Origin of the sequence: Streptomyces sp. NPDC047981, assembly GCF_040653315.1 — a bacterium.
Classification (GTDB): Bacteria; Actinomycetota; Actinomycetes; order Streptomycetales; family Streptomycetaceae; genus Streptomyces.
The window spans coordinates 1-57,671 of the sequence record NZ_JBEZNQ010000042.1 but is presented as its reverse complement, the minus strand read 5'-3'; the positions used below and the strand labels follow the sequence as shown (position 1 = coordinate 57,671).

Annotated in this window: 45 protein-coding genes and 1 pseudogene (1 of these 46 running past the window's edge); 15 read left to right on the top strand and 31 right to left on the bottom strand. The window is 71.0% G+C overall.

Annotated elements, in window-relative coordinates:
- A protein-coding gene (locus AB0E14_RS24205) for an NTP pyrophosphohydrolase (RefSeq protein WP_362421730.1) crosses the window boundary here: on the top strand, nt 1-73 show its 3' portion. The gene continues 293 nt to the left of window position 1, outside the view; only the last 73 of its 366 coding nucleotides appear in the window; its start codon lies beyond the left edge, outside the window; the stop codon is at nt 71-73.
- A 17-nt stretch (nt 74-90) separates the two neighbouring features.
- Here AB0E14_RS24205 and AB0E14_RS24200 read toward each other — a convergent pair whose 3' ends face one another.
- From AB0E14_RS24200 to ngcE, 9 genes are all read right to left on the bottom strand, one after another.
- Nucleotides 91-1,608: an amino acid permease gene (locus tag AB0E14_RS24200; RefSeq protein WP_362421728.1), complete on the bottom strand. Its 1,518-nt coding sequence runs from the start codon at nt 1,606-1,608 to the stop codon at nt 91-93.
- A gap of 152 nt (nt 1,609-1,760) precedes the next feature.
- On the bottom strand, nt 1,761-3,680 hold the full coding sequence (dxs, locus tag AB0E14_RS24195; RefSeq protein WP_362421725.1) for a 1-deoxy-D-xylulose-5-phosphate synthase: 1,920 nt from the start codon (nt 3,678-3,680) through the stop codon (nt 1,761-1,763).
- A 209-nt stretch (nt 3,681-3,889) separates the two neighbouring features.
- A complete protein-coding gene (locus AB0E14_RS24190; RefSeq protein WP_362421723.1) occupies nt 3,890-5,224 on the bottom strand; it encodes a sugar ABC transporter permease in 1,335 nt (444 codons plus the stop codon).
- Nucleotides 5,221-6,033, bottom strand: a complete 813-nt coding sequence (locus tag AB0E14_RS24185) for an ATP-binding cassette domain-containing protein (protein ID WP_362421720.1) — start codon at nt 6,031-6,033, stop codon at nt 5,221-5,223. The genes AB0E14_RS24190 and AB0E14_RS24185 overlap by 4 nt, the downstream gene beginning before the upstream one ends.
- Before the next feature lie 190 nt (nt 6,034-6,223).
- A complete protein-coding gene (locus AB0E14_RS24180; RefSeq protein WP_362421717.1) occupies nt 6,224-7,324 on the bottom strand; it encodes a substrate-binding domain-containing protein in 1,101 nt (366 codons plus the stop codon).
- A gap of 122 nt (nt 7,325-7,446) precedes the next feature.
- Complete coding sequence (locus AB0E14_RS24175) at nt 7,447-8,658, bottom strand: ROK family transcriptional regulator (protein ID WP_362421714.1); 1,212 nt, start codon at nt 8,656-8,658, stop codon at nt 7,447-7,449.
- A gap of 316 nt (nt 8,659-8,974) precedes the next feature.
- Nucleotides 8,975-9,907, bottom strand: a complete 933-nt coding sequence (locus AB0E14_RS24170) for a carbohydrate ABC transporter permease (protein WP_362421711.1) — start codon at nt 9,905-9,907, stop codon at nt 8,975-8,977.
- Between the two features lie 91 nt (nt 9,908-9,998).
- Nucleotides 9,999-10,928 carry a sugar ABC transporter permease gene (locus AB0E14_RS24165; protein ID WP_362421708.1) on the bottom strand — a complete coding sequence of 310 codons (930 nt, stop codon included), beginning with the start codon at nt 10,926-10,928 and terminating at the stop codon, nt 9,999-10,001.
- Nucleotides 10,929-11,043: 115 nt separating this feature from the next.
- Complete coding sequence (ngcE, locus tag AB0E14_RS24160) at nt 11,044-12,537, bottom strand: N-acetylglucosamine/diacetylchitobiose ABC transporter substrate-binding protein (RefSeq protein ID WP_362421705.1); 1,494 nt, start codon at nt 12,535-12,537, stop codon at nt 11,044-11,046.
- A 388-nt stretch (nt 12,538-12,925) separates the two neighbouring features.
- On the opposite strand from ngcE, the pseudogene AB0E14_RS24155 reads away from it, so the two are divergent.
- Both AB0E14_RS24155 and AB0E14_RS24150 read left to right on the top strand, forming a co-directional pair.
- Nucleotides 12,926-16,748 (top strand): annotated as a pseudogene (locus AB0E14_RS24155) (GH92 family glycosyl hydrolase).
- A gap of 153 nt (nt 16,749-16,901) precedes the next feature.
- Nucleotides 16,902-17,819, top strand: a complete 918-nt coding sequence (locus AB0E14_RS24150; RefSeq protein ID WP_362421703.1) for a VCBS repeat-containing protein — start codon at nt 16,902-16,904, stop codon at nt 17,817-17,819.
- Nucleotides 17,820-17,934: 115 nt separating this feature from the next.
- Here AB0E14_RS24150 and AB0E14_RS24145 read toward each other — a convergent pair whose 3' ends face one another.
- From AB0E14_RS24145 to AB0E14_RS24135, 3 genes are all read right to left on the bottom strand, one after another.
- Complete coding sequence (locus AB0E14_RS24145) at nt 17,935-18,369, bottom strand: hypothetical protein (RefSeq protein ID WP_362421699.1); 435 nt, start codon at nt 18,367-18,369, stop codon at nt 17,935-17,937.
- 87 nt (nt 18,370-18,456) lie between these two features.
- Nucleotides 18,457-21,171, bottom strand: a complete 2,715-nt coding sequence (gene acnA / locus AB0E14_RS24140) for an aconitate hydratase AcnA (RefSeq protein WP_362421696.1) — start codon at nt 21,169-21,171, stop codon at nt 18,457-18,459.
- A 150-nt stretch (nt 21,172-21,321) separates the two neighbouring features.
- The gene (locus AB0E14_RS24135; RefSeq protein ID WP_362421693.1) at nt 21,322-22,362 is read right to left on the bottom strand and encodes a helix-turn-helix domain-containing protein; all 1,041 of its coding nucleotides are present in this window, start codon (nt 22,360-22,362) and stop codon (nt 21,322-21,324) included.
- Between the two features lie 101 nt (nt 22,363-22,463).
- On the opposite strand from AB0E14_RS24135, the gene AB0E14_RS24130 reads away from it, so the two are divergent.
- Complete coding sequence (locus AB0E14_RS24130) at nt 22,464-23,498, top strand: saccharopine dehydrogenase NADP-binding domain-containing protein (RefSeq protein WP_362421690.1); 1,035 nt, start codon at nt 22,464-22,466, stop codon at nt 23,496-23,498.
- A 26-nt stretch (nt 23,499-23,524) separates the two neighbouring features.
- Here AB0E14_RS24130 and AB0E14_RS24125 read toward each other — a convergent pair whose 3' ends face one another.
- Complete coding sequence (locus AB0E14_RS24125; protein ID WP_362421688.1) at nt 23,525-24,433, bottom strand: NAD(P)H-binding protein; 909 nt, start codon at nt 24,431-24,433, stop codon at nt 23,525-23,527.
- 81 nt (nt 24,434-24,514) lie between these two features.
- On the opposite strand from AB0E14_RS24125, the gene AB0E14_RS24120 reads away from it, so the two are divergent.
- The 3 genes from AB0E14_RS24120 (at nt 24,515) to AB0E14_RS24110 (ending at nt 27,490) form a co-directional block, all read left to right on the top strand.
- Nucleotides 24,515-25,471 carry an AraC family transcriptional regulator gene (locus tag AB0E14_RS24120; RefSeq protein ID WP_362421685.1) on the top strand — a complete coding sequence of 319 codons (957 nt, stop codon included), beginning with the start codon at nt 24,515-24,517 and terminating at the stop codon, nt 25,469-25,471.
- A gap of 81 nt (nt 25,472-25,552) precedes the next feature.
- Entirely contained in the window at nt 25,553-25,909 is a 357-nt protein-coding gene (locus tag AB0E14_RS24115) for a VOC family protein (protein WP_362421763.1), read from the top strand.
- A gap of 51 nt (nt 25,910-25,960) precedes the next feature.
- A complete protein-coding gene (locus AB0E14_RS24110) occupies nt 25,961-27,490 on the top strand; it encodes a UDP-N-acetylglucosamine 1-carboxyvinyltransferase (RefSeq protein WP_362421682.1) in 1,530 nt (509 codons plus the stop codon).
- A gap of 74 nt (nt 27,491-27,564) precedes the next feature.
- Here AB0E14_RS24110 and AB0E14_RS24105 read toward each other — a convergent pair whose 3' ends face one another.
- From AB0E14_RS24105 to AB0E14_RS24080, 6 genes are all read right to left on the bottom strand, one after another.
- Complete coding sequence (locus AB0E14_RS24105; RefSeq protein ID WP_362421680.1) at nt 27,565-28,077, bottom strand: hypothetical protein; 513 nt, start codon at nt 28,075-28,077, stop codon at nt 27,565-27,567.
- Entirely contained in the window at nt 28,061-28,555 is a 495-nt protein-coding gene (locus AB0E14_RS24100) for an RNA polymerase sigma factor (RefSeq protein WP_362421678.1), read from the bottom strand. Before AB0E14_RS24100 ends, AB0E14_RS24105 begins: the two co-directional genes overlap by 17 nt.
- A gap of 108 nt (nt 28,556-28,663) precedes the next feature.
- Nucleotides 28,664-29,302: a class F sortase gene (locus AB0E14_RS24095; RefSeq protein ID WP_362421676.1), complete on the bottom strand. Its 639-nt coding sequence runs from the start codon at nt 29,300-29,302 to the stop codon at nt 28,664-28,666.
- The gene (locus AB0E14_RS24090; RefSeq protein WP_362421674.1) at nt 29,299-29,652 is read right to left on the bottom strand and encodes a sortase-dependent protein; all 354 of its coding nucleotides are present in this window, start codon (nt 29,650-29,652) and stop codon (nt 29,299-29,301) included. The genes AB0E14_RS24095 and AB0E14_RS24090 overlap by 4 nt, the downstream gene beginning before the upstream one ends.
- A 181-nt stretch (nt 29,653-29,833) precedes the next feature.
- The gene (locus AB0E14_RS24085; RefSeq protein WP_362421672.1) at nt 29,834-30,040 is read right to left on the bottom strand and encodes a cold shock domain-containing protein; all 207 of its coding nucleotides are present in this window, start codon (nt 30,038-30,040) and stop codon (nt 29,834-29,836) included.
- A 112-nt stretch (nt 30,041-30,152) separates the two neighbouring features.
- Entirely contained in the window at nt 30,153-30,590 is a 438-nt protein-coding gene (locus AB0E14_RS24080; protein ID WP_362421670.1) for a nitroreductase family deazaflavin-dependent oxidoreductase, read from the bottom strand.
- A 213-nt stretch (nt 30,591-30,803) separates the two neighbouring features.
- On the opposite strand from AB0E14_RS24080, the gene AB0E14_RS24075 reads away from it, so the two are divergent.
- The 5 genes from AB0E14_RS24075 to AB0E14_RS24055 all read left to right on the top strand — a co-directional run bounded on the left by AB0E14_RS24075 (nt 30,804) and on the right by AB0E14_RS24055 (nt 37,904).
- A complete protein-coding gene (locus AB0E14_RS24075) occupies nt 30,804-32,312 on the top strand; it encodes an aldehyde dehydrogenase family protein (protein WP_362421668.1) in 1,509 nt (502 codons plus the stop codon).
- Entirely contained in the window at nt 32,309-33,835 is a 1,527-nt protein-coding gene (locus tag AB0E14_RS24070) for a GMC oxidoreductase (protein ID WP_362421666.1), read from the top strand. Before AB0E14_RS24075 ends, AB0E14_RS24070 begins: the two co-directional genes overlap by 4 nt.
- On the top strand, nt 33,832-34,899 hold the full coding sequence (locus AB0E14_RS24065) for a glycine betaine/L-proline ABC transporter ATP-binding protein (protein WP_362421663.1): 1,068 nt from the start codon (nt 33,832-33,834) through the stop codon (nt 34,897-34,899). Before AB0E14_RS24070 ends, AB0E14_RS24065 begins: the two co-directional genes overlap by 4 nt.
- A 67-nt stretch (nt 34,900-34,966) precedes the next feature.
- A complete protein-coding gene (locus AB0E14_RS24060; protein WP_362421660.1) occupies nt 34,967-36,940 on the top strand; it encodes an ABC transporter permease subunit in 1,974 nt (657 codons plus the stop codon).
- Between the two features lies 1 nt (nt 36,941).
- Nucleotides 36,942-37,904 (top strand): ABC transporter substrate-binding protein, encoded by a 963-nt coding sequence (locus tag AB0E14_RS24055; RefSeq protein WP_362421657.1) that lies wholly within the window; start codon nt 36,942-36,944, stop codon nt 37,902-37,904.
- 15 nt (nt 37,905-37,919) lie between these two features.
- On the opposite strand, the gene AB0E14_RS24050 is transcribed toward AB0E14_RS24055, so the two are convergent.
- From AB0E14_RS24050 to AB0E14_RS24030, 5 genes are all read right to left on the bottom strand, one after another.
- Nucleotides 37,920-38,867, bottom strand: coding sequence for a tetratricopeptide repeat protein (locus AB0E14_RS24050; RefSeq protein ID WP_362421654.1), 948 nt, complete (start codon nt 38,865-38,867; stop codon nt 37,920-37,922).
- Between the two features lie 170 nt (nt 38,868-39,037).
- Nucleotides 39,038-39,538 (bottom strand): thiol peroxidase, encoded by a 501-nt coding sequence (gene tpx / locus AB0E14_RS24045; RefSeq protein ID WP_362421652.1) that lies wholly within the window; start codon nt 39,536-39,538, stop codon nt 39,038-39,040.
- Between the two features lie 85 nt (nt 39,539-39,623).
- Entirely contained in the window at nt 39,624-41,159 is a 1,536-nt protein-coding gene (locus AB0E14_RS24040) for an MFS transporter (RefSeq protein ID WP_362421649.1), read from the bottom strand.
- Between the two features lie 118 nt (nt 41,160-41,277).
- Nucleotides 41,278-41,676 carry a RidA family protein gene (locus AB0E14_RS24035; protein WP_362421646.1) on the bottom strand — a complete coding sequence of 133 codons (399 nt, stop codon included), beginning with the start codon at nt 41,674-41,676 and terminating at the stop codon, nt 41,278-41,280.
- Nucleotides 41,673-42,983, bottom strand: a complete 1,311-nt coding sequence (locus AB0E14_RS24030) for an acyl-CoA dehydrogenase family protein (RefSeq protein ID WP_362421643.1) — start codon at nt 42,981-42,983, stop codon at nt 41,673-41,675. The genes AB0E14_RS24035 and AB0E14_RS24030 overlap by 4 nt, the downstream gene beginning before the upstream one ends.
- Nucleotides 42,984-43,092: 109 nt before the next feature.
- On the opposite strand from AB0E14_RS24030, the gene AB0E14_RS24025 reads away from it, so the two are divergent.
- The gene (locus AB0E14_RS24025; protein ID WP_362421640.1) at nt 43,093-44,745 is read left to right on the top strand and encodes an AMP-binding protein; all 1,653 of its coding nucleotides are present in this window, start codon (nt 43,093-43,095) and stop codon (nt 44,743-44,745) included.
- Between the two features lie 21 nt (nt 44,746-44,766).
- Nucleotides 44,767-45,588 (top strand): PaaX family transcriptional regulator C-terminal domain-containing protein, encoded by an 822-nt coding sequence (locus AB0E14_RS24020; protein ID WP_362421637.1) that lies wholly within the window; start codon nt 44,767-44,769, stop codon nt 45,586-45,588.
- Here AB0E14_RS24020 and AB0E14_RS24015 read toward each other — a convergent pair.
- Both AB0E14_RS24015 and AB0E14_RS24010 read right to left on the bottom strand, forming a co-directional pair.
- A complete protein-coding gene (locus AB0E14_RS24015; RefSeq protein ID WP_362421634.1) occupies nt 45,575-47,887 on the bottom strand; it encodes a bifunctional salicylyl-CoA 5-hydroxylase/oxidoreductase in 2,313 nt (770 codons plus the stop codon). The two genes, AB0E14_RS24020 and AB0E14_RS24015, sit on opposite strands and share 14 nt — an antisense overlap.
- 2 nt (nt 47,888-47,889) lie before the next feature.
- Nucleotides 47,890-48,717: an enoyl-CoA hydratase family protein gene (locus tag AB0E14_RS24010; RefSeq protein ID WP_362421631.1), complete on the bottom strand. Its 828-nt coding sequence runs from the start codon at nt 48,715-48,717 to the stop codon at nt 47,890-47,892.
- Nucleotides 48,718-48,951: 234 nt separating this feature from the next.
- On the opposite strand from AB0E14_RS24010, the gene AB0E14_RS24005 reads away from it, so the two are divergent.
- Complete coding sequence (locus tag AB0E14_RS24005) at nt 48,952-49,404, top strand: ATP-binding protein (RefSeq protein ID WP_362421628.1); 453 nt, start codon at nt 48,952-48,954, stop codon at nt 49,402-49,404.
- Here AB0E14_RS24005 and AB0E14_RS24000 read toward each other — a convergent pair.
- From AB0E14_RS24000 to AB0E14_RS23980, 5 genes are all read right to left on the bottom strand, one after another.
- The gene (locus AB0E14_RS24000) at nt 49,358-50,818 is read right to left on the bottom strand and encodes an amino acid permease (RefSeq protein ID WP_362421625.1); all 1,461 of its coding nucleotides are present in this window, start codon (nt 50,816-50,818) and stop codon (nt 49,358-49,360) included. The two genes, AB0E14_RS24005 and AB0E14_RS24000, sit on opposite strands and share 47 nt — an antisense overlap.
- Nucleotides 50,819-50,980: 162 nt before the next feature.
- The gene (gene argF / locus AB0E14_RS23995; RefSeq protein WP_362421622.1) at nt 50,981-51,991 is read right to left on the bottom strand and encodes an ornithine carbamoyltransferase; all 1,011 of its coding nucleotides are present in this window, start codon (nt 51,989-51,991) and stop codon (nt 50,981-50,983) included.
- 114 nt (nt 51,992-52,105) lie between these two features.
- Nucleotides 52,106-53,338 (bottom strand): arginine deiminase, encoded by a 1,233-nt coding sequence (locus AB0E14_RS23990; protein ID WP_362421619.1) that lies wholly within the window; start codon nt 53,336-53,338, stop codon nt 52,106-52,108.
- Nucleotides 53,339-53,383: 45 nt separating this feature from the next.
- The gene (locus AB0E14_RS23985) at nt 53,384-55,927 is read right to left on the bottom strand and encodes a polynucleotide kinase-phosphatase (RefSeq protein WP_362421617.1); all 2,544 of its coding nucleotides are present in this window, start codon (nt 55,925-55,927) and stop codon (nt 53,384-53,386) included.
- A complete protein-coding gene (locus AB0E14_RS23980) occupies nt 55,924-57,402 on the bottom strand; it encodes a 3' terminal RNA ribose 2'-O-methyltransferase Hen1 (protein WP_362421614.1) in 1,479 nt (492 codons plus the stop codon). The genes AB0E14_RS23985 and AB0E14_RS23980 overlap by 4 nt, the downstream gene beginning before the upstream one ends.
- Nucleotides 57,403-57,671: the final 269 nt, after the last annotated feature.

Below are 57,671 nucleotides of genomic sequence, written 5' to 3'. Positions count from 1 at the left end.
CGACCGGGAACTGCGGCGGCGGGTGGGTGAGCACGGGGCCCGGTGCGTGGGCCCGCGCGCGGTGCTCCCCTAGGGGTCGGGGGGCGGGGGTCAGTACAGCGCGTCCTGGCCCTGCTTCCCCAGCCGGCTGTGGCTGCGGCCGTAGAGGAAGTAGACGACGACGCCGATCGCCATCCAGACGGCGAAGCGGAACCAGGTCTCGCCCGGCAGGTTCAGCATCAGCCACACCGACGCGGCGACCGAGATGATCGGGAGCACCGGCACCCACGGGGTACGGAAGGCGCGGTGCAGGTCGGGTCGGGTGCGGCGGAGCACGATCACACCGATGGCGACGACGACGAACGCGAACAGCGTGCCGATGTTCACCAGCGTCGCGAGTTCGTTGATGCTGGTGAAGCCGGCCACGATGGCGATGATCACACCGAGCAGGATGGTCGGCCGGTAGGGCGTCTTGAAGCGCGGGTGGGTGATCGAGAAGAAGCGCGGCAGCAGCCCGTCACGGCTCATCGCGAAGAACACCCGGGTCTGGCCCAGCAGCAGGATCAGACAGACCGTGGTGAGGCCGACCGCGGCGCCGAAGCTGATCACACCGGCGTAGAAGGGGTGCCCCACGGCCTTGAAGGCGTCGGCGAGCGGGGCGCTCACCGAGAGTTCGCTGTAGTGCTGCATGCCGGTCACGACGAGCGCGACGGCGACGTAGAGCACCGTGCAGATGAAGAGCGAGCCCAGGATGCCCCGGGGCATGTCGCGCTGCGGGAGCTTGGTCTCCTCGGCGGCGGTGGCGACCACGTCGAAGCCGATGAAGGCGAAGAACACGACGGAGGCCGCGGTGAAGATGCCCATGACGCCGAAGTTGGTCGGCTCGTAGCCGAAGATCGTCTGGACCAGCGGGGCGTCCCAGGCGGAGCCGCCGCCCTCCGGGGTGACCGCCGGGGGGATGAACGGGTCGTAGTTGTCGCCGACGATGAAGAACAGACCGGCCACGATCACGATCATGACGACGGTGACCTTGATGGCCACGACGAGCGCGGTGATCCGTGCGGACAGCTTCATGCCGAGGACCAGGATCACGGTCAGGACCAGGACCAGCAGGAAGGCGAGGATGTCGAAGGTCCCGCCGGGGGCGTCCGGTCCTTCCAGAGCCGCCGGTAGATGCCAGTCGACGTTGTCCATCAGCGAGCGGACGTAGCCCGACCAGCCGACGGCGACGACGGCGGTGCCGAGCGCGAACTCCAGGACGAGGTCCCAGCCGATGATCCAGGCCGGCAGTTCGCCGATGGAGGCGTACGCGAACGTGTACGCCGATCCGGCGACCGGGACCGTGGAGGCGAACTCGGCGTAGCAGAGCGCCGCGAGCGCGCAGACGATGCCGGCGGCGATGAAGGCGAGGGCGGTGGCCGGGCCGGCGTTCTCCTTGGCCACCTTGCCGGTGAGGACGAAGATGCCGGTGCCGATGATCACACCCACGCCGAAGACCATGAGGTCCCAGGCGGAGAGCGACTTCTTGAGCGCGTGCTCCGGCTCCTCCGTGTCGCGGATCGACTGCTCGACCGTCTTCGTCCGGAACATTCCGGAACTCGCCTGTGGCGGTTGCTGGTCCGTACTCACCGTCGTACCTCCGTGCCATCGGTCCCAGGACCCCATGATCGAGACACGAAAGGGGTGGCGCCTGTCGAGGATGCGGGTTTCACACGAATGGGCCGGTCGGTCACCCCGTGGGGTGCTCCGACCGGCCCAATGGTGACGCGGTGTGACCGGGGTCAGTCGCGCGCGGGCTCCACGGCCTTGCCGCTGTCCTCGGTGAGCCCGTCCAGTCGCGACACCAGGCCGGTGACCTGACGGGCGATGTCGGGGGCGGTCAGACCGATCTCGGCCATCACCTCGGCGCGCGAGGCGTGGTCGAGGAAGCGCGGCGGGATGCCGAAGTCGCGCAGCGGAACGTCCACACCGGCGTCGCGCAGGGCCTGCGCGACGGCCGAGCCGACACCGCCGACGCGGCTGTTGTCCTCGACGGTGACGACGACGCGGTGCTGCTCGGCGAGCGGCGCGAGCGCCTCGTCGACCGGCTTGACCCAGCGGGGGTCGACGACGGTCGTGGAGATGCCCTGCTTGTCGAGCAGGTCGGCGATGTCCAGGCACATCGGCGCGAGCGCGCCCACGGAGACCAGGAGGACGTCGGGCGTGTCCGTGCCGGGCTCACGGAGCACGTCCATGCCGCCGATGCGGCGCAGGGCCGGTACGGCGGGGCCGACGGCGCCCTTGGAGAAGCGGACGACGGTCGGCGCGTCGGTGACCTCGACGGCCTCGCGCAGCTGGGCGCGGACCTGGTCGGCGTCGCGCGGCGCGGCGAGCCGCAGGCCGGGGACGACCTGGAGGATCGACATGTCCCACATGCCGTTGTGGGAGGCGCCGTCGGTGCCCGTGATGCCGGCCCGGTCCAGGACGAACGTGACGCCGCACTTGTGCAGGGCCACATCCATGAGGACCTGGTCGAAGGCGCGGTTCAGGAAGGTCGCGTAGACCGCGAAGACGGGGTGCAGGCCGCCGGTGGCGAGGCCGGCCGCGGAGACCGCGCCGTGCTGCTCGGCGATGCCGACGTCGTACACCCGCTCGGGGAAGGCCTTGGCGAACTTGTCGAGGCCGACGGGCTGGAGCATGGCCGCGGTGATCGCGACGATGTCCTCGCGCTCCTTGCCGAGCTCGACCATCTCCTGGGCGAAGACGCCGGTCCAGTCGGCGCCGGAGGAGGCGATCGGCAGACCGGTGTCGGGGTGGATCTTGCCGACGGCGTGGAAGCGGTCGGCCTCGTCCTGGAGGGCCGGCTGGTAGCCGCGGCCCTTCTCGGTGAGGCAGTGGACGATCACCGGGCCGCCGAAGCGCTTGGCGCGCGTCAGGGCGGACTCCAGGGCCTCGATGTCGTGGCCGTCGATGGGGCCGACGTACTTCAGGCCGAGGTCCTCGAACATGCCCTGCGGGGCGATGAAGTCCTTCAGGCCCTTCTTGGCGCCGTGCAGGGTCTCGTAGAGCGGCTTCCCGACGACGGGGGTGCGCTCCAGGATGTCCTTGCCGCGGGCCAGGAAGCGCTCGTAGCCGTCGGTGGTGCGGAGCGTGGCCAGGTGGTTGGCGAGGCCGCCGATGGTCGGCGCGTAGGAGCGCTCGTTGTCGTTGACGACGATGACCAGCGGGCGGTCCTTGGCGGCGGCGATGTTGTTCAGCGCCTCCCAGGCCATGCCGCCCGTGAGGGCTCCGTCGCCGATCACGGCGACGACATGGTCGTCCTTCTTCAGGACCTCGTTGGCCTTGGCCAGGCCGTCGGCCCAGCCGAGGACCGTGGAGGCGTGCGAGTTCTCGATGATGTCGTGCTCGGACTCGGCCTGGGCGGGGTAGCCGGAGAGGCCGCCCTTCATCTTGAGCTTCGAGAAGTCCTGGCGGCCGGTGAGGAGCTTGTGCACGTAGCTCTGGTGGCCGGTGTCCCACAGGACCTTGTCCTTGGGCGAGTCGAAGACTCGGTGCAGGGCGATGGTCAGTTCGACCACGCCGAGGTTGGGCCCCAGGTGACCGCCGGTCTTGGAGACGGCGTCCACGAGAAACGTCCTGATCTCTTCGGCCAGCTGGTCCAGCTGTTCCGGGGAGAGCCGGTCCAGATCGCGCGGTCCCCTGATACGGGTCAGCAATGCCACCCGTGCCTCCTTGCCATTGAGCTGGTCGAGCTTGCCGATTTGTCGAGTCTAATGTTCCGTCCCCGACCTTGTGTCGCGGGCGGCGGGGTGCGCGTCACACGTGTGGCCGACACACCGCTGAGCCTACGGGCGGTACACAGGGCCAGACGCAGCAGTGCCCGGCACCGGTTCTCCGGCGCCGGACACTGTGTGCTTGCCGACAGTGGCCGCTACGCGCGACCCGCGGTCTTCTGCGTGCGGCGCGAGACCGAGTCGATCACGACGGCGGCGAGGAGCACCGCGCCGGTGATCATGTACTGGATCTCGTTGGCCATGCCGATCATGTTGAGGCCCTGCTGGATCGACTGGATCACGATCATGCCCAGGAGTGCCGACCAGACCTTGCCGCGGCCGCCGAAGAGGCTGGTGCCGCCGATGACGGCCGCCGCGATGACGAGCATCAGGGTGTTGCCGCTGCCGAGGCTCTTGGTGGCGCCGCCCGAGAGGCTGGCCACGAAGAGACCGCCGAAGGCGGCGAGCATGCCCGAGAGGCCGAAGACGATGATCCGGATCCGGTCCACGTTGATGCCCGCGCGACGCGCGGCCTCGGCGCTGCCGCCGACCGCGAAGACCTTGCGGCCGAACAGCGTGCGGCGGGCGACGAAGTCGGCGATCACCAGGACGGCCAGGAAGAGGACCAGGGCCAGCGGCAGACCGCGGGCGCCCTCGGGCTCGTTCAGGACGTAGGCGACGACGAAGCAGAGGACCGCGACGACGGCGGTGCGCAGCACGATCTCGCTGACCGGCCGGGACGGCAGGGCGGCGGACTTGCGGCGCTTGGCGTCGAGCAGCAGGGAGCCGGCGTAGGCGAGGACCGCCACGAGGGCCAGGCCGTACGCGGCAGCCTTGTCCTCGAAGTAGTACGCCGTCAGGTTCTCCACGATCGAGCCGGAGGGGGCGTTGATCGAGCCCTCCTTGCCCATCAGCCAGATCTGCAGGCCGCTCCAGCCGAGGAAGCCGGCGAGGGTGACCACGAAGGCCGGGACGCCGATCTTGGCGAAGAAGAAGCCGTGCAGCAGGCCGATGAGCAGGCCGGACGCGACGGCGATGACGACGGCGAGCAGGTCGTTCACACCGTTGGTGACCTGGAGCACCGCCCACACGGCGGCGCCGACGCCCGCGACCGAGCCCATCGACAGGTCGATCTCGCCCAGGATGAGGACGAAGACGATGCCGACGGCCATGATGCCGAGGCCGGAGGAGTAGACCGCGATGTTGGCGACGGAGCTCGCGGAGAGGAAGTTGCTGTTCTGGACCTGGAAGACGATCGCGATGACGATCAGGCCGAGGACGACGGGAAGCGAGCCGAGCTCGCCGCCGCGGATCTTGCGGCTGAACTCGGTCCAGTAGCCCTTGAGGCCCTCCTCGCGGACCAGCAGGCGCGGGTCGACGGCGGGGATCGGGGCGGCGGAGGCCTCCGCGGGGGCGGCCTGGGCCGGTACGGCGGCCTCGGGGGCCGTGTCGGCCGTCTCGGGCGTCTCGGGGGTCTTGGCGAGGTCGCTCACTTCGCGTCCTCCTTCGTGGCGGTGGCCGTGGCCGAGGCCGTCCGGGCCTGCCGACGGGTCACGGCGTTGTCCGTGGCACCGGTGATGGCGGCGATGATCGTCTCGTGGCTGGTCTCGGCGACCTTGAAGTCGCCGTTGTTGCGGCCGAGGCGCAGGACCGCGACGCGGTCCGCGACCGCGCGGACGTCGGCCATGTTGTGGCTGATGAGGATGACGCCGTGGCCGCGCTCGCGCAGCCGCTCCACGAGGTCGAGCACCTGTGCGGTCTGCTCGACGCCGAGGGCGGCGGTGGGCTCGTCCAGGATGACGATCTTCGGGTCGCCGATCAGGGCGCGCGCGATGGCCACGACCTGACGCTGGCCGCCGGAGAGGGCGGCGACGGGGATGCGGACCGACGGGATGCGGATGGACAGGGTGTCCAGGAGCTCCTTGGCGCGCTTCTCCATGGCGATCTCGTCGAGGACGGAGCCGGAGCTCAGCTCGCTGCCGAGGAAGAGGTTGGCGACGACGTCGAGGTTGTCGCAGAGCGCCAGGTCCTGGTAGACGGTGGCGACCCCGAGGTTCTGGGCGTCGTGGGGCTTGGTGATCTGGACGGGCTTGCCGTCCCACTCGATGACGCCCTCGTCGATCGGGTGCACACCCGAGATCGTCTTGACGAGAGTCGACTTGCCGGCGCCGTTGTCGCCGACCAGCGCGACGACCTCACCGGCGTGGATCTCCAGTTCTACGTCGGTGAGCACCTGGACGGCGCCGAACCGCTTGGAGACCCCGCGCAACGCCAGCACGGGCGTAGCGGACACGTGAATCATCTCCTTCGCCGCCTGACCGGCGGGGATGGTGGTGCGAAGAGCACTGGGAGGGGCTGTGAGAGAGTCCGGCGCCCCGCCCCCGCTTGCGGGGCGTGGAACGGGGCGGGGGCGCCGGACCGGACCGGGGGCCGGTCGGAGGAGGCCGCGGGGCGGCCCGGGAGGCTCCGAAGGGCCGTACCGGCAGCGGGGGTTACTTGATGCCCGCCGCCTCGCAGGCCGCCTTGTACTCGGCGGTGCAGATGTCGGCCGCCTTGTAGACGCCGTCCTTGATGATCGTGCCGGCGATGTCGCCCTTGGTGACGATCTGGGCGTCGTACAGCTTCGCCGGGATGTCCTTGAACTCACCGGTCAGGCTGGTGACCTTGGTGGGGACGAGGTCGTCGATCTTCTCGCCCTTGAGGAGGCGGACGGCGATCTCGGCGGTGGTCTCGGCCTCCGGCTTGATCTGCTTGTAGATCGTGAAGGACTGCTCGTCCTTCAGGATCCGCTGCAGACCGGCGAGCTCGGCGTCCTGGCCGCCGACCGGGACCTTGATGCCCTGCTTGGAGAGGGCGGTGATGATGCCGCCGGCCATGCCGTCGTTGGCCGAGTAGACGCCCTGGAAGCCGTCCTTGCCCAGCGAGTCGATGGCGGCACCCATCTTCTTGTTGGCCTCGTCCGGGGACCAGTCCGGGATGTCCTGCTCGTAGACGACCTTCTTGACGGCCGTGTCGAGGACGCTGTGGGCGCCCTTCTTGAACAGCGGCGCGTTCGGGTCGGTCGGCGAGCCGTTGATCATGACAACGTTGGCGTCCTTGGCCTTGTCGCCGAGCGCCTTCACGAGGCCCTCGCCCTGGAGGCGGCCGATCTTCTCGTTGTCGTAGGAGACGTAGGCGGAGATCGGGCCCTCGGCCAGCCGGTCGTACGCGACGACCTTGACGCCCTTCTTCTCGGCCTGCTGGACCCAGGACTTGGTGGCCTTGTAGTCGACGGAGTCCAGGATGATGACCTTCACGCCCTGGGTCACCAGCGCGTCGAACTGCTTCTTCTGCGTCTCGGTGTCCTGCGCGGCGTTGTTGTACTTGACCTCGCAGTCCGAGCAGAGAGCCTTGATCTTCGCCTCGATGATCGGGCGGTCGAAGGTCTCGTAGCGCGTGGTCTTGTTCTCCGGGAGCAGCAGACCGATGGTCTTGCTGTCGCCGCCGCTCCCGTTACCCGAGTCGCTGTCGCCCGCCTTGCCACAGGCGGCGACGGAGAGGGCCATGGAAACCGCGGCCGTGCCTATGACGATGCGACGCGTCACTGCGTTCATGTGGGGTTGCCTCCCTGACGAGGCCGCGACTTTGCGGCCGAGGTGGCTGGAAGTCAACTCGGCCGCAGAGACATCGTCAAGAAGTAAATCCTTAACGAGATGGCAACGGTGCCATTCGTTATCTAAGTGAAGGCAGGCGCGGAGGCCTGCGCGGCACCGGGGAGGGCACTCTCAAGCAGGGTCGAATCGCCCATTTCGCTCAGTACGAGAGCCAGCGCGCCGAGGACCTCCGCACGGCCGCCGAGCGCCCCGGGAGCCAGCGACAACTGGCGCGCGGCGCTGGGGATGGAGTACCGCGAGACGGAGTCGCGGATGGGCGCCAGGACCAGCTCACCGGCCTCGGCAAGGTCGCCGCCGAGGACCACCCGGCTGGGGTTGAGCAGGTTGCAGAGGTTCGCGACCCCGCTGCCGATGTGGCGGCCCACGTCGGCGATGACGCGCCGGCAGCCCGGGTCGCCCTCGCGGGCCAGCTGGACGACCCGTTCCATGGTCAGATCGGGGCCGTGGCCGGGCTGCAGCAGCGGCAGGACGTAGCGGGCGGCCGCGAAGGTCTCCAGGCAGCCGCGGTTGCCGCAGCGGCAGACCGGGCCCGACTCGTCGAGCGTGATGTGCCCGATCTCGCCCGCCGTGCCGCCGGGGCCCCGGTAGACCCGCCCGTCGATGACGAGGCCGGCTCCCACGCCGCTGGCGACCTTGATGTACGCCAGGTCCTTCACACCCCGCCCGCTGCCCCACACCAGCTCGCCGAGCGCGCCCAGATTGGCGTCGTTGTCGACGTACACGGGTACGCCGAGACGGCCCGAGAGCTCGTCGGCCGGGTTGATGCCGCTCCAGCCCGGCAGGATGGAGGTGGAGCCGAGCGTGCCGGAGGAGACGTCGATCGGGCCCGGGACGCCCAGCCCGACGCCGACGACCTTGTCACGGCCGATGCCGGTGGCCCCGATGAGCCGCATGACCAGCTGTTCCGCCCGGTCGAAGCCCTCCGCGGAGGAGGCGTCCACGTCCAGCGGCTCGGACTCCTCGGCGAGCACCTGGTGGGCGAGGTTGCCCACGGCGACCCGCAGATGGGTGTGGCCGAAATCGACCCCGATGACGATGCCCGCGTCGCCGGAGAGCGAGACGCTGCGCGCCCGCCTGCCGCCCGCCGATGTGGGCGTGACCTCGACGGTTCCGCCGTCCTTCAGTTCTCGCACGATGTTGGAGACCGTGGCGGCGGACAGGCCCGTCGCCCGGGCGATCTCCGCCTGGGTGAGCGAGCCCGCCATGCGTACCGCACGGACCACCCGCTCGAGATTGGCCCTGTGCAGAGATGTCTGCGACCCCGGAGTCTCCATCGACTCATCCACTCCCGCCTGCGATGGACGGTGTGATCACCGCCCCGGCCGGGGCCGCGCCTGTGAGACCCCAGCTTGTTCTCCAACTTGTGAACTCTAAGCTGAGCCTTTGGGGTTGTCTCCCGTCAAGACCTTGAGCAAGTGGAGGCTCGGATGAGCCCCGCCGCGGCCTTCCTTCCATGATGCCGCACGGCACCTGGCCGCAGCGGCGAACACGCAGGTCAGAGCAGGTCAGGGCGGGTACGAGGAGGTACGCGCGGGTACGGCGAAGGGCGGCCCCCGCAGGGGAGCCGCCCTTCGCGCGTATATGGATCGGTTACTTCACGGCGCCGGCCGTCAGACCGGCGACCACCTGGCGCTGGAAGATGATGTACGCGGCGAGGACCGGGAGCATCGCCATCACCAGGCCGGCGAAGAGTCCGGACCAGTCGCCCTTGTAGCCCTGGCTCACCGCGAGCTGCACCAGGCCCTGGGAGAGCACCTTCTTGTCCTGCTCGGTGTTGAGCACGGTGGGCAGGAGGTACTGGTTCCACTGTCCCAGGAAGTTGAAGATGCCCACGCTGATGAGACCGGGCTTGGCCATCGGCAGCATCACCTGGAAGAAGGTCCGGGTGTGCGAGGCGCCGTCCATGAAGGCCGCTTCCGCCACCGAGGTCGGCAGGGTGCGGAAGAAGGCCGTGAGGAAGAAGACCGTGAACGGCAGCGAGTACGCGATGTAGACCAGGATCAGGCCGTGCAGCGTGTTCAGCAGGGCCATGTTCTGCAGCACGTAGAAGAGCGGCACCAGCGCCAGGATGATCGGGAAGCTCATCCCGCCGATGAACAGGAAGTAGATGAAGCGGTTGCCCGGGAACTCGAAGCGGGCCAGGACGTAGGCCGCCATCGAGCCGAAGAGCAGCGTGCCGATGAGCGAGCCGCCGACCACCAGGATGGTGTTCAGGAAGTAGTCGCTCATGTGCGCCTCGGTCCAGGCGCGCGACCAGTTCTCGAAGTGCAGCTTGTCGGGCAGCGCCCAGGGCGAGGTGAAGATCGCCCGGTCGGTCTTGAAGGAGGTCATGACCGCCCACAGCAGCGGCATGACCACCATGATCGCCCAGATGATCAGGATGCCGTGCGAGAAGACGTTGAGGGTGCTGCCCTCACTCTTCGGCTCCCGCCGGGGGACGGCGGGCGCGCTCGTCTTCGTGACGCCGGACTCGGGCGGCTCGGGCAGCGCCGCGCCCGCGGGAGGGGTGTCGATGGCTTTCACCGGAGGTCACCTCGTGCTGTCGTGCCGGCCACCGCGACCGAGCTGCTTTCCTGCTGGGGATCCGGGGCGTGGCCGCCGGGAAGACACAGCATCAGTACTCCAGCCGCTCGCGCCGGCCGAACCGCATGACGACCGCCGCGAAGAGCAGCGTGACGACGAGCAGCGCGACACCGATCGTGGTCGCGTAGGCGGCCTGACCGTCGCGGAAGGCCTTCTGGTACACGTACAGCGGCATCACGATGGTGGAGTAGTCCGGCCCGCCGCCGTTGGGGCCCACCGTCATGATCTGCACGACGGCGAAGGACTCGGCGCCGAGCGCCAGGATGCCCATGTAGATCCAGCCGGACTGCACGGTGTCCCAGAGCAGCGGCAGGGTGATCTTGAAGAAGGTGGTGAAGCGGTTCGCGCCGTCGAGCAGCGCCGCCTCGTAGAAGTCCTTGGGGATCGAGGCCATACCCGCCGAGAAGAGGACCACGAAGAAACCGACCGTGGACCAGACGAGGACGACCATCACACAGATGAGGGCCAGGTTCGGGTCGCCCAGCCAGTCGGGCTGGATGCTGCCGAGTCCGACTCCCTTGAGAACCGAGTTGATGGCTCCGCTGTTCGGGTTGTAGGCGAACTGGAAGAGCAGCGCCACGATCGCGATGGACAGCACCTGCGGGAAGAAGTACACGATCTTGTAGAACGACGAGCCGCGGACGCCGGCGACGGCCGCGCCCCGGCGGCGCCGACCGCCGACATTGAGCATGAACGCGAAGAACAGCGCGAGGCCGACGGTGACCAGCGGCAGCACGACCGCGAAGGTCAGGCTGTGCTGGAGGGATTTCCAGAACACCTCGTCGTCGAGCATGCGGCTGTAGTTGTCGAACCCGACCATCCGGAATTCGGGGCTGAGTCCGCTCCAGTCCGTGAACGAGTAGTAGATGGACTGGATGAAGGGCCAGATGACGAACAGCGCGTACATGGCCAGGGGGATCGCCAGGAACCCCACGATGAAACGGTATTTGCCGTGTTGCATTCCTACCGACCCCGATCTTCCCGCGGAGTAGCCGCTGGTGCCGTGCGCGGCGCGTGTGCCGTACGCAAGGAGCCGGGGCCCGCTCCCGGTCGGCGGGAAGGGGCCCCGGCACAGCTCACTGGTGCTTGTAGTGCTTGATGGAGGAGTCCTTGGCCGCCTCGTCGGCGAACTTCTGGATCTTCTTGATCGTCTCGGCCGGGGTCGCCCGGCCGGCCATCATCTCGCCGATGCCGGCGACACCGATCTTCTCCTTCTGCAGCGCCACGTACCAGTCCTGCAGACGCGGGTTGACGACGTTCTGACCGGCCTTGTCGAGGGCCGCGACACCGGACTTCAGACCCGGCGTCAGCTCGATGCCGTCGGTGCCGCCGTTGAAGGCGGTCAGGGACTTCACGGACTTGGTGAAGTTCTTCGAGGAGGCCTCGCTGAGCATGATGCGCAGCTGCTCCATGCCGCCCTCGACGTTCTTCGCCTTCGCCGGGACGATGAACGGCTCACCGCCGGAGGCCCAGATGGTGCCGAAGGGCATCTTGTCGGAGGAATCGATACCGGTCGGGGCGGAGACGGCCAGGTTGAAGTCGGCCGGCATGGTCTTCGCCGCCTCGTTCTCCACCCAGGAGCCGTTCGGGATGAAGAGCGCCTTGCCCTCGGTCCAGGCGGTCTGCGACTGGATGTGGTCGAGGCCGGGGGTGCCCTGGAGGATGTAGCCCTTGCGCTGGAGCTCGTAGTACGCCTCGAAACAGGCCTTGACCGCGGGGTGCTCCCAGGCCTTCGGCTCCAGGTTGTCGATCGCGTCGAGGACCTCGCGGCCGCCGACCTTGGCGATCATCGGGTAGAGCGAGAAGGGGACGTAGTACGGGTGCTTGCCGGCGTACGTCCAGCCGGCGATGCCCTTCTTCTTGGCCTTCTCGCAGACGGCCAGCATCTCGTCCCAGGTCTCCGGGTACTTCGCGTCGAGCGAGTCCAGGAGCTTCTGGGAGTACCAGACGCCGTAGACCGTGTAGGCGTAGTAGAGGATCCAGACCGGGGCGCCGTCGAACTGGCCCATCTCCACGATGCCCGGGCGCAGCGTGTCGCGGACCTTCTTGTTCGGGTCGTCGATCGAGGCCGCGTCGAGCAGCGCGGTCAGGTCGGCGAGCTGCTTCTGGCCGACGAGGACGCCCATGTCCATCTGCTCGGCGCCGGAGTTGTCGATGAGGTCCGGCGGGTTGCCGCCGTTGAACCGCGGCTGCAGCTCGGTGGTGATCTTCTGGGTGGCGGTGAACTTGACCTTGGCCTGCGGGTAGGTGGTCTCGTAGACCTTCACCGCGTCCTTGGCGTACTGCTGGCCGAAGCCGCCGTCGAAGAGGACGAAGTCGAGGGGGGCCGAGCCGTTGACGCCGAGGGGGTTCTTCTCGGACTTGGTGCCCTTCTCGACCTTGTCGCCGCCGTCGGAGGTGCCGCCGCTGGCGCAGGCGGAGAGGAAGCTCATCGTCGGCACCGAGATCAGACCGAGAGCGGCGGAGCGCTTGATCAGACTGCGGCGGCCGAGGCCCTCGCCGGCGGGCGCGGAAGAGCTGTTCGCGGTGGTGCCGTTCGCGGAGGTGTCGTGCGCGGAGGTGGATCCCATGCTCAAGTCCTCGCCTTCATTCAGGACTCAGGCGGTGTACCGGTCGCCCGTTATCTGCTCGCCACAGGCGAAGGGCCCCGCCACCGCATTCGTGTGCAGCTTGGGTCGTACACGTACTGGCGTCGTGCCGTCGGGTGTGTGGCACGACGGCCCGGACGCCGACAGGTATAGTCCACTTCCCTTCTCCTGAGCAAGATCGAAAGCCGGTTTGCACGGCAGTCTTTCCCGAGTTGAGACCTCGCGGATTATGACGGCGCATTAGTGCCGTTTCCTCCCCCGACTTGCTGTCAACACCCTTGACACCCTCTACGACTTGACCCCCTACTGGAGCCTGCGCCATTCGGCTGACAACGTTGTCCAAATCCACTGGCAGGAGCGGCGACACTCCATGGATCCCAGCATTCGCACCCGATCACGGACCCGGAACCCCCGCCTCGGAGCCGTCGCGCTGCTCGCGTCGACGGCTCTGGCACTGACCTCGACACCCTCGGTGGCCCAGGCGCTTCCCGGCCAACCGGACAGACCGTCCCGGGAGTTCACCACCTCCTTCGAACCGGACGAAACCCAGCCCACCTGGCGCAACTCGGTGGACATCGCGGCGGACGGCACCCACCGGGCGTCGGGGGTCGACGGTGGATTCGCCAGTGGAATACCGGGCAATGTCACCGACAAGGTCGTGGCGCTGCGGGCCAGCGGCGAGCACGCGGGAGCGGGAGAGACCAAGGAGAACCTGGTCGATCTCCAGCCGTCCACGAAATGGCTGGTGTTTCGAGCCCACCGCCTGGCTGGAGTTCGACCTGGACGAGCCGGTCAAGGTGGTCACGTACGCGCTGACCTCGGCGAACGACGCGGCCGAGCGCGACCCGAAGGACTGGACGCTCAAGGGCTCGGCGGACGGCAAGGAGTGGACGGTCCTCGACAGCCGGACGGACCAGAGCTTCGCCAAGCGCTTCGAGACCCGGACGTTCGACTTCGCGGGCGACACCGCCTACCGCCACTACCGGCTGGAGATCACGAAGAACTCGGGCGCGAATCTCACCCAACTGGCCGACGTTCAGTTCTCGAACGGGGACACCTCGGCCCCCGTGCCCCCGGAGATGCGCAGCCATGTCGACCGCGGCCCCGGCGGCTCGCCGACCGCGAAGGCGAACGCGGGCTTCACCGGGACGCGGGCGCTGCGCTACGCCGGTACGCACAAGCCGGCCGGCCGGGCGTACTCGTACAACCGGATCTTCGACGTGGACACCCGCGTCGAGCGGGACACCGAGCTGTCGTACCGGATCTTCCCGTCCATGCCCGAGACGGACCTCAACTACCCGGCCACGAACGTGTCGGTCGACCTGGCGTTCACCGACGGCACCCTGCTGAGCGAGCTGCGGGCCACCGACTCCCACGGCGGCCCGCTCTCCCCGCAGGGACAGGGCGCGGCGAAGCGGCTCTACGTCAACCAGTGGAACCAGGTGTCCGCCCGGATCGGCTCGGTCGCGGCCGGGAAGACCGTGGACCGGATCCTGGTCGCGTACGACTCCCCCAAGGGCCCGGCGAAGTTCCAGGGCTGGATCGACGACATCGCGCTGAAGCCCAAGGCGCCCGAGAAGCGGCTCGCCCGGCTCTCCGACTACGCCTCGACCACCCGGGGCACGAACTCCAGCGGTTCGTTCTCGCGCGGCAACACCTTCCCGGCCACCGCGGTCCCGCACGGCTTCAACTTCTGGACGCCGGTGACCAACGCGGCCTCGCAGAGCTGGCTGTACGAGTACGCGCGCGGCAACAACGCGGACAACCTGCCGACCGTGCAGGCCTTCGCCGCGAGCCACGAGCCGAGCCCCTGGATGGGTGACCGGCAGACCTTCCAGCTGATGCCCTCGGCGGCGGCCGGCGCTCCGGTGACCGACCGGACGGCGCGGGCGCTCGCCTTCCGCCACGAGAAGGAGACGGCGCGCCCGCACCACTACGGCGTCACCTTCGAGAACGGCCTGAAGGCCGAGATGACCCCGACGGACCACGCGGCGATGATGCGCTTCACCTACCCCGGTGAGGACGCGAGCGTGATCTTCGACAACGTGACCGACCAGGGCGGTCTGACGCTCGACCCGGCGACGCGCTCCTTCACCGGCTACTCCGACGTGAAGAGCGGCCTGTCGACCGGCGCGACGCGGATGTTCGTGTACGGCGTCTTCGACGCACCGGTCACCGACTCCGCCGCGCAGGGCGTGAAGGGCCACTTCCGCTTCGACGCGGGCGCGGACCGCACGGTGACCCTCCGGCTCGCGACCTCGCTGCTCTCGGTCGACCAGGCCAGGGCGAACCTCGCGGACGAGCTGCCGGAGGGCAGCCGCTTCGAGACGGTGAAGGACCGGGCGCAGGACGCCTGGGACCGGATCCTCGGCCGGGTGGAGGTGGAGGGCGCGAACCACGACCAGCTGACGACCCTCTACTCCTCGCTCTACCGCCTCTACCTCTACCCGAACTCGGGCTTCGAGAAGGTGGGGTCGACGTACAAGTACGCGAGCCCGTTCTCCCCGATGACGGGCGAGGACACCCCCACCCATACCGGGGCGAAGGTGGTGGACGGCAAGGTCTACGTCAACAACGGCTTCTGGGACACGTACCGCACGACCTGGCCGGCGTACTCCTTCCTCACCCCGACGAAGGCGGGCGAGCTGGTCGACGGCTTCGTGCAGCAGTACAAGGACGGCGGCTGGATCTCCCGCTGGTCCTCCCCCGGCTACGCGGATCTGATGACCGGCACGTCCTCGGACGTGGCGTTCGCCGACGCGTACGTCAAGGGCGTGGACTTCGACGCCGAGGCGGCGTACGAGGCGGCGCTGAAGAACGCCACGGTCGTGCCGCCGAGCCGGGGCGTGGGCCGGAAGGGCATGGACACCTCGCCCTTCCTCGGCTACGCGTCGACCGAGACCCACGAGGGCCTCTCGTGGTCCCTGGAGGGGTACCTCAACGACTACGGCATCGCGAAGATGGCGCAGGCGCTGCACAAGAAGACGGGGAAGAAGCGGTACCAGGAGGAGGCGTCGTACTTCCTGTCCCGCGCGCAGAGCTACGTCTCGCTCTTCGACGCGGAGGCCGGCTTCTTCCAGGGCCGTGACCTGAAGGGCGAGTGGCGGGTTCCGTCGGCGAGCTACGACCCGCGGATCTGGGGCCACGACTACACGGAGACGAACGGCTGGGGCTACGCGTTCACGGCGCCGCAGGACTCGCGGGGCCTGGCGGCGCTGTACGGCGGCCGGAAGGGCCTGGGCGACAAGCTGGACACGTACTTCTCCACTCCGGAGACGGCGAGCCCGGAGTTCGTCGGCTCGTACGGCAGCGTCATCCACGAGATGACGGAGGCCAGGGACGTCCGGATGGGCATGTACGGCCACTCCAACCAGGTCGCGCACCACGTTCCGTACATGTACGACGCGGCGGGCCAGCCGTGGAAGACACAGGAGAAGGTCCGCGAGGTCCTCTCCCGCCTGTACACCGGCAGCGAGATCGGGCAGGGCTACCACGGCGACGAGGACAACGGCGAGCAGTCGGCCTGGTACCTCTTCTCCGCGCTCGGCTTCTACCCGCTGGTGATGGGCAGCGGGGAGTACGCGATCGGCTCGCCGCTCTTCACGAAGGCGACGGTGCGGATGGACAACGGCCGCACGCTGGTGGTCGAGGCGCCCCGGAACAGCGCGAAGAACATCTACGTCCAGGGTGTGCGGGTGAACGGCAAGCAGTGGACCTCCACGGCGCTCCCGCACGACGTGCTGGCCAGGGGCGGCAAGCTCAGCTTCGACATGGGCCCGCGGCCGTCGGCATGGGGCACGGGCAAGCACGCGGGTCCGGTCTCGATCACCCCGGACGGCGCGAGCCCGTCGCCGCGCACGGACGCGACGACGGGGACGGGTCCGCTGGTGGACAACACGTCGGGGACGGCGGCGACGGTGACGGCGCCGGTGGACTTCCCGATGGCGACGGGGACGCGGGCGGTGCAGTACACGCTGACGTCGGCGACGGCGGGCTCGGCGCCGTCGGGTTGGGTGCTGCAGGGTTCGACGGACGGGAAGAAGTGGACGGACTTGGACAGAAGGTCGGGTGAGTCCTTCACCTGGGACCGTCAAACCAGGGCGTTCACGGTCAAATCACCTTCGGCATTCACGACATACCGTCTAATTCTGGACGGCGAGGCGCAATTGGCGGAAGTCGAGCTGCTGCGCTGATTCGACCTAACATGACCGTCTATCCGAAACAGTTCTGTCACAAACAAATTGCCCTGTGAAGATCCTGTGCGAGGATCTTTGGGCATGAGTGGTCCGCCGCGTCCCTCGAGAGGGGCGCGGCGGATCCGTTTCGACAAAAAAGGGGAGCACTACGTGGCCAATTCTTCTGGCCTGAACACCACGGGCATCCTGTCCCGTGTCACGGTCGCGGCGATAACCGCGGCCCTGGTCGCCACGACCACGAGCGCGGTCGCGGCGGAGGCCCCGACGCCCCGCTCTGCGGACTCCGCGCAGTCCGCGCCGGCCGCCGGCGCCTTCAATTCCCCGGCCGCTGCGGCCGACGCCCCGGTCAACGCCCTGTACGGCGTCGACAGCACGGGCTTCATGTACGGCTACGTCCCGAACGGCACGGGCGGCCTCGACAGCCGCATGTTCACGGGCTCGGGCTGGGAGTACACCAAGCAGCTCACCCAGGTCGACCACGACGCCGACGGCAGCTCCGACGGCATCTGGGCGGTCACCAACGGCACGCTGGACTACCTCGCCTGGGGCGAGGACCCGGTGCGCATCGGCAGTGGCTGGGGCATCTACAACAAGGTGATCTCCACCGGCAACCTGGGCGGCGCCGCCGCGGACGACCTGCTCGCCCGTGACAACGCCGGCAAGCTGTACATCTACCTCGGCTACGGCAACGGCAAGGTCACCAGCCGTACCCTGGTCGGCGCGGGCTGGGGCGCGTACACCCAGATCGCCGGCAACGGCGACCTGAACAACGACGGCAAGGCCGACATCGTCGCGCGCGACGGCTCGGGCGTGCTGTGGCTGTACAAGGGCACGGGCAACTACAAGGCCCCGTTCGCCGCCCGCACCAAGATCGGTGCCGGCTGGAACATGTTCAACAACCTCGTCTCGGTCGGTGACATCGACCTGGACGGCATCACGGACCTGATCGCCCGCGACACGTCCGGCAAGCTGTACCGCTACTCGGGCACCGGCATCGCCTCCGCCCCGTTCAAGCCGAAGGCCGTCATCGGCACGGGCGGCTGGAACACGTACCGCCTGATGTTCTGATCGACGCCCCTGGCGCCTGAAGAACAGACGAACGGGCCCCGCTCCTCCTTCGAGGAGCGGGGCCCGTTGCGTGTGCGTGGAGCCCGGAACCAGTTCTCGCCGACCCGGAAGGCGGTCAGCGACGGTGGGCGCGGTCCAGCGCCTCACGCATGACCGTGACCTGCTGTCGCACCCGGCCGTTGGTACGCGGACGCCCCGAGGTGTAGCCGGCCAGAACCAGAATCGGCAGGTCCTTGCCGTCCGTCTTCTTGACCACGGGCATCTCCGCCTCCAGGAGACCGCTCCCGCCCAGCGGTTCGACGAGGACCGACTGGACCTCGCCCCAGGACAGGCGAGTCCACTTGAAAATGCCCCGGTAGTGAATCCCCCGCTCGTCGACCCGAGCCCCTGCGAAGGGAGCCGTCACCGACACCCATCCCCCAAGGCCCAGGCTCAGGACCACGGTGAACTCGTTCCCTCTGAACTCGCCCACCGCCAGGACCGACACCCCAATGGACAGGGCCATCAAACCCAGTACGAAAGAGACCCAGTTCCAGTTTCCGACGAGCATCGTTCAACCTTTCAGGAATTCCCGATGCGGACGGGCCCCGCTCCTCCTTCGAGGAGCGGGGCCCGTTGCGTTGTGTCAGGCGATGCGTCAGCCGCGGATCAGGTTGCGGAGGACGTACTGCATGATGCCGCCGTTGCGGTAGTAGTCCGCCTCGCCGGGGGTGTCGATGCGGACGACCGCGTCGAACTCGACGCCCGTGTCCGTGGTGACCTTGACCGTGCTCGGGGTCGTGCCGTCGTTCAGCTCCGTGATGCCCGCGATGGAGAAGGTCTCCTCGCCGGTCAGGCCGAGCGAGTCGGCCGACTGGCCCGCCGGGAACTGGAGCGGGAGGACGCCCATGCCGATGAGGTTCGAGCGGTGGATGCGCTCGTACGACTCGGTGATGACGGCCTTGACGCCGAGGAGGGCCGTGCCCTTGGCCGCCCAGTCGCGGGACGAGCCGGAGCCGTACTCCTTGCCGCCCAGGATGACCAGCGGGATGCCCTGGTCGATGTAGTTGCGCGAGGCGTCGTAGATGAACGAGACCGGGGCGTCGGCCTGCGTGAAGTCGCGGGTGTAGCCGCCCTCCGTGCCCGGCGCGATCTGGTTGCGCAGGCGGATGTTGGCGAACGTGCCGCGGATCATGACCTCGTGGTTGCCTCGGCGGGAACCGTACGAGTTGAAGTCACGGCGCTCGACGCCGTGCTCCGTCAGGTACTTGCCCGCCGGGGTGTCGGCCTTGATGGCGCCGGCCGGGGAGATGTGGTCGGTGGTGACCGAGTCGCCCAGCTTGGCGAGGACGCGCGCGCCGACGATGTCGGTGACCGGGGTGGTCTCCATCGTCATGCCCTCGAAGTACGGGGGCTTGCGGACGTAGGTGGACTCGGCGTCCCACTCGAAGGTGTTGCCGGTCGGGATCGAGAGCGCCTGCCACTGGGCGTCGCCCGCGAAGACGTCCTGGTAGGACTTGCTGAACATGTCCTCGCCGATGGCGTTGGCGACGACGTCGTTCACCTCGGCCTCGGAGGGCCAGATGTCCTTGAGGAAGACCGGGTTGCCCTCGGTGTCGATGCCGAGCGCGTCCTTGGTGATGTCGACCTTCATCGAGCCGGCGAGCGCGTACGCGACGACCAGCGGCGGGGAGGCCAGGTAGTTCATCTTGACGTCGGGGTTGATACGGCCCTCGAAGTTCCGGTTGCCGGAGAGGACCGAGGTGACCGCGAGGTCGTGCTCGTTGACGGCCTTGGAGACCTCCTCCGGCAGCGGGCCGGAGTTGCCGATGCAGGTGGTGCAGCCGTAGCCGACGAGGTTGAAGCCGACCTTGTCGAGGTACGGGGTCAGGCCCGCCTTGTCGAAGTAGTCGGTGACGACCTTCGAGCCCGGGGCGAGGGTGGTCTTGACCCACGGCTTGCGGGTCAGGCCCTTCTCGACGGCCTTCTTCGCGACGAGCGCGGCGGCGACCATCACGTACGGGTTCGAGGTGTTGGTGCAGGAGGTGATCGCGGCGACGGTCACGGCGCCGTGGTCGATCGTGTAGGTCGTGCCGTCGGGGGCGGTCACCTCGACCGGGTTCGACGGGACGCCGTTGCTGACGGCCGGGGCGTCGGAGGCCGGGAAGGACTCCTCGCCCGCCTCGTCGGCGGTGGCGACGTAGTTGCGCACGTCCTGGGCGAACTGCTGGGCGGCGTTCGCGAGGACGATGCGGTCCTGCGGGCGCTTCGGGCCGGCGATGGAGGGGACGACCGTGGAGAGGTCGAGCTCCAGCTTCTCGGAGAAGTCCGGCTCGGCGGCCGGGTCCAGCCAGAGGCCCTGCTCCTTGGCGTACGCCTCGACCAGCGCGACCTGCTGCTCGGAACGGCCGGTCAGCTTCAGGTAGTTCAGGGTCTCGCCGTCGATCGGGAAGATCGCGGCGGTGGAGCCGAACTCCGGCGACATGTTGCCGATGGTGGCGCGGTTGGCGAGGGAGGTGGCGGCGACGCCCTCACCGTAGAACTCGACGAACTTGCCGACGACGCCGTGCTTGCGCAGCATCTCGGTGATCGTGAGGACGAGGTCCGTGGCGGTGGTGCCGGTCGGCAGCTCGCCGGTCAGCTTGAAGCCGACGACGCGCGGGATCAGCATGGAGACCGGCTGGCCGAGCATGGCGGCCTCGGCCTCGATGCCGCCGACGCCCCAGCCGAGCACGCCCAGGCCGTTGACCATGGTGGTGTGCGAGTCGGTGCCGACGAGCGTGTCGGGGTACGCCTGGCCGTTACGGACCATGACCGTACGGGCCAGGTGCTCGATGTTCACCTGGTGGACGATGCCGGTGCCCGGCGGGACGACCTTGAAGTCGTCGAAGGCGGTCTGGCCCCAGCGGAGGAACTGGTAGCGCTCGCGGTTGCGGCCGTACTCCAGCTCGACGTTCTGGGCGAACGCGTCGTTGGTGCCGAACTTGTCGGCGATGACGGAGTGGTCGATGACCATCTCGGCCGGCGACAGCGGGTTGATCTTCGCCGGGTCGCCGCCGAGCGCGGCGACGGCCTCACGCATGGTGGCGAGGTCGACGACACAGGGCACACCGGTGAAGTCCTGCATGATCACGCGGGCCGGCGTGAACTGGATCTCCTGGCTCGGCTGAGCCTGCGAGTCCCAGTTGCCCAGGGCACGGATGTGGTCGGCGGTGATGTTCGCGCCGTCCTCGGTGCGGAGGAGGTTCTCCAGAAGCACCTTCAGGCTGTAGGGAAGGCGCACAGAGCCCTCTACCTTGTCCAGCTTGAAGATCTCGTACGACTCGTCGCCCACGCGCAGCGTGCTGCGGGCGTCGAAGCTGTTCGCCGACACGACAGTCTCCTTCATCAATGTGCGCGTATTACCGCCATGCTGCCGCCACGACCCCTCGCCGATCCGCTAAGGTAAGGCTTAGTTAGGTAACCCTTACCGGGTAGGCGGCTGCGGTGCGCCGTAAGCAGTTATCTCGATGTCGAGATAACTCTAGTGCATCCCCGCCGCTCGGTCATGCCCGGCATGCCTGTGAGACTCCGCATGCGTCGAGTCCGTCGAGTGCGTCGCATGCGTCGAGCGCGTGGCGCGGAACGTGCGGCGGTACGTGTCCGGTGGTACGCCGATGGTGCGGTTGAAGTGACGGCGCAGGGTCGTGGCCGTGCCCATGCCCGTGGCGGTCGCGATGGCGTCCACGCTGTCACCGGTCGCCTCCAGGAGTTCCTGGGCGTGGCGGATCCGCTGGGTCAGCAGCCACTGGAGCGGGGTGGTGCCGGTGACGGTGCGGAAGTGGCGGGTCAGGTGGCGCGCGCTCATGTTCGCCCGGCGGGCCAGGTCCTCCACGGTCAGCGGCTCGCCGAGCCGCTGAAGGACCCACGGGAAGAGGTCCGCGAGCGGGTGGTCGTCCTGTGCCGGGACGGGAGCCGTGACGAACTGCGCCTGGCCCCCGGCCCGGTGCGGGGGGACGACGAGCCGGCGGGCGATCGTGTTGGCGAGCGCCGAGCCGTGGTCGAGGCGGACCAGGTGCAGGCACAGGTCCATCGCGGCCGCCTTGCCCGCCGAGGTGAGCACGCTGCCGTTGTCGACGTAGAGGACGTCCGGGTCGACCTCCACGCGCGGGTACCGGGACGCGAGCACGTCGGTGTGCGCCCAGTGCGTGGTCGCGCGGCGCCCGTCGAGCAGCCCGGCCGCGGCGAGCACGAACGCGCCCGTGCAGAGCGAGGCCACCCGGGCGCCCGCCTCGTGGGCCGCGCGCACCGCGTCGACCAGGGCGGCGGGCGGGTCCACGTCGACGTCGGCCCAGCCGGGGACGATCACGGTGTCGGCGTGTGCGAGGCCCTCGAAGCCGCCGTCCGGCTCCAGCAGGAACCTGCCGAACCGGACGGGCGCGGGCCCGTGGACGGCGAGGCGGTAGAGGGGGTCGCCGAACACCTCGTACGCCACGGAGAGTTCGAAGTGCAGCATGCCGTCGGTGACGGCGAGGGCCACGGTGGCCGTACCGGGGCTCATGTCCGTTCCCACGTCCGTTTTCATGTCCGGAAGTGTACGGGGCATGTCGTTCCGGACACTCGTGCCCCGCGTCCCGGATTGCCAGACTCCTCGTATCGACACGGAGTAAGGACAAAGGGGTTCACATGGGTGCGGGTCAGACGGTCGCGGTGTTCGGGGCGTACGGGCACACCGGGCGGTTCGTGGTGGCGGAGCTCCTCGACCGCGGCTACGTCCCGGTCCTGGCCGGGCGTGACGCGCAGAAGCTGCGGGAGTTCGCGGCGTCCCTGCCGGGCGTCGAGACCCGGCAGGTCAGGCCCGCCTCGGTCGACGACCCGGCCGCGCTCGACCGTGCGCTGGCCGGCACCGCCGCCGTGATCAACGCCGCCGGGCCCTTCGCGACGACCGCCGGTCCGGTGATCGAGGCGGCGCTGCGGGCGGGCATCCCGTACGTGGACGTGGCGGCCGAGATCGAGGCCAACCTCGACACGTTCGCGCGGTTCGCGGAGCCCGCGCGGGCCGCGGACACGGCGGTCGTCCCCGCGATGGCCTTCTTCGGCGGCCTCGGCGACCTGCTGGTCAGCGCGGCGCTCGACGACCTGACGACGGCCGACGAGGTCCACGTCGCGTACGGCCTCAGCAGCTGGCACCCGACGGCCGGCACCCGCACGGCCGGCGCGGTCTCCCGGCAGCGCAGGGACGGCCGGCACGTCCGGTACACCCAGGGACGCCTCGTGTACGGCGACGACGCCCCGGCACCCCTGAAGTGGTCCTTCCCCGAGCCGCTCGGGGTCAAGGCCGTGATCGGCGACTTCACCATGGCCGACGTCGTCACCGTCCCCAGCCACCTGGCCGTCCCGGAGGTCCGTACGTACATGGCCGTCGAGGCGGCCAGGGACCTGGCCGCGGCCGACACCCCGGCGCCCGCGGCGGCCGACGAGCGGGGGCGCTCCGACCAGACCTTCCTCGTCGACGTCCTCGTGCGCGCGGGCGGCGAGGAGCGGCGCGCCACGGCGAGCGGCCGGGACATCTACGCCGTCAGCGCGCCGCTCGCCGTGGAGGCGGTCGACCGGCTGGTCACGGGCCGCGGCCGGACGGTCGGAGTCGCCTCGGCCGGGGCGATGTTCGACGCGCCGGACTTCCTCCGCGCCCTCTCCGCGCACCTGTCGGTGGAGCTGTAGCCCACGGCCCGAGGCCGAGGGCCGGGTCAGCCGTGCCAGACGCCCGTCGCCGCGGTCGTACGGACGTAGTCGGCGAAGTCGCGCGGCTCGCGGCCGAGCGCGCGTTGTACACCGTCGGCGAGTCGGGCGAAGCGCTCCTCGCGGATCCAGCCGTAGAGCGTGTCGAGGAGTTCCGCGTACTCCCCCGGCAGCCCCTGGCGCTCGGCGACGGCCGCGAACTCTTCCGATGTGACCGCGCGATGGGCGAGGTCCCGGCCCGTGGCGCGGGCGATCTCCGCCACGACCTCGTCGAGGTCGAGCAGGCGCGGCCCGGTCAGCCGGTACGTCTGCCCGGCGTGGCCGTCCTCGGTGAGGGCGGCGACCGCCACGTCGGCGATGTCGTCGGCGTCGACGAAGGGCTCGGCGCCCGTCCCCGTCGAGCTCACGAACTCGCCGTCGAGGAGCTGCCCCAGGTAGTACGGGTCCTCGCTGAAGTTCTGCGCGAACCAGGCCGGTTTCAGGATCGTCCAGGCCGTGCCCGACTCCCGTACCGCCCGCTCGCACGGCAGCTTCTCCTCTCCGTCCGGCACCACCCAGTCATGGGCGGAGAGCAGGACGAGCCGCTCGACCCCGCGCGCGGCGGCCAGCTGGGTGAAGGAGCGCATCGCCTCCGCCGCGTCCGCGGTCTGCGCGTCGACCAGATAGGCCGCGCGGACACCGGCGATGGCCGGCTCCCAGGTGGACTCGTCGGTCCAGTCGAAGCGGGTCGGTCCCTTGCGGGAGGCGGCGCGGACCTGGTGGCCGGAGTGCCGGAGGCGGGAGAGGACGCGGCGGCCGGTCTTGCCGGTGCTGCCGAGGACGAGGACGGGTGCGATCGGGGTGGTGGCGGTCGACGCGGTGGCGGTCGAGGTCGAGGTGACGGTCGAGGTGGTCGCCGTCGACAGGTCGGTGGTCATGCGTCGAGTCAAACGCGCCGACCCTGAGGCCTGGAATGGTCGATCCGCTCGATTCGATGTCTGAGCGTCTAGCCTTGCCGCATGGACGCGTTGGGGAGTCTGCTGTACGAGGTGAGGTCCGAGGGCGCGCTGTTCAGCCGGAACCACCTGGCGCCCCCGTGGTCGATCCGCTTCGCCGACCGCACCCCGCTCACCCTGGTGACGATGTTGCGGGGATCTGGCCTGGTCGACCCGGGCGACGGCACGCCGCCCGTCCAGCTCGGCGAGGGTGACGTGGCCGTCGTGATCGGCTCCGAGCCGTTCTCCCTCCGCGACGAGGCGGACTCGGGGGCGGCACCGGTGTACGTGCGGGAAGGCCCCTACCGGTGCACGACCGCGGACGGCGAGGAGATCGGCGAGGACATCGTGCTCGGGCCGCGGGTGTGCGGGAACAGCGCGAACGGCCCCGCCGTGCTGCTCACCGGCAGCTACCGGGTCGGCGGGCAGGTCTCGGAGCGGCTGCTGAGCGCGCTCCCCCGGATCCTGGTGGTCCGCCCGGAGGGTGGGCCGGGACCAATCCTGGAACTGACGGCCGACGAGATCGGCCGCGACGACCCCGGGCAGCAGGCGGTCCTCGACCGGCTCCTCGATCTGCTGCTGCTGTCCACGCTGCGGGAGTGGTTCAGCCGTCCGGAGGCCGATCCTCCGGGGTGGTACCGGGCGCTCGGCGACCCGGTGGTGGGCCGGGCGCTCCGGCAGATCCACGACCGGCCCGCGCGGCCGTGGACCGTGGCGTCGCTCGCCGAGGAGAGCGGCGTTTCGCGGGCGACGCTCGCCCGCCGCTTCACCGAGCTGGTCGGCGAACCCCCGATGGCCTACCTGACCGGCTGGCGCCTGGCGCTGGCGGCCGATCGCCTGGCACGCACCGACGAGACGGTGGAGGCGATCGCCCGACAGGTCGGCTACCGCAGCGCGTTCGGGCTGAGCGTGGCTTTCCAGCGGGTCCACGGGACCCGCCCCAGCCACCACCGCGCGGCGGCCAGGGCCCCCGCGGCCTGACGCCGGGCCGGGCGAGCCGCCCCGTACGGGCGCGGTGGAATTGCCGGGTTCGTACCGTGGGCCGAGGATCGCCACATGGGTATGTTCAACGGCGCGCACGTGATCCTCTACACGCCGGACGCGGACGCCGACCGGGCCTTCCTCCGGGACGTCCTCGGTTTCGACCACGTCGACGCGGGCGACGGCTGGCTCGTCTTCAAGCTGCCGCCGGCCGAGGTCGCGGTACATCCGACACGGGGTGAGCCGAAGCACGAGTTCTACCTCATGTGCGAGGACGTCACCGCGACGCTCACCGCCCTGGAGGATCGCGGCGCCGAGATCTCACGGCCCATCAGCGATCAGGGCTGGGGCCTGCTGGCCGCCGTACGCCTGCCGAGCGGGGCCGAACTGCCGCTGTACGAACCGCGTCACCCCACCGCGCACGACGCGTCACCCTGACGGCCCACCCCCACGCGAGCGTCATCTCATATCTGAGATAACGTGACGCCCATGGCAGACGACTACCTCGTACGCATCGGCAAGCTCATCCGTGACGCCCGTCAGCACCGTGGCTGGACGCAGACGCAGCTCGCCGAGGCCCTGGCCACAAGCCAGAGCGCCGTGAACCGGATCGAACGTGGCAACCAGAACATCAGCCTTGAGATGATCGCACGCATCGGCGAAGCACTCGACAGCGAGATCGTGTCCCTCGGTTACGCCGGCCCCATGCATCTGCGGGTCGTCGGCCGCCGCCGGCTCTCCGGGGCCATCGACGTCAAGACCAGCAAGAACGCATGTGTCGCGCTGCTCTGCGCCACCCTCCTCAACAGCGGTCGCACGGTCCTGCGCCGGGTCGCCCGGATCGAGGAGGTCTTCCGGCTCCTGGAGGTCCTCAACTCCATCGGTGTGCGCACCCGTTGGATCAACGACGGGGTCGACCTGGAGATCGTGCCTCCGGCCGAGCTGGACATGGACTCGATCGACGCCGAGGCGGCGATCCGGACGCGCTCGATCATCATGTTCCTCGGTCCGCTGCTGCACCGGATGGACCGCTTCAAGCTGCCGTACGCGGGCGGCTGCGACCTCGGTACGCGCACGATCGAGCCGCACATGATCGCGCTGCGCCGGTTCGGCCTCGACATCACGGCGACCGAGGGCCTCTACCACGCGCAGGTCGAGCCGTCGGTCTCCCCCGGCCGCCCGATCGTGCTGACCGAGCGCGGCGACACCGTGACGGAGAACGCGCTGCTCGCCGCGGCCCGGCACGACGGCGTGACCGTCATCCGCAACGCCTCCTCCAACTACATGGTCCAGGACCTCTGCTTCTTCCTGGAGGCGCTGGGCGTACGGGTGGACGGCATCGGCACGACGACCCTCACGGTGCACGGCGTCCCGAAGATCGACGTGGACGTGGACTACTCCCCCTCCGAGGACCCGGTCGAGGCGATGAGCCTGCTGGCCGCGGCGGTGGTGACCGAGTCCGAGCTGACGATCCGCCGGGTCCCGATCGAGTTCATGGAGATCGAGCTCGCGGTCCTGGAGGAGATGGGCCTCGACCACGACCGCTCGGCGGAGTACGCGGCGGACAACGGCCGCACGCGCCTGGTGGACCTGACGGTCCGGCCCTCCAAGCTGGAGGCCCCGATCGACAAGATCCACCCGATGCCCTTCCCGGGCCTGAACATCGACAACGTGCCGTTCTTCGCGGCCATCGCGGCGACGGCCCAGGGCAAGACCCTGATCCACGACTGGGTCTACGACAACCGCGCGATCTACCTCACCGACCTCAACCGCCTCGGCGGCCGCCTCCAGCTCCTCGACCCCCACCGCGTCCTGGTCGAGGGCCCGACCCGCTGGCGCGCGGCCGAGATGATGTGCCCCCCGGCTCTGCGCCCCGCGGTGGTCGTCCTCCTGGCGATGATGGCCGCCGAGGGCACATCGGTCCTCCGGAACGTGTACGTCATCAACCGGGGTTACGAGGAACTGGCGGAGCGCCTGAACTCGGTGGGCGCGCAGATCGAGATCTTCCGGGACATCTGACCGCTCCCAGAATCCACCCACGGCCACCCTCCCGACCTGCACGTGAGCGGGTCAGGAGGGTGGCCGTGCGCGGCTCAGCCGCGCGAGGGCAGGCGTGAGCCGTCCTGGGAGGGGGTCGGGGTCGGGGACTCCGTCCGGGGGGTCGAGGTATGCCTGGACGGTGGGGGGTCGGGGGTGGTTCGGGGGGACCGTACGGATTCTGACGTGGGGTCGGTGCTCGCCTCAGCCGTTCTTCCGGGGGCCGGGGTCGCCGACTCCGAGGGGCGGGGGTTGACCGGGCCCGGCGTCTTCTCGGGGGCGGGGGTGACGGCGGGTCCGCTCGTCGGAGGCGGGGCCAGGGGGATCGTGGGGGGTGTGGTCGTCTCGGGGGATGTCGTGAGGTGCAGCGGCAGCACGATGAGTGCGGCGGCGAACGACACGCCGAGCCCTGTGGCGGCTGCGCGCAGCCTCCGGCGGCGGGCGGCACCGCGTCGGATCTCCTCGAACCTGCCGGGCGGCGGGAGGAGATGGTCGGACGGCGGGCGCAGGAGGACCGCGACGGGATCGTCGGGTTCGAGGCCCGAGCTGTCGTCAGAGCGCGTGATCAAGGTTCCTCCCCAGGTGGGCGCGGAGCAGTTCTCGGGCCGCGTGGAGGTCGGCCTTGATGGTTCCTTCCTTGCGCCCGGTCAGCGCGGACACCTCTCGGACCGGCATGTCAGCGTAGTAGTGCAGCAGGATCGGGACGCGCATGCGTTCGGGCAGCGACTGCACGAGGAGCCGTACCGAGGGATCGGCCGGCTGCTCGGTGAGCGCGCCGGCGGCGGCTTCGAGGCCGGCGTGGCGTACGGCCTTGCGTTCGCGCTCCAGCTTGCGCCAGTGGTCCCTGACGATGTTGGCCGCGGTGACGTAGAGGAAGCCGCGGGGCTCCTCCACGGACGTCCAGCGGGCCCAGAGCCGGGTGAACGCCTCCGAGGCGATGTCGTGGGCGGTCTCGTCGTCGTCCACCAGGCGCCTGCACCAGCCGGCGAGGCGGGGGTAGAGGGCGGCGAACAGCTCGGAGGCTGCTGTGTCGCGTGACCGTTTCAACGCTCTCCAGGGATGCGTCGGGCTTCTTCGAGCTGCGTCGGACTTCGTGAGGGAGGAGCGCGGGCCGGGGGTGTGGGTTGCCTCGGCCCGCGCCGCTCGTCGGTGAATTCAGGGGGTGGTTGAGCTCAGCTCGGCGAAGACGACCACGTTGTCGCGGTAGCCGTCACCGCTGCGGGGGCCGCCGCAGGTGATGAGCCGGAGCTCGGGACGGTCCACGTCCCCGTACACGTCGTCCGCCGGGAAGTCGGCCTGAGGAACCGTCTTCACGGTGGTGACCGTGAAGACGGCCGTCGTGCCGTCCTCCCGGTGCGCCGTGACCGTGTCGCCCCGGTGCAGCCGGGACAGGTCCCGGAAGACGCCGTCGCCGTACCGGCCGACCGTGAGGTGGCCGACGATCACCGACGGGCCGTTCTGGCCCGGCGTCGGCGAGTGCCGGTACCAGCCCGCCAGGTCGTCCGCGACGACCGGGGGCACCTCCATGGTGCCGTCCGCGGCCAGCCCCACCCGCATGATCGCGGTGTCCACCCCGATGGCCGGGATCCGGAGGCGGGCCGGGACGGAGCGCGGAAGAGCCTTCACGGCCCCGGACTTCGCGTTCCCCGGTGTCGTCGCCGGCGCGGACTCGGGCGGTGCGAGGGCGGTACGGCTCGGGGTCGCGGGCCGGTCGTCGGCCCCGTTTCCGCCGCAGCCCACCAGCACGCACGCCAGGGCCGCGGCGGCGAACGCGCGCCTGGGGAGCGAGGTCACGCTCCGGTCGCGCGCCGACGGCGTACGACGAAGACCGCGCCCACGGCACCGAGCGCGGCGACGGCGCCCGTGCCCATGAGCGCGCCGCCGGTCCCCGACTGCTCGGACACCGGCGCCACTCCGGTCCTGGGGGCTCCTTCCGGTACCACGGAGACCTGACCGGGGGCGGGCTCCCGGACCGGCTTCTCGCTCCTCGTCGGCTCGGCGGGCGCGGGCGCCGGGGTGGCCTCGGCGCCGGCGCGGGTCGTGGGAACAGCGCTCGGCGCGGGGCCGTCGGCGAACGCGGGCAGCGCGCTCGCGAGGACGGCGCTACCGGCAAGTGCCAGCGTGGTGAGGACGGTTGAACGCATCAGTCGCTCTCTTTCGTCGGTCCGCCCGGCCGGGGACCCGGCGGGCTGGGCTTCGGATCGAGCAGAAAAACGACGGGCGTCGAGGGCGGGTTGTAAAAAGAAGGCAAAGTCGCGCGGTGCCGGTGCCGCCCGGGGCGGGCACGCGAGCGGTGCCCCGGGGCGAGCGTCCGGGAGCGAGGCGCTACGGGCGGACCCGCCGCGCCTCGAAGCGGCCCGGGGTCAGTTCCAGGGTGAAGCTGACCTGCTGGCCCTCGGACAGGACGTGGTCCTCCGTCTCGACGTCCTCGGCTCGGACGTAGACGGTGTCCTCGTCGCCGTACGGGGTGATGAACCCGTACCCGCCCTCCTGGTTGAAGTACGTCACGAGTCCCTTGCGTCGGCCGTTCACGGTGGACTCCCTCGGGCGGCTTGCACCTCCCTTCCATCTCACCTCCGGACGGGCCCCTTGGGAAGGTCCTCCGAGCGGTCACCTCGCTACGCGCAGTGACCGCGGCGGCTCGTCACTGCACGCGTTCGACCACGAAGACCGGGATCTCCCGCTCGGTCCCGCGCTGGTAGTCGGCGTAGTCGGGGAAGGCCGCGACCGCCCGCTCCCACCAGGCCTGACGCTCCTCGCCGGTCACGACGCGGGCCTTCATGTCCCACAGGTCCGTCCCGTCGCGCAGCTCGACCTGCGGGAAGGCGACCAGGTTGTGGTACCAGACCGGGTGCTTCACGGCGCCGCCGTTGGAGGCGACGAGCGCGTAGGCGCCCTCGTGCTCCACGCGCATGAGCGGGGTCTTGCGGAGCTTGCCGCTCTTCGCGCCGACATTGGTCACCAGGACGACGGGCAGGCCGCGCATGGTCGTACCCTCCGTGCCGCCCGACCCCTCGTACAGCTCGACCTGGTCCCGCACCCACTGCGTCGGGCTGGGTTCGTACGTTCCCTCAAGAGGCATGGCGCTCCCTTTCGCGTTGGTCGGGTCAGTCCATCAGAGAACCCCCTCCGCTGGGCGCCGGCGGAGTCGAATGTCCTGTTTTGAGCGTGTTGGCACGTGAAGCGGGCCACTCTCCGCGAGGCGTTGCGCATGGATCCCCGGAGCCAGGGCAGGCGGCCGGACCGCCGGCGTTACCGGCAGGGGGATTCACAGGAACGAAAGGCCCTACGCGACGTGACCGCAGCACAACAGACCATCCACGTGGGCGGAGAGTGGCGCGCCGCGCTCTCCGGCGCCACGCGCGAGATCATCGATCCCGTCGACGCGACCGTCTTCGCCGTCGTGGCGGAAGGCGGGGCGAAGGACACCGATGACGCCGTGGCCGCGGCACGCGCCGCGTTCGACGACGGTTCGTGGCCGCGTACGCCCGTCGCCGAGCGCGCCGCCCTGCTGCGGCGGGTCGCCGGCCTCCTGGAGCGCGACCGGGAGCGGATCGGGGCCCTGGAGAGCCAGGACGCCGGCAAGACGCTCGAGGAGGGGCGCGTCGATGTCGACTGCGTCCGCGACGCCTTCCTGTACTTCGCCGACCTCGTCGAGAAGGAGAGCGGCGGGCGGGTCGTCGACGCCGGGTCCGCCGAGATCCACAGTGTCGTCGTGCAGGAGCCCGTCGGGGTCTGCGCGCTCATCACGCCGTGGAACTATCCCCTGCTCCAGGCCAGTTGGAAGGTCGCGCCGGCCCTCGCGGCGGGCAACACCTTCGTGATCAAGCCGAGCGAGATCACTCCGCTGACCACCGTCGTCCTGGTCGAACTGCTCATGGAGGCCGGGCTGCCGCTCGGCGCCGCGAACATCGTCACCGGTCCCGGCGAGACCGTCGGCGCCCGGCTCGCCGAGCATCCGGACGTCGACCTCGTCTCCTTCACGGGCGGGATCGTCAGCGGTACGAAGGTCGCGAGGGCCGCCGCCGACAGTGTGAAGAAGGTCGCCCTCGAACTCGGCGGCAAGAATCCCAACGTCGTCTTCGCCGACGCCTGTTCCACGCCCGAGGGCTTCGACACCGCTGTCGACCAGGCGCTCAACGCCGCCTTCATCCACAGCGGCCAGGTCTGCTCCGCCGGCTCCCGCCTCATCGTCGAGGAGTCGCTGCGCGACCGCTTCGTCGCCGAACTCGCGCGGCGGGCCGAGCTGATCCGGCTCGGCCGCGGCACCGACGAGGGCGTCGAGTGCGGGCCGCTCGTCTCCGCCGCCCAGGTCGCGCGGGTCGAGGGGTACGTGGCCTCCGCGCTCGGCGAGGGCGCGGTGCTGAGGGCGGGCGGCGAGCGGCCCGACGGGCCGGGGTACTTCTTCCGGCCCACCGTGCTCGACCGCTGCCACCGGCGCATGCGGGTCGTCCGCGAGGAGGTCTTCGGACCCGTCCTGACCGTGGAGACCTTCCGCACCGAGGAGGAGGCCGTCGCCCTCGCCAACGACACCGAGTACGGCCTCGCCGGCGCCGTGTGGAGCTCCGACGAGGACCGCGCCCGCCGGGTCGCGGCCCGGCTGCGGCACGGCACCGTCTGGATCAACGACTTCCACCCGTATCTGCCGCAGGCGGAATGGGGCGGCTTCGGCAAGTCCGGCATCGGCCGGGAGCTCGGCCCGAGCGGCCTCGCCGAGTACCGCGAGGCCAAGCACATCTACCAGAACCTCGCCCCGCGCCCGGTGCGCTGGTTCGCCGGCACGACCGAGAAGGACCAGGCATGAACGACCAGAACGTGTACGACTACGTCGTCGTCGGTGGCGGCACCGCCGGTTCCGTCATCGCGTCCCGGCTGACCGAGGACCCGGACGTGAGCGTCGCCGTCATCGAGGGCGGCCCCAGCGACGTCGGCCGCGACGACGTCCTCACCCTGCGGCGCTGGATGGGGCTGCTCGGCGGCGAGCTGGACTACGACTACCCCACCACCGAGCAGCCCCGGGGCAACTCGCACATCCGCCACAGCCGTGCGCGGGTGCTCGGCGGCTGCTCCTCGCACAACACGCTCATCGCGTTCAAGCCGCTGCCCGGCGACTGGGACGAGTGGGCCGAGGCGGGCGCCGAGGGGTGGGACGCGGCGGCCATGGACCCGTACTTCGGGCGGCTGCGCAACAACATCGTGCCCGTCGACGAGGCCGACCGGAACGCCATCGCCCGGGACTTCGTCGACGCGGCGCAGAGCGCGCTCGGGGTGCCGCGGGTGGAAGGGTTCAACCAGCAGCCCTTCCACGAAGGAGTCGGGTTCTTCGATCTCGCCTACCACCCGGAGAACAACAAGCGGTCCTCCGCGTCGGTGGCCTATCTGCACCCCTTCCTGGACCGGCCGAACCTGCACATCGCCCTGGAGACCTGGGCGTTCCGGCTGGAACTCGAAGGCACCCGCGCCACCGGCGTGCACATCCGTACGAAGGACGGCGCGGAGCATGTCGTACGCGCCCGGCGCGAGGTACTCGTGTGCGCGGGCGCGGTGGACACCCCGCGGCTGCTGCTGCACTCCGGCATCGGGCCGCGCGCCGACCTGGAGAAGCTCGGCATCCCCGTCGTGCATGACCTTCCGGGCGTCGGGGAGAACCTGCTGGACCACCCCGAGTCCGTCATCGTCTGGGAGACCCACGGTCCGATCCCGGAGAACTCGGCGATGGACTCGGACGCCGGGCTCTTCGTCCGGCGGGACCCGGCGGAAGAGGGGCCGGACCTGATGTTCCACTTCTACCAGATCCCCTTCACCGACAATCCCGAGCGCCTGGGCTACGAACGGCCCGCGCACGGCGTCTCGATGACCCCGAACATCCCCAAGCCGCGCAGCCGCGGCCGGCTCTACCTGACGAGCGCCGACCCCGAGGTCAAACCCGCCCTCGACTTCCGGTACTTCACCGACGAGGACGACTACGACGGCCGGACCCTCGTCGACGGGATCCGCATCGCCCGGCGGATCGCGGCGAGCGAACCGCTCGCCGGCTGGCTGAAGCGCGAGGTCTGCCCGGGCCCCGAGGTCACCTCCGACGAGGAGCTCAGCGCCTACGCCCGGCACGTGGCCCACACCGTCTACCACCCGGCCGGCACCTGCCGGATGGGTGCCGTCGACGACGAACTCGCCGTCGTGGGCCCCGATCTCAGGATCCGCGGCCTCGACGGCGTCCGGATCGCCGACGCGTCCGTCTTCCCGACCATGACCACCGTCAACCCGATGATCTGCGTGCTCATGGTCGGCGAGAAATGCGTCGATCTGCTGGGAGGCAGCACACGATGAGTACCAGTCCGACCAACCCCGTCTTCGCCGTACGTGACCTGTGGAAGGTCTTCGGACCGAAGGCCGACCGCGTGCCCGCCGACCCGGAACTCGCCGCCCTCGACGCCGCCGCGCTGCGCGAGCGGACCGGCTGCACCGCTGCCGTCCGCGAGGTCTCGTTCGACGTCCGCAAGGGTGAGGTCTTCGTCGTCATGGGCCTGTCCGGCTCGGGCAAGTCGACGCTGGTCCGCTGCCTGACGCGGCTGATCGAGCCGACCTCGGGCGCGATCTCCATCGACGGCGAGGACGTGCTGTCCATGGACGCCGGCCGGCTGCGCGAACTGCGCCGGCACCGGGCGGCGATGGTCTTCCAGCACTTCGGGCTGCTGCCGCACCGTTCGGTGCTCGACAACGTCGCCTACGGTCTGGAGATCCAGGGCGTCGGCCGTGGTGAACGGCGCGAGCGGGCCGCGGAGTTCGTCGCCAAGGTGGGCCTCGAAGGCATGGAGCACCGCAGACCGGGCCAGCTCTCCGGCGGCCAGCAGCAGCGGGTCGGGCTGGCCCGGGCGCTCGCCGTGGACCCCGAAGTCCTTTTGTTCGACGAGCCGTTCAGCGCGCTCGACCCGCTGATCCGCCGGGACATGCAGGAGGAGGTCGTCCGCCTGCACCGCGAGGAGGGCCGGACGATGGTCTTCATCACGCACGACCTGACCGAGGCGCTGAAACTCGGCGACCGCATCGCGCTGATGCGCGACGGCCGCGTCGTCCAGCTGGGCACGCCCGAGGAGATCGTGGGCTCCCCCGCCGACGCGTACGTCCGGGACTTCGTCCGGGACGTCCCGCGCGAGCAGGTCCTGACCGTGCGCTCGGCGATGCGCCCGGCGCTCGACGAGGACGAGCGCGCGGCGGGCCCGGCGCTCGCCCCGAGCGCCACCGTCCACGAGGCCATCGAGGCCGTGGCGCGTACGGGCGAGAACGCGCGGGTCGTCGAGGACGGGCGGTGTCTCGGGGTGGTCGACCACGCGGCGCTCCTCGGCGTCGTCGCCGGGGTGCCGGCCGCCGGCTCGGGGAAGGCGGTGGCCTGATGCGCGCCCCGACGACCTGGCCGCCTGGCGGCCCGATCCGTGTGAAGACGCCCGGGCGGTGGGGCCGATGATCGCCACCACCGTCACCTCCGCCTCGCCGGGCGGCGCCGGGGCCGCGCTGCGCGCGCTCGCGCGCCACCGGGGGCGGCTCGTGGGGGCGGGCGTGGTGCTCGCGCTCGTCCTCGGCTCCCTGCTGCTCGGCGGCGGAGGCTGGCCCTCGGCCCTCGCCGTCGACGTGTCGGGACCGCTCGGCCGCACCAGCGACTGGATCATCGACAACCGGGACGGCCACCCGCTCTTCCTGTACGTCCTCGGGCACGTCAGCAACGCCGTGGTCGTCTCCGTCCGCGCGGTGTACCTCCTGCTGCTCGCGCTCGGCTGGGCGGGCGTGACCGCCGCCGCCGGACTGGTGGCCTGGCGGGTCGCCGGGGTCCGGCTCGCGCTGACGTCCGTCGCCGCGTTCGCCGCCTGCGGGCTGCTCGGCATGTGGGTGCCCACCATGCAGACGCTCGCCCTGATGGTGGTCGCCGTCGCCGCCTCCGTACTGCTCGGCGGGCTCCTGGGCCTCGCCGCCGGTCTTTCCGACCGGACGCACCGGGCCCTGCGCCCGGTCCTCGACACCATGCAGGTGCTGCCGGCCTTCGCGTATCTGCTGCCCGTCGTCCTGGTCTTCGGCATCGGCGTCCCTGCGGCCGTGCTCGCGACCGTCGTCTACGCCGCCCCGCCCATGGCGCGGCTCACCGCGCTCGGGCTGCGGGGCGCGGACGCCGGAGTCATGGAGGCGGCCGCCTCGCTCGGCGCGACCGGCAGGCAGCGGCTCCTGACGGCCCGGCTGCCGCTGGCCCGCAAGGAGCTGCTGCTCGGCGTCAACCAGTCGATCATGATGGCCCTCGGCATGGCCGTCATCGCGTCCGTCATCGGCGCCGGTGGCCTCGGAGACCGGGTGTACCAGGCGCTGGGCTCCGTCGACGTCGGGGCGGCGCTCGCCGCCGGGGTGCCGATCGTGCTGCTGGCCGTCGTCCTGGACCGGGTGACCGCCGCCGCGTGCGGGCGGATCGGCGCGGCTCAGGACCACCGGACGGGACCGACCTCGGCCCGGCTCGGCTGGGCCGTCGCCCTCGCGGCGACCGCCGTCGTCGCCGTCGCGGGCCGCCTCGCCGACCGGCTCGCCTGGCCCTCGGCCTGGACGGTGGACATCGCCGGACCCGTCAACACGGCGGTCGACTGGATGACCGCCCATCTCTACTCCGGGGTGCCCCTCGTCGGCGGCACCGCCGACTGGGCGGCCCGGTTCACCACCTGGGTCCTCAACCCGCTGCGCGACGGAATGCAGTGGCTGCCCTGGTGGGCGGTCCTGGTCGCCGTCGGCGCGCTCGCGCTGCTCATCGGCACGTGGCGCACGGCCGTGACCGCCGTCCTCGCGATGGCCGCGATCGGGGTGCTCGGCGTCTGGGACCCGGCGCTCGACACGCTGTCCCAGGTCCTGGCCGCGGTGGCGGTGACCCTGCTGCTCGGCGTCGCCCTCGGGGTCGCCGCGGCGCGCAGCGCCCGTCTGGGCCGCGCGCTGCGCCCGGTCCTCGACGTCTTCCAGACGATGCCGCAGTTCGTGTACCTGATCCCCGTGGTCGCGCTCTTCGGGGTGGGCCGTGCCCCGGCGGTCGCCGCCGCCGTGGTCTACGCGCTGCCCGCCGTCGTCCGGATCACCGCGCAGGGGGTGCGCGCGGTGGACCCGGCCGCGCTGGAGTCGGCGCGCTCGCTGGGCGCGACCGGGCGCCAGCAACTCCTCCAGGTCCAGCTGCCGCTGGCCAGGCCCGCGCTGCTGCTCGCCGTCAACCAGGGCGTGGTCCTGGTCCTCGCCGTGGTCGTCATCGGCGGGCTCGTGGGCGGCGGGGCGCTGGGCTACGACGCGGTCTTCGGCCTGGCCCAGGGCGACCTGGCGACCGGTCTGGTCGCGGGCGCGGCGATCGTCTGCCTTGGCCTGATGCTCGACCGTGTCACGCAGCCGACGCAGCGCCGTGACCTCTCCGGAAAGGGGGCCTGAGATGGCTCGTACCCGTATCGCCGCACTCGTGACGGCCGCCGCCCTGGTGGCCGGCCTCACCGGTTGCGGAGCAGCCGACATGACCCGCCAGGCCTCGCCGTTCGCCGACGCGGAGAGCTCCCGCACGGTGACCCTGTCGGTGCAGTCGTGGGTGGGCGCCCAGGCCAATGTGGCCGTCGCCCAGTACCTCCTGGAGCACGAGCTCGGCTACCGGGTGGACACCGTGCAGATCGACGAGGTGCCCGCCTGGGACGCGCTCAGCCAGGGCCGGGTGGACGCCATCCTGGAGGACTGGGGCCACCCGGAGCAGGAGGAGCGGTACGTCGAGGGCAAGGGGACGATCGCGCGGGGCGGCGACCTCGGGGTGACCGGCCACATCGGCTGGTTCGTCCCGACGTACTTCGCCGAGCAGCACCCGGACGTCACCGACTGGAAGAACCTGAACAAGTACGCCGACCGGCTCCGTACCGCGGAGAGCGGCGGAAAGGGCCAGCTGCTCGACGGCTCGCCGTCGTACGTGACGAACGACAAGGCGCTGGTGAAGAACCTGGACCTCGACTACGAGGTCGTGTTCGCGGGCTCGGAGGCGGCGCAGATCACCCAGATCAAGCAGTTCGCCAAGGAGAGGAAACCGTTCCTGAGCTACTGGTACAAGCCCCAGTGGCTGTTCGAGAAGGTCCCGATGACGGAGGTGAAGCTGCCCGCGTACACGGAGGGCTGCGACGCCGATCCGGAGAAGGTGGCCTGCGCGTACCCGCACACCCCGCTGCAGAAGTTCCTCAACGCCCGCTTCGCGGCGGGCGGGGGTGACGCGGCCGCGTTCCTGAAGAAGTTCCGGTGGACGACCGAGGCGCAGAACGACGTCGCGCTGATGATCGCGGAGCAGAAGCTGTCCCCGAAGGAGGCGGCGGAGCGCTGGGTGAAGGAGAACGAGGCGACCTGGCGGGCCTGGCTCCCGTCCTGACGCGCCGGCCGGAGGTCAGTTCGGGGCCGCCGGGTGGCTGCGGAGCTTCTTGCGGAGCGTACGGGTCTCGGGGTGCTTGGGCCCGTAGGCGGCGTCCAGGATCGCGAAGCTGTCGTCGTACCACTGGCGGGCCTGCTCCGGGCCTTCGGTGAGGAGGGCCACGTCGCCGAGGCGCTCGCAGAGGGTGCTCAGGGCGCGCTGGGTCGCCAGGTCGCGGGGGTCGTCGCCGAGGAGGGCGCGGCGCAGGGACAGCGACTCGTCGTAGTGGGCGCGGGCGGCTTCCAGGTCGCGGCGGATCAGGGCCAGGTCCCCGAGGCGCTCGTACTGGACGCCGAGGTCGCGGCGCGCCTGGGCGTCGCCCTTCAGCTCGGTCGCCAGTTCACGGCGTACGGCGAGGGCGCGGGCGTACCAGCGGGCGGCCTCGTCGAGGTCCTGGCGTTCCGCCGCCAGCAGGCCGAGGCGTTCCTGGAGGACGCCCAGCTCCCGGCGGTCGGCCGGGTCGAGCGGGCCGGCCTCGACGATGTCCTCGGCGAGCGCGAGAGCCGTCGTGAAGCGGTCGCGCGCGGTGTCCCGGGCGGCGGGCCCGCCGGTCCGCAGGGCGATCTCGCCGAGCGCGGACTCGCCGAACCTGAGGTCCCGCAGCAGCCGGATGTCGTCGGGGTTCTCCTCGCGCAGCCGGCCGGCGATGGCGAGGCCCTCCTCGTAGGCCTGAGCGGCCTGGTCGAGGCGGTCGGCGCCCACCCAGAAGTCGCCGTACTTGTTGAACGACAGGCTCAGGTCCCGCCGGGTGGAGAGGTCGGGGAACTGCTCCGCGAGCCGGATCGACTCCGCGAGCATCCGCTCGTAGTGCCGCCGCGCCTCGCGCGGCCTGCCCTTCCGCAGGGCCTGGTCACCGGCCTGCTCGGCCGAGGAACAGCTGTCGACGAGACCTTGCCGGACCCGGACCGCATCCCATCTCGTCATCGAACCCCCACGTGCGTGAACTCTGGCTGACCGGGATCACTATCCCCGGCGCCGGGGCCCCGCGAATCGCCCTGGGGCGAAGCTTCCACCAGTGTTCACCCGGCGGTCGTGGGCAGGCCGGCAGGTGCGGGCGGGCGCCGCGTCGGCGGCCCGCCCGCACCGGCCGCCGACTACTTCAGGGCGGCGATGGCGGCCTCGTAGTTCGGCTCGGTGGCGATCTCGCCGACGAGCTCGGCGTGGAGCACCGTGTCGTTCTCGTCGAGGACGACGACCGCGCGGGCGGTCAGGCCGGCCAGCGGGCCGTCGGCGATGTCGACGCCGTAGTTGGCGTGGAAGTCACGGTCGCGCAGGGTGGAGAGCGTCTGCACGTTCTCCAGGCCCTCGGCGCCGCAGAAGCGGGACTGCGCGAAGGGCAGGTCCGCGGAGATGCAGAGCACGACGGTGTTGTCCAGGTCGGCGGCCTTCTCGTTGAACGCGCGGACCGAGGCGGCGCAGACGCCGGTGTCGATGCTCGGGAAGATGTTGAGCACCTTGCGGCGGCCCGCGAAGTCCTTCAGCGAGCTGTCCGACAGCTCCTTGGCGACGAGCGAGAACGCCGGAGCGACGCTGCCGGGGGCGGGCAGTTCGCCGTTGACCTGCACGGGGTTGCCCTTGAACGCGATCTGGGCCATGGGGAAGCTCCCTCGGAGAGTGACTACGAGAACGTCCCCGATCGTACGTGGCGTGATCGCCCGGTCCGGTCCGGCCGCCGCGGGATCAGCCGGGGGGTGGCATGCCGCCCTTGAGGCGTTCGATGTCCGAGGCACGGGTCTGGATCACGAAGATGGAGACCACGAACGCGACGACGGAGAAGATCGCCGCCGTGATGAATCCGGAGGAGACACCGGCCGTGAGGACCTCGTCGGACCAGGGCGGGGGAAGTTCGCCCGTCTTGGCGAACTGGGCCTTCTCCAGCGGACTCGCCTGGGAGAGGAAGGCGGGGATCTGGTCCTTGGCCTCGTTGCGGCTGGCCGTGCCGAAAACCGTCACCAGGATCGACAGACCGAGCGAACCACCCACCTGCTGGGTGGCGTTGAGCAGGCCGGACGCGGCACCGGCCTCCTGCGGCTCGACGTTGGACAGCGCCATGATGGTCAGCGAGACGAAGATCAGACCCATGCCGAAGCCGAAGACGAGGATCGGGCCGAGGACGCTGCCCAGGTAGGTGGAGTCGACATCGGTCAGGGTCAGCCAGGACAGGCCGACCGCCGACATGAACGATCCGGCCACCATGAAGGGCTTCGGCCCGTACCTGGGCAGGAGGTTGGAGGTGAGCCCGGCACCGACCGCGATGATCGCGCTCACCGGGAGGAACGCCAGGCCGGTCTTCAGCGGGCTGAAGTGCAGGACGTCCTGCACCCAGAGGGTCAGGAAGAAGAACATGCCGAAGATGGCCGCCGCGAGGCAGAGCATGATCGCGTACGTGCCCGCGCGGTTGCGGTCGGCGAACATGTGCAGCGGGGTGATCGGCTGCCGGGAGCGCCGCTCCACCAGGATGAACAGGAGCAGCAGGACGACGGCCGCGCCGAACGAGACCAGCGTCCACGGGTCCCGCCAGCCTTCCTGGGCGGCCCGGATGAAGCCGTACACCAGCGCCACCATGCCGAGGGTGGAGGTGAGCGCTCCGGTGAGGTCGAAGTGGCCCGGGTGGCGCTCGGACTCCTTGATGTGGCGGGGCGTGAGGAAGACGATCAGCAGCGCGATCGGCACGTTGACGAAGAAGATCCAGCGCCAGTCGAGCCATTCGACGAGCAGTCCGCCCGCGACGAGGCCGATCGCTCCGCCGCCCGCCGAGACCGCGGCGAACACACCGAAGGCCCGGTTGCGTTCCGGGCCTTCCTCGAAGTTCGTGGTGATCAGGGACAGCGAGGTCGGGGAGGCTATCGCGCCGCCGACGCCCTGCAGGGCCCGGGCGGCGAGCAGTTGCCAGTCGTTCTGGGCCAGTCCGCAGAGGAGCGAGGCGAATCCGAAGAGCAGGATGCCGAAGACGAAGACGCGGCGCCGGCCGAGGATGTCACCGGCGCGTCCGCCGAGCAGGAGCAGTCCGCCGAAGGTCAGCGTGTAGGCGTTGACCACCCAGGACAGGCTCGTGGTCGAGAAGTTCAGCGAGTCCTGGATGTGGGGCAGCGCGATGTTGACGATCGTGATGTCGAGAACGACCATCAGCTGACAGGAGGCGATGACGAAGAGGGCGATGCCCTTGCCGTCGCCGCTCTTCTTGGGCGGCGACGTGGTCTGTGCGGGGTCGGGCATCGGGTTCGGTGTAGTCATCGCGCCCTCGCTCACTGAGGGAGGCCGTGGGCCGGTCAGTCCACCTTTCGACACTAAGCCCGGGCCCTGCGACTCTCCAGTTGATCAAGAGCGCGGGCGGTCACTCCAGGACGGCGAGTCCGTCCACCTCCACCAGCGCCTGTTCGTCCCAGAGCCGTACGACTCCGATGACGGCCATCGCCGGGTAGTCGCGACCGGCCAATCGCCGCCAGATCCTGCCGAGTTCGGCGACGTGGCGCCGGTAGTCGGCGACGTCGGTGGCGTAGACCGTGACGCGGGCGAGGTCGGCCGGGGAGCCGCCGGCGTGCCGGAGGGCGGTGAGGAGGTTGGCGAGGGCGGTCTCGAACTGCTCGGGCAGGGTCTCCCCGACGACCTTGCCGTCGCGGTCGAGGCTGGTCTGGCCCGCGAGCAGGACGAGTCGGGAGCCGGTGGCGGTGACGGCGTGCGAGAAGCCGGTGGGCGGGGAGAGTTCGGCGGGGTTGTGCCGGTGCAGGCTCATGCGGTGGCCTCCCGCGGCTGCGGCTGCTCGTGTCGCGGCGCTGCCGGTTGCGCGGATTCCGGTTGCGGCGCTGCCGCTTGCGGAGGTTCGGGTTGCGGGGATTCCGGTTGCGGCGTATCCGGTTGCGGCGCGCTCGGTCGTGGGCTTTCCGGTTGCAGGGTTTCCAGCGAGAACCCCGGTTGCGCGCTCCGTGCCGCCGTGTACAGCTCCTTGGCGATGATCGTGCGCTGGACCTCGGTGGCGCCTTCGTAGATGCGGGGGGCACGGACCTCCCGGTAGAGGTGTTCCAGGAGGTGGCCGCGTTGCAGCGCGCGTGCCCCGTGCAGCTGGACGGCCGCGTCGACGACGTACTGCGCGGTCTCGGTCGCGAGCAGCTTCGCCATCGCCGCGCGGCGGGGCACGTCGTCCGCCCCGGCGTCGTAGGCGGCCGCCGCCGCGTAGACGAGGAGGCGGGCGGCCTCGGTACGGGTGGCCATCTCGGCGACCTGGTGGGCGACGGCCTGGAGGTCGCCGAGGACGCCGCCGAAGGCCTGCCGGGTCGCGGTGTGCGCGAGGGTGGCGTCGAGGGCGGCCTGGGCCATGCCGACCGCGAAGGCGCCGACGCTCGGGCGGAAGCGGTTGAGCGTGGTCATGGCGACCCGGAAGCCCCGGTCGGGCTCGCCCAGGAGGTCCGCGGCGCCGACCGGGACGCCGTCGAGGACGAGGCTGCCGATGGCGTGCGGGGCGAGCATGTCGAGGGGGGTACCGGAGAGTCCTGGCCGGTCGGCGGGGACCAGGAAGGCGGTGACGCCGCGCGCGCCCGCGCCGGGGGTGGTCCGGGCGAAGACGGTGGTGAAGTCGGCCTCCGGGGCGTTGGAGATCCAGCGCTTCTCGCCGTGGAGCCGCCAGCCGCCGGCGCCGTCCGGGCGGGCCTCCAGGGCGAGCGCGGCGGCGTCCGAGCCGGCCTCGGGCTCGCTGAGCGCGAAGGCCGCGACGGCCCGCCCGGCGACGACCTCGGGGAGCCAGCGGTCCCGCTGCTCGGGGGTGCCGAAGGCGGCGACCGGGTGACCGCCGAGGCCCTGCAGCGCGAGGGCGGTCTCGGCCTCCGTGCAGGTCTGGGCGAGCGACTCGCGGAGCAGGCAAAGGTCGAGGGCGCCTGCGTCGAAGAGCCCGGCCAGCAGGCCGTACTCGCCGAGGGCGGCGACCAGGGGGCGGTTGACGCGGCCCGGCTCGCCCTTGTCGGCGATCGGCCGCAGCCGTTCGGCCGCCAGGGCGCGCAGTTCCGCGCAGCGGGTGGTCTGCTGTGGATCGAGTGAGAATACGGACATTCGGACCCCTGTCCCGTTCGCCGACACCACTTCTATCGCGCACCGTTGACTGTCGTCATCATCACGATACGCTCGTTGGGCGACCCCACCACGACAAGGGGACGAACTCATGGAGCTGACCCCCTCGGCCCACCACGACACCTTCGCGCGCGACCACCTGCCGCCCGCCGACCAGTGGCCCCGACTGCTCTTCGATCTGCCGGGGCTCGACTACCCGGAGCGGCTCAACTGCGGCACGGAGCTGCTCGACCGCACGGTGGAACGATTCGGCGCGGAGCGGCCCGCGTTCCGGGACGGCGACGGCAACGTCTGGACCTACGGAGAGCTGAGCGGGCGGGTGAACCGGATCGCCCACGTCCTCACCTCCGACCTCGGCGTACGGCCCGGGAACCGGGTGCTGCTGCGCGGCCCCACCTCCCCCTGGCTGGCGGCCTGCTGGCTCGCGGTGATGAAGGCGGGCGCCGTGGCCGTCACGGTCCTGGCCCAGCAGCGCGCCCAGGAGCTGGCCGTCATGTGCGAGATGGCCCGGTGCGAGCACGCGCTGTGCGACGTCCGGACGGTCGACGACCTGGTCAAGGCCGAGGTGCCGGGGCTGCGGATCACGGCCTTCGGCGGGGACGCCCCGGACGACCTGCTGACCCTGGCAGCGGACGCGCCCGACGCGTACGAGGCGGTGCAGACCGCCGCCGACGACGTGGCCCTGATCGCCTTCACCTCGGGGACCACCGGGCGGCCGAAGGGGTGCATGCACTTCCACCGGGACGTGCTCGCGGTCGCCGACACCTTCTCCGCGCACGTGCTGCGCCCCGAGCCCGACGACGTCTTCGCCGGCTCCCCTCCGCTCGGCTTCACCTTCGGGCTGGGCGGTCTCGTGCTCTTCCCGCTGCGCGCCGGGGCCAGCGCGCTGCTGCTCGAACAGGCGGGCCCCAAGCAGTTGTTGGCGGCCGTCGCCGAGCACCGGGTGTCGGTGCTCTTCACCGCGCCGACGGCGTACCGCGTGATGCTGGAGGAGATCGACCGGCACGGCGGACGCGCCGACGAGGTGGCGGCCTCGCTGGGATCGCTGCGCCGGTGCGTGTCGGCGGGCGAGAACCTGCCGGCCGCGACCTGGGACGCCTGGTACGCCCGCACCGGTCTGAAGCTCATCAACGGCATCGGGGCGACGGAGCTGCTGCACATCTTCATCTCGGCGGCCGACGGCGACATCCGCCCGGGCACAACCGGCCGGCCGGTCCCCGGCTGGCAGGCACGGGTGGTGGACCGGTCCGGCACCGAACTCCCGGACGGCGAGGAGGGGCTCCTCGCGGTGCGCGGCCCGGTGGGCTGCCGGTATCTGGCCGACCCGCGCCAGAGCGAGTACGTGCACGGGGGCTGGAACGTCACGGGCGACACGTACGTCCGCGATGCCGACGGCTACTTCCGCTACGTCGCCCGCGCCGACGACATGATCATCTCGGCGGGCTTCAACATCGCGGGCCCCCAGGTGGAGGAGGCGCTCCTCGCCCATCCGGACGTGGTCGAGGCGGCGGTGGTGGGGCACGAGGACGCGCTGCGTGGCCAGATCGTGGTGGCGTACGCGGTGGTACGGGACGGGGTGCCGCGCGACGCGGAGACGGCGGGTGCGCTGCGGGCCTTCGTCCGGGCCCGGCTCGTGCCGTACAAGAGCCCCCGGAGGATCGTCTTCCTGGACGCCCTGCCCCGGACGGCCACCGGCAAGCTCCAGCGCTTCCGGCTGCGCGCGACCCCGGAGGACACGCCTTAGGCGTGGCTCTAGAGTGATCACGTGGTCGAGCAGCACACCCCCCGTTCCCTGATCGTCTCGCTGTACGGCGCGTACGGCCGCGGCCTCGCGCCCGGCGAGGAGCCGCTGCCGGTGGCCGAGCTGATCCGGCTGCTCGCGGTGCTCGGCGTGGACGCGCCTTCGGTGCGCTCGTCGGTGTCCCGGCTGAAGCGGCGAGGGCTGCTGCTGCCCCGGCGGACGGCGGACGGGGCCGCCGGGTACGTCCTGTCGGACGACGCCCGCCAGCTCCTGGACGACGGCGACCGCCGGATCTACGCCCGCGCCGAGCCGGCGCTCTCCGACGGCTGGGTGCTCGCCGTCTTCACCGTTCCCGAGGCCGAGCGCCACAAGCGCCATCTGCTGCGCTCGCGCCTTGCCCGGCTGGGCTTCGGGACGGCGGCACCGGGGGTCTGGATCGCCCCGGCGCGGTTGTACGAGGAGACCCGCCACACCCTTGAGCGCCTGGAGCTCTCCGCGTACGTGGACCTCTTCCGGGGCGAGCACCTGGGGTACGCGCCGACGGCGGAGTCGGTGGCCCGCTGGTGGGACCTGCCGTCGATCGCCAAGCTCCACGAGGAGTTCCTGGCCGCCCACGAGCCGGTGCTGAGGGCCTGGACCGCCGCGCCGGGCTCGGCCGAGGACGCGTACCGCGACTACCTCTTCGCGCTGGACTCCTGGCGCCGCCTGCCGTACGCCGACCCGGTCCTGCCGGCCGAGCTGCTGCCCCAGGACTGGCCGGGCGCCCGTTCGGCGGCGGTCTTCGCCGAGCTGCACGAGCGGCTGCGGGACCTGGGGGCCCGGTTCGCGGACGTCAGTTCAGGGTGAGCCGGGGCTTGGGGGCGTCCGTGCGGCCCGTCGGGGGCGTGCGGCTGCCCGCGCGGTACGGGGCGGGCCAGGGGGCCGCCGGGCCCCGGTAGTCCTGGTCGGCCGCCGCGTGAAGGGTCCAGTGGGGGTCGTAGAGGTGCGGGCGGGCCAGGGCGCAGAGGTCGGTGCGGCCGGCCAGGAGGAGCGAGTTGACGTCGTCCCAGGAGGAGATCGCGCCGACGGCGATGACCGGGACGCCGACCGCGCCCCGGATCCGGTCGGCGTACGGGGTCTGGTAGGAGCGGCCGTACTCGGGGCGCTCGTCGGGGACGACCTGGCCGGTGGAGATGTCGAGGGCGTCCACGCCGTGGTCGGCGAAGGCACGGGCGATCTCCACCGAGTCCTCGGGCGTGGTGCCGCCGTCGGCCCAGTCGGTCGCGGAGAGGCGTACGGTCATCGGCCGGTCCTCGGGCCACACCTCCCGTACGGCGTCGAAGACTTCGAGGGGGAAGCGGAGCCGGTTCTCCAGCGGGCCGCCGTAGGCGTCGTCGCGGTGGTTGGTGAGCGGCGAGAGGAAGCCGGAGAGCAGGTAGCCGTGGGCGCAGTGCAGTTCGAGGAGGTCGAAGTCGCAGGCGGCGGCGCGCCGGGCGGCTGCGGTGAACTCCTCGCGCACGGCGGTCATGCCCGCCCGGTCGAGGGCGCGCGGGACCTGGTTGACCCCGGCGCGGTACGGCAGGGGTGAGGCGGCCACGAGCGGCCAGTTGCCCTCGGGGAGCGGCTGGTCGATCCCCTCCCACATGCGGCGGGTGGATCCCTTGCGGCCTGAGTGGCCGAGCTGGACGCCGATCGCCGTGCCGGGGGCGTTGGTGTGGACGAATGAGGTGACCCGGCTCCAGGACTCCGCCTGCTCGTCGGCCCACAGGCCGGTGCAGGCGGGGGTGATGCGGCCCTCGGGGCTGACGCAGACCATCTCGGTCATGACCAGCCCCGCGCCGCCGAGGGCCCTGGCTCCGAGGTGGACGAGGTGGTAGTCGGTGGGGAGGCCGTCCTCGGCGACGTACAGGTCCATCGGGGAGACCACGATCCGGTTGCGCAGGGTGAGCCCGCGCAGCCGGAAGGGGGTGAACATCGGCGGGGTGCCGAGCGGGCAGCCGAAGTCGCGTTCCACCGCCTCGGTGAACCTGGGGTCGCGCAGCCGCAGGTTGTCGTGGGTGACACGACGGCTTCGGGTGAGCAGGTTGAAGGCGAACTGGCGGGGCGGCTGGTCGAGATGGCCGGCGATCTCCTCGAACCAGCGCAGGCTGGCCGCCGCCGCGCGCTGGGTGGACTCGACGACGGGCCTGCGTTCTGCCTCGTACGCGGCCAGCGCCTCGGGGATCGTCGGCTGTTCCTCGACGCAGGCGGCGAGCGCGAGGGCGTCCTCGACGGCGAGCTTGGTGCCGGAGCCGATGGAGAAGTGCGCGGTGTGGGCGGCGTCGCCGAGGAGGACGGTGGTGCCGTGGGACCAGCGTTCGTTGACGACCGTGCGGAAGGCGGTCCAGGCGGAGCGGTTGGAGCGCAGGGGGCGGCCGCCGAGCACGTCGGCGAAGAGCTTGGCGCAGCGGTCGGTGGACTCGTCCTCGTCCATCGTGTCGAAGCCCGCGGCCCGCCAGACCTCCTCGCGCATCTCGACGATGACGGTGGAGGCGTCGGCGGAGAAGGGGTAGCCGTGGAGCTGCATCACCCCGTGCTCGGTCTCGGCGATCTCGAAGCGGAAGGCGTCGAGGGCGAAGTCGGCGGCGAGCCAGATGTAGCGGCAGCGGTGGCTGGTGATCCGGGGGCGGAACACGTCCGCGTGGGCCTCGCGGGTGGCGCTGTGGACGCCGTCGGCGGCGATGACGAGGTCGTGGTCGGCGGCCAGTGCGGCGGCGGGCGGCGCCTCGGTGCGGAAGCGGAGCCGTACGCCGAGTTCGGCGCAGCGGGCGTGCAGGATCTCCAGGAGCCGGCGCCGGCCGAGGGCGGCGAAGCCGTGACCGGTGGAGGTGAGGAGCCGGCCGCGGTGGCCGATGTGGATGTCGTCCCAGCGGACGAACTCCTCCTGGAGGGCGCGGTAGACGGCCGGGTCGGCGTGCTCGATGCCGCCGAGGGTCTCGTCGGAGAGGACGACGCCGAAGCCGAACGTGTCGTCGGGGGCGTTGCGCTCCCAGACGGTGACCTCGCGGCCGGGGTCGAGCCGCTTGAGCAGCGCGGCCGCGTACAGCCCGCCGGGGCCGCCGCCGACGACGGCGATCCGGAGGGGGGCCGCGGGGGCCGGGGCGCGGCCCTCCTCGGGCGCGGGCATCGTCAGCGCCCCCGCCACTTCGGGGCGCGTTTCTCGGTGAAGGAGGCGTGGAACTCGGCGTAGTCCTCGCCGTTCATCAGGAGCGCCTGAGTGGCGGCGTCCAGTTCGACGGAGGCCGCGAGCGGCATGTCCAGTTCGGCGGTGAGCAGGGCCTTGGTCTGGGCGTGAGCCAGGGCCGGGCCGTCGGCGAGACGGCGGGCCAGCTCGGCGGCGCGGGTGGTGGCGGCGCCCTCCTCGGTGAGTTCGCTGAGGAGGCCGATGCGTTCCGCCTCGGCTGCGTGGACGGGGTCGCCGAGCATGAGGAGCCTGGTCGCGTGGCCGAGGCCGACGACCCGGGGCAGCAGATAGGCCGCGCCCATGTCGCCGCCGGAGAGCCCGACGCGGGTGAAGAGGAAGGCGAAGCGGGCGGTCGGGTCGGCGATCCGGAAGTCGGCGGCGAGGGCCAGGACGGCTCCCGCGCCGGCCGCGACGCCGTGGACGGCGGCGATCACGGGGAAGGGGCACTCGCGGATCGCGCGGACGACCTGTCCGGTCATCCGGTTGAAGTCGAGCAGCTGGGCGGTGTCCATGGCGAGCGTGGCGCCGATGATCTCGTCCACGTCGCCGCCGGAGCAGAAGCCGCGTCCCTCGCCGCCGAGGACGAGGGCGCGGACGGCCCGCTCCCGGGACAGCTCGGCGAGCAGGTCGCGCAGGTCGGCGTAGGCGCCGAAGGTGAGCGCGTTGAGTTTCGCGGGGCGGTCGAGGGTGACGGTGGCGACGCCGTCGTCGACGGTCAGCCGCAGATGGCGCCAGCGCTCGGTACGGGGTGCGGAGCCGGTAAAGGGGCTCATGGGGGACGCCCTCCCTTCCTCCTCCCCGGAGCGTATCACTGCATTGTGACCACCGTCACGAGTGCGCGATATCGCGGAGGTACGAAGGTCCCGGCACCTTGGAGGCACTGGTCCCCGCCACCAAGGAGGGGGTGCCCATGGAATCGGCCCGCACGCTTCGTAAGGTGGAAAGCCGGACGTGTCCGGGCACGTCCCCCCTCCCCCTCACCTGCCCTCGGCGAAGGGAGCCCCGCCATGGCCGACGCCACCGACGCCACCAGCCCCACCTCCTGGCGCGTCGAGCTTCCGCACACCACCGCCGCCGTGCCGATGGCCAGGGCCCTGGTCCGCGCCGCGCTCACCGACCTGGCCGCGCCCGCCGACAGCGACACCGCCGAACTGCTCACCGCCGAGCTGGTCGCCAACGCCGTCGAGCACACGGCCCCCGGGGATCCGATCGAGCTGGTCGTCGAGCTGCTGCCGGGCGGCTGTCAGGTCGAGGTGCACGACCGGCGACCGGCGGGGCCGGGCGAGCTGATCGGCCCCGGCCCCTGCGAGTGGCCCGACCCGTCGCAGGAGCACGGGCGCGGACTGCTCCTCATCCGCGCGCTCGCCGGCGACTGCGGCCACCGCCCCACCGCGCAAGGCAAGGCGGTCTGGTTCACCCTTCCCGCGGTGCCGAGGCAGCGCCGTCCGCGGGAGCGGTGACCGCCACCGGGGCGGTCGCGGCGAGCCGCGAGTTGCGGCGCCCGTAGAACGCGTAGACGAGCGCTCCGACGGCCAGGAAGACCACGAACTGCAGCCAGGTCGACCAGCCGGTGCCCCAGATCAGGTACAGGCAGAAGCCGACGCCGAGGATCGGGCTCACCGGGTAGAACGGCACCCGGAAGGAGCGCGGCAGTTCCGGGTCACGACGGCGCAGCGCGATCACGGCGATGTTGACGACGGCCATGACGGCGAGCGTGCCGATGGTCGTCAGGCCGACCACCACGTCGAGCGAGGCGAAGGCGGCCGGGACCGCGAAGACGGCGGCCACGATCCAGGTGTTGGCGACGGGGGTCGCGCTCTTCGGCGAGACCCGCTCGAAGACCCGGGGGACGAGCCCGTCCCGGGACATCGACATGAGGATGCGGGTCTGCCCGTACATGACCGCGAGGACGACGGAGGCGATCGCGACGACGGCGCCGAAGGCGATGATCCCGCCACCGATCGAGGACCCGGTGACCTGGTCGACGACGAGGGAGAGCGCGGCCGGCTTGTCGGCGACGGCGTCGGCGCCGAGCGCGCCGATCGCGGAGAGCGCCACCGCGCAGTAGAGCAGGGTGACGACCCCGATGCAGACGAGGATCGCGATGGGGATGTTGCGGCGGGGGTTCTTGACCTCCTCGCCTGCGGTGGTGATGGCGTCGAAACCGATGTACGAGAAGAACGCCACGGACGCGCCCGCGGTGATCCCCGCGGCGCCGTGGGTGGCGAACGGCGCGAGGTTGCCGTCCTGGAAGGCGCTGAAGCCGATCGCGCAGAACAGGACCAGGATGCCGAGCTTGAGGACGGCCATCGCGGCCGTCGCCCGGGCGCTCTCCCGGACGCCGCGCACGAGGAGCACGGCGGCGAGGGCGATGACCACCACGGCGGGCAGGTTGACCACGCCGCCGTCGCCGGGTCCCGCGGAGAGCGCCTGCGGCAGCTGGAGCCCGACGAGGCTGTCCAGGAGTTCGTTCAGGTACTGGCTCCAGCCGACCGCGACCGCGGAGACCGAGACGCCGTACTCCAGGAGCAGGCACCAGCCGACGAGGAACGCGACCCGCTCGCCGAGGCTCGCGTACGCGAAGGAGTAGGAGGACCCGGAGACGGGGATCGCGCCGCCCAGCTCCGCGAAGGAGAAGGCGGTGAAGACGCAGGTGATCGCGGCCAGGACGAAGGAGACGACGACGGCGGGGCCCGCCTCGGCGACGCTGTCGGAGAGGCCGACGAAGATCCCGGTGCCGACGATCGCGCCGATGCCGAAGCACACGAGCTGGAAGAGGCTCATGGTGCGCTTGAGGCCGTGGCCTTCGAGGTCCGCGCCGGATTCGGCGATCAGCTGCTGGGGGGATTTGATCCGCGGCGCGGACGGGGACATGCGGGGGTTCTCATCTCTGGTCGAGCAGGGCGTCCGGGGTGTGGACGCGCGAGTGGGGTCCGGGCTTGTGAGCCCGAACCCCACCGATCGATCCGATGGTAACCATGGGATCGCATATACACCCAATCGGGCGTATCGCTATCCGAGGTGCCCCGTATGCGGCTACCCGAGGTCGCCTGCCATCGTGGCGACGAGGACCGCCTTGATGGTGTGCATCCGGTTCTCGGCCTCGTCGAAGACGACCGAGTGCGCCGACTCGAAGACCTCGTCCGAGACCTCCAGCTCGGTCAGCCCGTGCCGGGCGTGGATGTCGCGGCCGACGGCCGTGCCGAGATCGTGGAAGGCCGGCAGGCAGTGCAGGAACTTCACGGCCGGGTTGCCGGTGGCGCGCAGCACGTCCATGGTCACGGCGTACGGCAGGAGGTGCGCGATCCGCTCGTCCCAGACCTCCTTGGGCTCCCCCATCGAGACCCAGACGTCGGTGGCGACGAAGTCGGCGCCCCTGACCCCCTCGCCGACGTCCTCGGTCAGGGTGATCTTCGCGCCGCTGGTCTCCGCGAGGGCGCGCGCCGAGGCGACGACCGCCTCGCCCGGCCAGTACGCCTTCGGGGCCACGATCCGGACGTCCATGCCGAGGAGGGCGCCGGTCACGAGGTAGGAGTTGCCCATGTTCAGGCGCGCGTCGCCGAGGTAGGCGAAGGCGACCTCGTCGAGCGGCTTGTCCGTGTGCTCGGTCATGGTGAGGACGTCCGCGAGCATCTGGGTGGGGTGCCAGTCGTCCGTCAGACCGTTGAACACGGGCACGCCCGCGTGCGTGGCGAAGTCCTCGACCTTCGAGTGGCTGTCCCCCCGGTACTCGATGGCGTCGAACATCCGGCCGAGGACCCGGGCGGTGTCCTTGACCGACTCCTTGTGGCCGATCTGCGAGCCGGAGGGGTCCAGGTAGGTGGTGGAGGCGCCCTGGTCGGCGGCGGCGACCTCGAAGGCGCAACGGGTCCGGGTCGAGGTCTTCTCGAAGATCAGGGCGATGTTCCGGCCCCGCAGCCGCTGGACCTCGACGCCCGCCTTCTTGGCCGCCTTCAACTCGGCGGCCAGGTCGACGAGACCACGGAACTCCTCGGCGGAGAAGTCCAGCTCCTTGAGGAAGTGGCGGCCGATGAGGTCGGTGGCCATGGGGCGCTCCTGGAATACGGTCGGGGACGGCGAACAAGTCAGCGACTGGAAGTGTATACGTATATCAGTATGGCTATACAGTGACGCCGCACACTCGTCGTCCCCGACCGTTCCTCACACGGCGTCGCGCTCCACCGGGCAGCTCATACAGCGCGGGCCGCCGCGCCCCCGGCCCAGCTCGCTGCCCGGGATCTCGATCACCTCGATGCCCTGCTTGCGCAGGTGGGTGTTGGTGGTCGCGTTCCGCTCGTACGCCACGACCACCCCCGGCTCGACGGCGAGGACGTTGCAGCCGTCGTCCCACTGCTCGCGCTCCGCCGCGTGGACGTCCTGCGTCGCCGTGAGGACCCGGATGTCCTGGAGGCCGAGCGCCGCGGCGATCGCGCTGTGCATCTGCTCGGGCGGATGGTCGGTGACCCGCAGGGACTGCCCCTCGTCGCCCGGTTCGATGGTGTACGAGCGGAGCATGCCGAGCCCCGCGTACTGGGTGAAGGTGTCCTGGTCGACCATCGTCATCACCGTGTCGAGGTGCATGAAGGCGCGCCGCTTCGGCATGTCGAGGGCGATGATCGTCCGGGCCGAGCCGGCCGCGAACATCCCCCGGGCCAGCATCTCCACCGCCTGCGGGGTGGTCCGCTCGCTCATGCCGATCAGGACCGCTCCGTTGCCGATGACGAGGACGTCGCCGCCCTCGATCGTGGACGGGTAGTCGGCCTGGCCCTCGGACCAGAGGTGGAAGCTGCCCGCCTCCGGGCCCGCGAAGAGCGGGTGGTGCTTGTAGATCGCCTCGAAGTGGACGGTCTCGCGCTGCCGGGCGGGCCAGCGCATCGCGTTGATGGAGACCCCGTCGTAGATCCAGGCGGAGGTGTCCCGGGTGAAGATGTGGTTCGGGAGCGGGCCGAGGATGAAGTCGTCCAGGTCCATCGCGTGGAACCGGACCGAGGTGGGCTCCCGGTGCGCGGCCAGGAACTCGCGCTTCGTCATGCCCCCGACGAGCGCCTCCCCGAGGGCGACGGCGTCCAGCGAGTCGAAGGCCGCGCGGAGGTGGTCGGCGGCGAGCGGGCCGTACTCCTTCTCGTCGAAGACCCGGTCGAGGACGAGCTTGCGGGCGGCGGGCAGTTCGAGGGACTCGGCGAGGAGATCCCCGAAGAGATGGACCTCGATGTCCCGCTCGCGCAGCACGTCGGCGAACCCGTCGTGCTCCTGGCGGGCGCGGCGCACCCAGAGCACGTCGTCGAAGAGGAGAGCGTCCTTGTTGGAGGGTGTCAGCCGCTTCAGCTCCAGATCGGGCCGGTGCAGTATGACGCGGCGGAGCCGCCCGGTCTCGGAATCGACATGGAATCCCATGCGCCCATCCTGACGGAGCCGGGCGGCTCGTGCGTGGTTCTCACCTCACAGACGCGGATCCACCGGCTCCGACTCCAGGGCGAGCACCGCGAACACGGCCTCGTGGACCCGCCAGAGCGGCTCGCCCCCGGCCAGCCGCTCCACCGCCTCCAGGCCGAGCGCGTACTCGCGCAGCGCCAGCGAGCGCTTGTGGCCGAGGAAGCGGTTGCGCAGCCGCTCCAGGTTCTCCGGGCGGGTGTACTCCGGCCCGTAGATGATCCGCAGGTACTCGCGGCCTCGGACCTTCACGCCCGGCTGGACGAGCCGGCCGTCGGCGCCCCGGACGAGCGCGGCGAGCGGCTTGACGACCATGCCCTCGCCACCGGCGGCCGTCATCTCCAGCCACCACTCGACCCCGGCCCTGACCGACTCCTCGTCCCCCGTGTCGACGACGAGCCTGCGGGTGACCTGGAGCAGGCCCGTCGGGTCGGCGTCGACCAGGCGGTCGAGCCACCCGAGCTGCTCGTCGTGCGGCACGGCCGTCAGCGCGCGATCCCGCGCGCCCAGGATCTGGAACGGGGCGAAGCGCACCCCTTCGAGGCCCTGGGTCGGCCAGCAGTAGCGCCGGTACGCCTCCGTGAACGCCTCGGCGTCCGCCGCCCGTTCACGCTGCTTGGCCAGCAGCGCGTCCACGCCCGCGACCCTGCGCGCCGCCGCCTGCTCCAGTGCGCCGAGCGCGCCCGGGAAGACCGCGCGGGAGGCCGCGCCGACGGCCGCGTACTGCGAACGCAGCAGCCCGGCCGACTTCAGCGACCACGGCATGAGCTCGCCGTCGAGCAGCAGCCAGTCCGTGTCGAGGCTCTCCCAGAGCCCGGCGGCGGTGATCGCCGCCCGCAACCGCGCGAGGACCTCCTCGGTGACCGCCTCGTCGTCGAAGAAGGGCCGTCCGGTACGGGTGTGCAGGGCGCCGGTCACTCCGGTGACCCCGAAGCGCTCGCGGGCCGCGTCCGCGTCGCGGCAGACCAGCGCCACGGCACGCGAGCCCATGTGCTTCTCCTCGCACACCACCCACTCGACCCCGTCCGCCTTGTAGTGCGCGAACGCCTCGGCCGGGTGCTCCAGGTAGCCCTCCCGCTTCGAGGTCGCGGTCGGTGCCATGGTCGGCGGCAGGTAGGCGAGCAGGCGCGGGTCGACCGCGAACCGGCTCATGACCTCCAGGGCCGCCGCCGCGTTCTCCTCGCGCACGGAGACATTGCCCATCTGCCGGGTCTCCACGATCCGGCGTCCGTGCACGTCGGCGAGGTCGAGCGGCCTGCCCTCGTGACCACCGGGCGCGTCCGTGGTGAGCGGCCGGGCGGGCTCGTACCAGACCTTCTCCGCCGGTACGTCGACGAGTTCGCGCTCCGGCCAGCGCAGCGCGGTCATCTTCCCGCCGAAGACGGCGCCCGTGTCGAGGCAGATGGTGTTGTTGACCCACGAGGTGTTCGGGACGGGCGTGTGGCCGTAGACGACGGTGGCCCGGCCGCGGTACTCCTCCGCCCACGGGTAGCGCACCGGCAGGCCGAACTCGTCGGTCTCCCCGGTCGTGTCCCCGTACAGCGCGTGCGAGCGCACCCGGCCGGAGGTCCGGCCGTGGTACTTCTCCGGCAGACCGGCGTGGCAGACCACCAGCCGGCCCTCGTCGAGGACGTAGTGGCTGACGAGCCCGTCGATGAACGCGCCCACCTCGGCGCGGAACTCCTCGCTCTCCCGGCCCAGTTGCTCGATGGTCTCGCCGAGTCCGTGGGTCTCCTGGACCTTGCGGCCCTTGAGCCAGCGGCCGAGCTTGTTCTCGTGGTTGCCGGGCACGCAGAGCGCGTCCCCGGCCGCGACCATGGACATCACCCGGCGCAGCACGCCCGGGCTGTCCGGGCCGCGGTCGACGAGGTCGCCGACGAAGACGGCCGTACGGCCCTCGGGGTGGTGGCCGTCGACGTAGCCGAGCCTGCCGAGCAGGGTCTCCAGCTCGGAGCGGCAACCGTGGATGTCACCGATGATGTCGAAGGGTCCGGTGAGGTGGCGCAGGTCGTTGAACCGCTTCTCCAGGACGACCTCGGCCGCCTCCACCTCCTCGACGCTGCGCAGGACGTGCACCTTGCGGAAGCCCTCGCGCTCCAGGCCGCGCAGCGAGCGCCGCAGCTCGCGGCGGTGGCGCTGGACGACGTGCCGGGGCATGTCGGCGCGGTCGGGGCGGTCCGCGTTCCGCGCCTGGCAGACCTCCTCGGGCAGGTCGAGGACGATCGCGATCGGGAGCACGTCGTACTGCCGGGCCAGCTGGACGAGCTGACGCCGGGCCTCCTGCTGGACGTTGGTGGCGTCGACGACGGTCAGCCGTCCCGCCTCCAGACGCTTGCCGGCGATGTAGTGCAGGACGTCGAAGGCGTCCCGGCTCGCGCTCTGGTCGTTCTCGTCGTCGGCGACCAGGCCCCGGCAGAAGTCGGAGGAGATGACCTCGGTGGGCCTGAAGTGGCGGCGCGCGAACGTGGACTTGCCGGAGCCGCTGGCGCCGATCAGGACCACGAGGGACAGGTCGGTGACGGGCAGCGTGCGGGTGGTGTCGGTGCTGGTCATGCCTGCTCCTCCTTCGGGGTCGCGTCGGTCGCGTCGGTCTGCTGGGTGAAGACCGCCATCTGGGTCGGCGGGCCGACCTCGGGGTCGTCGGGGCCCACGGGGGTGAACCGGACTCCGTATCCGTACTGTTCGGCGACGCGTCCCGCCCAGGCGCGGAACTCGTCGCGGGTCCACTCGAAGCGGTGGTCGCTGTGCCGGACGTGCCCGGCCGGGAGGGACTCCCAGCGGACGTTGTACTCGACGTTCGGCGTGGTCACGAGGACCGTACGGGGGCGCGCCGAGCCGAACACGGCGTATTCGAGCGCGGGCAGCCTCGGCAGGTCGAGGTGCTCGATGACCTCGCTGAGGACCGCCGCGTCGTAGCCGGTGAGCCGCTTGTCGGTGTACGCGAGCGAGCCCTGGATCAGCTTCACCCGGCCGGCCTGCCGCTCGCCGAGCCGGTCGAGCCGCAGCCGCCGCCCGGCGACCGTCAGGGCGCGTACGGACACGTCGACGCCGACGATGTCGGTGAAGCGCGTGTCCTTGAGCAGCGCCTGCACCAACTGGCCCTGTCCGCAGCCGAGATCGAGCACCCGGGTGGCGTCGGCCGCGCGCAGCGCGGCGAGGATCGCGTCCCGGCGCTGCTCGGCGAGCGGTACCGGCCGCTCCTCGGTGTCGGTCGTCTCGTCGACGGCGTTGTCGACGTCCTCGACGTCGAGCCCGTCCGCCTCGGCGAGGCGGACGAGTTCCAGGCGCTCCATGGCGTCGCGGGTCAGGCCCCAGCGGCGGGAGAGGTAGCGGCTGGTGATCAGCTTCTGCTCGGGGTGGTCGGCGAGCCAGCCGTCGCCGGCGCGCAGCAGCTTGTCGACCTCGTCGGGCGAGATCCAGTAGTGCTTGGCGTCGTCGAGGACGGGCAGCAGGACGTACAGCTGGTTGAGCGCGTCGGCGAGCCGCAGCTCCCCTTCGAGGACGAGGTGGACGTAGCGCGAGTCGCCCCACTCGGGGAACGCGGTGTCGAGCGCCACCGGCTCCGCCTCGACGGTGTCCCAGCCGAGGGGCCCGAACAGCTTGCGGACCAGGTCGGCGCCGCCGCGGGCGGGGAGCGCGGGGACCTCGACGCGCAGCGGCAGCGGCGCGGCGGCCCGCTCGGGCATCGCCTTGCAGGCGCCGTGAAGGGCGCTCTTGAAGACGGTGGCGAGGGCGACGGCGAGCAGCGAGGACGCGGCGTAGGGCCGGTCGTTCACGTACTGCGCGAGCGCGGAGTCGGGGGCGCCGCCCCGGCCCTTGCCCTTGCCGCGCCGCACCAGACCCACGGGGTCGATCTCCAGGAGGAGGGCGGCCGTGCACCGCTCGGCGGTCGCCTCGGGGTAGAGGACGTGCGCCGTGCCGTGCGAGGTCGAGAACGTCTGCGCGTTGTCGGGATGCTTGTGCAGCAGGAAGCCCAGGTCGGTCGCGGGACGCTCGGGGGTGCCGGTAGTGCTGATCGTCAGGAACACACGTCCGAGTATGGTCCGAGATCCCGGCTCCGACCAGGCATTTTCCCCGCTGGGGCGGCTGCGGGCCGCGGCATGGGCCTTTCGTCTGGATCAGGCCGGATCAGGGAGCGGGGTACCCCCTGCTCGAAGAGCTTGGGGGAGCGGTGCCAGACCCCGCGAGCCCGGCATGATCCAAACGAAAGGCCCTAGGGCCTGTCCGGTGGATCAGGGCCGGACAGGCCGCGGCGTCTGGTGCGGTGCATCGCAAGGCGCCGGAGCGTCTCGATAGC

Bases quoted from the DNA above. Each gene is read 5' to 3' on its own strand.
- AB0E14_RS24125 (WP_362421688.1), bottom strand. From the start codon at position 24,433: ATGACCACCGACCTGTCGACGGCGACCACCTCGACCGTCACCTCGACC.
- AB0E14_RS24030 (WP_362421643.1), bottom strand. From the start codon at position 42,983: ATGTCCGTATTCTCACTCGATCCACAGCAGACCACCCGCTGCGCGGAA.
- AB0E14_RS24115 (WP_362421763.1), top strand. From the start codon at position 25,553: ATGTTCAACGGCGCGCACGTGATCCTCTACACGCCGGACGCGGACGCC.
- AB0E14_RS24175 (WP_362421714.1), bottom strand. From the start codon at position 8,658: ATGGAGACTCCGGGGTCGCAGACATCTCTGCACAGGGCCAATCTCGAG.
- AB0E14_RS24135 (WP_362421693.1), bottom strand. From the start codon at position 22,362: ATGAAAACGGACGTGGGAACGGACATGAGCCCCGGTACGGCCACCGTG.
- AB0E14_RS24130 (WP_362421690.1), top strand. From the start codon at position 22,464: ATGGGTGCGGGTCAGACGGTCGCGGTGTTCGGGGCGTACGGGCACACC.
- AB0E14_RS24165 (WP_362421708.1), bottom strand. From the start codon at position 10,928: ATGCAACACGGCAAATACCGTTTCATCGTGGGGTTCCTGGCGATCCCC.
- AB0E14_RS24005 (WP_362421628.1), top strand. From the start codon at position 48,952: ATGGCCGACGCCACCGACGCCACCAGCCCCACCTCCTGGCGCGTCGAG.
- AB0E14_RS24180 (WP_362421717.1), bottom strand. From the start codon at position 7,324: ATGAACGCAGTGACGCGTCGCATCGTCATAGGCACGGCCGCGGTTTCC.
- AB0E14_RS24035 (WP_362421646.1), bottom strand. From the start codon at position 41,676: ATGAGCCTGCACCGGCACAACCCCGCCGAACTCTCCCCGCCCACCGGC.
- AB0E14_RS24065 (WP_362421663.1), top strand. From the start codon at position 33,832: ATGAGTACCAGTCCGACCAACCCCGTCTTCGCCGTACGTGACCTGTGG.
- AB0E14_RS24080 (WP_362421670.1), bottom strand. From the start codon at position 30,590: ATGCCTCTTGAGGGAACGTACGAACCCAGCCCGACGCAGTGGGTGCGG.
- AB0E14_RS24000 (WP_362421625.1), bottom strand. From the start codon at position 50,818: ATGTCCCCGTCCGCGCCGCGGATCAAATCCCCCCAGCAGCTGATCGCC.
- AB0E14_RS23985 (WP_362421617.1), bottom strand. From the start codon at position 55,927: ATGACCAGCACCGACACCACCCGCACGCTGCCCGTCACCGACCTGTCC.
- tpx (WP_362421652.1), bottom strand. From the start codon at position 39,538: ATGGCCCAGATCGCGTTCAAGGGCAACCCCGTGCAGGTCAACGGCGAA.
- ngcE (WP_362421705.1), bottom strand. From the start codon at position 12,537: ATGGGATCCACCTCCGCGCACGACACCTCCGCGAACGGCACCACCGCG.
- AB0E14_RS24025 (WP_362421640.1), top strand. From the start codon at position 43,093: ATGGAGCTGACCCCCTCGGCCCACCACGACACCTTCGCGCGCGACCAC.
- AB0E14_RS24050 (WP_362421654.1), bottom strand. From the start codon at position 38,867: ATGACGAGATGGGATGCGGTCCGGGTCCGGCAAGGTCTCGTCGACAGC.
- AB0E14_RS24015 (WP_362421634.1), bottom strand. From the start codon at position 47,887: ATGCCCGCGCCCGAGGAGGGCCGCGCCCCGGCCCCCGCGGCCCCCCTC.
- AB0E14_RS24060 (WP_362421660.1), top strand. From the start codon at position 34,967: ATGATCGCCACCACCGTCACCTCCGCCTCGCCGGGCGGCGCCGGGGCC.
- argF (WP_362421622.1), bottom strand. From the start codon at position 51,991: ATGGCCACCGACCTCATCGGCCGCCACTTCCTCAAGGAGCTGGACTTC.
- AB0E14_RS23990 (WP_362421619.1), bottom strand. From the start codon at position 53,338: ATGGGATTCCATGTCGATTCCGAGACCGGGCGGCTCCGCCGCGTCATA.
- AB0E14_RS24090 (WP_362421674.1), bottom strand. From the start codon at position 29,652: ATGCGTTCAACCGTCCTCACCACGCTGGCACTTGCCGGTAGCGCCGTC.
- AB0E14_RS24145 (WP_362421699.1), bottom strand. From the start codon at position 18,369: ATGCTCGTCGGAAACTGGAACTGGGTCTCTTTCGTACTGGGTTTGATG.
- AB0E14_RS24070 (WP_362421666.1), top strand. From the start codon at position 32,309: ATGAACGACCAGAACGTGTACGACTACGTCGTCGTCGGTGGCGGCACC.
- AB0E14_RS24110 (WP_362421682.1), top strand. From the start codon at position 25,961: ATGGCAGACGACTACCTCGTACGCATCGGCAAGCTCATCCGTGACGCC.
- AB0E14_RS24040 (WP_362421649.1), bottom strand. From the start codon at position 41,159: ATGCCCGACCCCGCACAGACCACGTCGCCGCCCAAGAAGAGCGGCGAC.
- AB0E14_RS24010 (WP_362421631.1), bottom strand. From the start codon at position 48,717: ATGAGCCCCTTTACCGGCTCCGCACCCCGTACCGAGCGCTGGCGCCAT.
- AB0E14_RS24120 (WP_362421685.1), top strand. From the start codon at position 24,515: ATGGACGCGTTGGGGAGTCTGCTGTACGAGGTGAGGTCCGAGGGCGCG.
- AB0E14_RS24185 (WP_362421720.1), bottom strand. From the start codon at position 6,033: ATGATTCACGTGTCCGCTACGCCCGTGCTGGCGTTGCGCGGGGTCTCC.
- AB0E14_RS24055 (WP_362421657.1), top strand. From the start codon at position 36,942: ATGGCTCGTACCCGTATCGCCGCACTCGTGACGGCCGCCGCCCTGGTG.